The organism is Azoarcus sp. Soil_N_20, assembly GCF_057656155.1.
The window spans coordinates 1-55,455 of sequence record NZ_JBDGKX010000005.1 but is presented as its reverse complement, the minus strand read 5'-3'; the positions used below and the strand labels follow the sequence as shown (position 1 = coordinate 55,455).

Genomic DNA, 55,455 nt, shown 5'->3' with positions numbered 1-55,455 from the left:
TGTCGGGCAGCTCGCCCATGTCGCCGACAGTGCGGATGTCGAGGCCGAGCGCGAGCGATACCGCGGTCAGGACCACGATGGTGACCAGCGGCGAGGGCACTGCCCTGGTGACATAGGGCAGCAGGTAGATGATGCCCAGCCCGGCGGCGGTCATCGCGTACACATGCCAGCTCACGTTGGTGAGTTCGGGCAGTTGCGCCATGAAGATCAGGATCGCGAGTGCATTGACGAAGCCGGTGACCACCGAACGCGACACGAAGCGCATCAGCACCCCCAGCCGCACTGCACCGGCAAGCACCTGCAGCATCCCGGTCAGCACGGTCGCGGCGAGCAGGTACTGCAGGCCGTGGTCCTTGACCAGGGTCACCATCACCAGCGCCATCGCCCCGGTGGCGGCCGAGATCATGCCCGGCCGCCCGCCGGCGAAGGCGATCACGGTGGCGATCGAGAACGAGGCATAGAGCCCGACCTTGGGGTCGACGCCGGCGATGATGGAGAAGGCGATCGCCTCGGGAATCAGCGCGAGTGCGACCACCAGGCCGGCGAGCAGATCGTTGCGGACGTTGGAGAACCAGTCCTGGTGCAGGGACTTCATTGTGGTTATGGTCCTTCTTGTGCCGCAGGCGGGGGCGTGCGGCCGTTGGGGAATGGCAGACGACGGTCCGCGCCGGCCGGACCGGTGGCGGTCGGGGTGCGGCTTCGGATCGATTGGATCGCAGGGGATGCCCGGAGGGGGCGTGAACAATCGCGTGCAGCCTCGCGCGAGTCGGCGGCAGGCCCCACGGCTTCTAGGCCCAGGGGCGGTGGATGAAACGGACTCGCAGAAAGAGGACCAGGCTTACACGGGTGGAGGCTCCGACACGGATCGAAAACGGGGTGGCGCGAGTCTACTATCCGTGTTGCGATGCAGCAAGTTACGCCGCCCTCCGCCTTCCCCTACAATTTCACGATGAACGACAAAGTCCGCCCCTCTCACGGCGCCGAGGCCTCGCCGCTCGGCAAGCCGGTCGCCTATCGCGACACCTATGCGCCCGAACTGCTGTTCCCGATCGCGCGCCAGCTCAAGCGTGATGAGATCGGTGTGCGCGGCGACGCGCTGCCCTTCGTCGGCGAGGATCTGTGGAATGCCTACGAAGTATCGTGGCTCAATCCGCGCGGCAAGCCGGTGGTGGCACTGGCGCGTTTCCGGGTGCCGGCCGATACGCCGCGGCTGATCGAGTCGAAGTCGCTGAAACTGTATCTGAACGCCTTCAACCAGAGCCGTTTTACGGATCCCGGGACGGTGCGGGCAACGATCGCGGGTGATCTCTCGGCGGCGGCCGGCGGCGCGGTCGGGGTCGAACTGATGCCGCTCGGCGAGCGGCCGCAGCGCCGCATCGACTATCCGCAGGGGAGCTGTGTCGACGACCTCGACATCGCCATCGACATTTACCAGCCCGCCCCCGAGTTGCTGTCGGCCCCGGGGAGCCCGGTCCGCGAAACCCTGTATTCGCACCTGCTCAAGTCCAACTGCCTGGTCACCGGCCAGCCCGACTGGGGCATGGTGGTGGTGCGCTACAGCGGTCCGGCGATCGACCGCGAAGGCCTGCTGCGCTACATCGTGTCCTTTCGCGAACATAACGAATTCCACGAACAATGCGTGGAGCGGGTGTTCTGCGACATTCTGGCGCGCTGCCGGCCGGAGTCGCTTGCGGTCTGGGCGCGTTACACCCGGCGTGGCGGGCTCGACATCAACCCGTTCCGCGCCACCCCCGGTGCCGGCAGCGCGGACGAGTTCGACGAGGTTCGGCAGTAGGCCGAAGGAGGCGCTGGGGCCGGAAACCGTGAGCGGATCCCGGACATCCGGTCTGGTCGCGCCGACCGGGTCGGCGTCGGGCCACGCAGTCGGCCGCGGGTGCCGGGGCCCTTGTTTGTGCGCGCATCACCGGCTTGCGTCGGGTTGACTCAGACTTACCCAATATCGTCGCGCGTCAGCCCGTTCTCCGCCGGCGCCAGTCCGAGTGCCACCCGCGACAGCACGCGGTAGGCCTCGGCCAGATCGGGGTCGAGTGCCGCGGTGGCCGCAATCTCGCTGCGTATCGTGTGGCGGTCGCCGCGCGCCACCGGTCCGGTCAGTGCTGCACGGGTGCCCACCCGGTCGATGTTCGCCAGGGTACCGGCGACCAGCGGCTGCAATGCGGCCCACGCCGTGGCGCGCTCGACGCCGGCGCCCTCCATGCACTGCAACGCGGCCTCCATGAGCCCAACCAGGTGATTGCAGGCGAGTACCGCGGCGGCGTGATACAGCAGCTTGTGCTGTGCCGATACGGTAAAGCGATGCGCTCCGATCGCATCGAACAGGGGCGCAAGACGCTGCAGTGCCTCCGCATCGCCCTCGCAGGCGCAGAAGGTGCCGGCGAAATCGCCGATCGCCACGCCGGGGTCGGCGAACGACTTCAGCGGATGCACGCTGGCGATGACGGCGCCGACTGCACGCAAGGGCGCGAGCACCGTCGAGCCGAGCGCGCCGCTGCAATGGAACACGCCATCGCCGGGCCGGACCACGCGGGCAGCCGCGAGTGTTGTGGCGACGTCGGCAATGATGTCGTCCGGGGTGGCGATCAGCCACAGCTCCGCCGGCGGCAACGCGCCTGCCGGGCATGGCGTGCCGGCGCCAATGAAATCGCGGGCAGCTTGCGTGCGCGCGCAGTCGCGGCCGCTGATTGCGCCGATGCGGACGCAGCCGGCGTCGTGCCACAGACGCGCGAGGCTGCGGCCAACACGACCCGGCCCGACAAGGTTCAATGCAGGAATCGACATGGGTGAATTGTAAACGGAGTGGGCAAGGACGGCCGCGAACGTCTGCCCCGCGCGCGGACTCCCCGGTAAAGCGCTCCGTGCCACCGCCCGGCAAGCCAGCAAGGATGCACGGCCCCCATCCCTGACGTATGCTGTCGATAGTGTCAACGCAAACCTGAGGACAGCCTGCCATGCATCAGTTCCCTGTCGCCGTGATCATGGAGCGCCGCAGCCTGCACAACCGTTGGGTCGACGAAGCCTGGGAGGCGGTCGGCGTGGTGCCGGCATTCGAAGGCGGCAGTGCCACCGGCGAGGTCACCGACGCGCCGCGCAGGATCCTCACCGAGACCGACCGCGACCAATGGCTGTTCGCCGGTTTCCGGCTCGAGCTGTTCCGCGACGAAGTCGACAACTACTTCCTCAACATGAGTTCGCCGATCCCCAAGGTGTTCGTGATGTGGCGCAAGGAGGGTGACATCGCCATTCCGGCGACGGTCTCGGTCAGCTACGGAGAGGCGGCGCGCTGGCTCGATTCCGGCGAGCAGGTGGATGGCATTCCGATGTCGCGCGAACTGGCCGACTGGGTCGGCGACTTCGTCAATACCCACTACAAACCGGCGCCGCGCAGGAAGGTCCGACGCAACGACCCGCTGGCGCAGGAGCGGGGGCGGGCATGAGCAGTCCGGGCCGTTTCCTGTCGCGCTGGTCGCGGCTGAAGCAGGCGCAGCCCGATGCAGCGGCCGGGATTGCGCCGGCGGCGGCCAGTCCTGCTCCGCAGCCTCCGGTCGACGACCGGACGCCCGATACTCCCGACGCTGCGGCGCCCGCCGCTGCGCTGCCCGACACCGCCACCCTGACGCTCGACTCCGATTTCACCGCCTTCCTCAAGGACGAGGTCGGTGACGCGCTCCGTTGCCAGGCCCTGAAGAAACTGTTCACCGATCCGCACTTCAACGTCATGGACGGCCTCGACATCTACATCGGTGACTACTCCGTCTCGGAGCCGATTCCGCCCGAGATGCTGGCCAAACTCCGTTCCGCCAGCGAATGGCTGGCCGGACGCGAACAAGAGGCCGCGGCCGAGCTGCCTGCGGCGGGCGTCGAGCATCGCACTGCGGAAGGCACGCAGCCCGGCGCGGCGGAGGAGCAGACCGTGACCGCGCAAGGCGCATTGCGCCCGCCCGACCCCGTATCCTGCTCCGACGACGACGCGCTGGCCGGGCAGCACTGCCCGGTCCACGACGGGCGCAGATCGGCCGGCTGAATACGGCATGCGGCCAGGGCGGTGCCCCGCCGGCGTCGGCAATGGGTTCGTCCATGCGGGAACCCGGAAGCAAAGAACGTCCGTCCCATCCGGCATGAATCGACGCTGCAGCTGTTGCATTGCGGCATCGCCCACTTTGGGGACAAATTGGCCGTATCGCGACAATTTGTCCATTTCGTGGATCGAGCGGACTCGATAGTCCGGATTCCTGGTTGTTGTGCGTTTCTTTCGCGCTTGTCTGGATGGCTCGCTGTCTGCTACTGACTCACACCTTCAAGGATGTGGGCCAATGCGCAATAGCAGCAAACAGATCCGTCTCTGCGATTGCAATCGCAGCTTCGACCTCGACGCCGGGCGGCTGGCGGCGCTGGCTGCCGGGGCCGAGGTTTCCGTCCATCACCAACTCTGTCGCCGCGAGCTGCCTGCGCTGGAGGCCGGGCTCGCGGCCGGGGCCGATGTGGCCGTCTCCTGTACGCAGGAATCGGCGCTGTTCTCCGAACTCGCCGATTCCGTCGATGCAGGCCGTCACATCCGGTTTTTCAACCTGCGCGAAACCGCAGGCTGGTCGGCCGAGCAATCCGCCGCCACCCCGAAGATGGCGGCGCTGATCGCGGCCAGCACCCTGCCCGAGGTCGAGCCGGTCGAGGGCGTGCAGATGGCGGCCGGCCGTGCGCTGGTGATCGTCGGCGAGGCGGGGGTCGCACTGGGCTGGGCCGAGCGCCTGGCGTCGAGTTACGAGGTGTCGGTGCTGATCACCGGTCGTACCGGTGCGGCCGAATTGCCGGCCGAGAACGCGTACCCGGTGTGGTCCGGTCGTCCGCTCGCGCTCGCGGGCCACCTCGGCGCCTTCGAGCTGGCATGGGAGCAACACAATCCGATCGATCTCGAGCTGTGCGTGCGCTGCAATGCCTGTGTCAAGGCGTGTCCGGAAGGGGCGATCGGCTTCGACCTGCAGATCGACGCGGACAAGTGCCGCAGCCATCGTGCCTGTGTGACCGCCTGCGGAGACATCGGCGCAATCGATTTTGCCCGGCGCGATACCGCGCGCAGCGAAACCTTCGACCTGGTGCTCGACCTGTCGGGCACGCCGCTGCTCAGCCGCGTCGAGTTGCCCGACGGCTATGCCGCGCCGGGCCGCGATCCCTTCGATCAGGCACTCGCGGTGCAGGCGCTGGGCGAATTCGTCGGCGAGTTCGAGAAGCCGCGCTACGTTGCCTTCGAGGCAGGGCTCTGTGCCCACAGTCGCTCGAAGAAGTCCGGCTGCAACAACTGCATCGAGGCCTGTTCGACCGCGGCGATCCGCTCTGCCGGTGACGTGGTCGCGGTCGACCCCTGGCTGTGCAAGGGCTGTGGCACCTGCAGCACGGTGTGTCCGTCGGGTGCGCTGTCCTTCCAGTATCCGCGGATGCCGGACCTCGGTGTGCAGGTCAAGACCCTGCTCGCCGAGTACGCTCGGGCCGGCGGGGTCGAGGCTTGTGTGCTGTTCCACTCGGCCGCGGCAGGCGGCAAGCTGGTCGAGCGCCTCGCTCGCCGCGGCCGCGGCCTGCCGGCACGGGTGATCCCGGTGGAAGTGTGGAGTGCGGACGCGATCGGGCTCGACCTCGTACTCGGCACGCTCGCGCTCGGCGCCTGCCAGGTGGCGGTCCTCGCCGCCGGCGCCCACGATCCAGCACCCCTGCAGGCCCAGGCAGGGCATGCGCTCGCCATCCTCGGCGCGCTCGGCTACACGGGCGAACCGGTACGCATCGTCGATGCGAGCGATGCCGACGACTGGCAGAAGCTGGAGCGTGCGCTGTGGGAGTGGCCCCCCGGCGCCGCGGTGACAAGCCCGGCAAGCTTCCACCTGGTGCCGAAGAAGCGCGAAACCCTCGATCTGGCCCTGCGCCACCTGGTGGCCCAGGCGCCGGCGGCGCGTTCGGCGGCGGGACTGCCGGCGATGGTCGCGCTCGGCACGGGCGCCCCCTTCGGGCAGGTCATGGCCACCACCGCCTGCACGCTGTGCATGGCCTGTACCGGGGCCTGTCCGGCCGGCGCGCTGCGCGCCGCGACCGATGCCTTCCGGCTCGACTTCATCGAACGCAACTGCGTGCAGTGCGGCCTGTGCGTGAGTTCCTGTCCGGAGTCCGCGCTCAGCCTCGAACCGCGCCTGGTGTTCGGCGACGAGGCGCGCCGCGCGCGCACCCTGCGCGAAGCGGACACCTTCCACTGCGTGAGCTGCGGCAAGGCCATGGGGGCCTCGCCGCTGATCGAATCGATGATCGCGCGCCTCAGTGGTCATTCGATGTTCGCCGCCGAGGCCGAGCTTGCCCGCTTGCGCATGTGCGGGGATTGCCGCGTGCTGGACCTGATGAAGACTGAGAACAGCCTCAAGGCCTGGGACCTGACCGAATGAACGCACCGATGAGCGCTGCCGTCCGCACCCTACAGCCGGCCCCGAGCTGGGCGGAGGAGGACCGCGCGCGTGCCGATCACTACGCGCTGTTCGCGCGTCTCTATTTTGCCGCGCCGGATGCCGCGCTGCTTCAGGCGCTGGCGCAGCACGGCCGGATGCTGGGCTACGGCGGGGGCGCTTTCGCCGAGGCCTGGGCGGTGCTGGGTGCGGCGGCGGAAGCCACGACCGCGCAGACGGTGGCTGCGGAATATGCGGATCTGTTCCTCGGGGTCGGCCGCGCACAGGTGATGCTCAACGGCTCCTGGTTCCTCACCGGCTTCCTGCAGGAGGAGCCGCTCGCCGAGCTGCGTGACGATCTCGCCGAGCTTGGTTTGAGCCGGCGCGATGGGGTGGCCGAAACCGAGGACCACATCGCCGCGTTGGCCGAGGTGATGCGGCATCTGGTGGTGACCGGGCCGGACGAGGCCGGGCTGGAGCGTCAGCGGCGCTTCTTCAAGCGTCATCTGGCGCCGTGGTACGGCGATCTGGTCGCGGCCATCGACGCGGTGCCGGCGGCGAATTTCTATGTGCGGGTCGGCAGCTTGCTGCGGGCCTTTTTCGATATCGAGCGTCAGGCGTTCGATATGGTGTGACCGCGGATGCGAGCGCGCCTTTGCGGGTGCGCATTCCGCCCGATTGATGGGGAGAGCGAGGATGAGCGAAAACAAGACCAGGCTGTCGCGGCGGCATTTCCTGCTGTCGCTGGGGGCGAGCGGCGCAGCGGGGGCCGCCGCGGTTGCCGCGGTGACGGCTGGCGCTGGCGTGCCCGCCGTGGACCAGGCGGCGAAGGCGGTGGCGTCCGGCGAGCGCGCCGACGCCAGCGCGCACATGCGCAATTACTACCGCACCGCGCGCGTCTGAAGGAGAGCGAACGATGTTGACCAAGAAAAATGCCGTCGCGACCGGCGCCGGCCGCCGTCTGCGTAGCTCTGCCGCGCGCACCGTCGGCCAGACCATGGACCGCCGGGCTTTCCTGAAGCATTCCGGTCTCGGCGTGGGGGCGGGTGCGATCGCCATCCAGTTGCCCTACAACCTGATCGGCAGCGCCGAGGCCGCGACTGCAGAGGACAATCGCCTGGCCGGGGGCGAGGAAGTGAAGCGCACCGTCTGCACCCACTGTTCGGTCGGCTGCGCGGTCGATGCGGTGGTCAAGAACGGGGTGTGGGTCCGCCAGGAGCCGGTATTCGACTCGCCGCTCAACCTCGGCGCGCACTGTGCCAAGGGCGCCTCGGTGCGCGAGCACGGCCATGGTGAGCATCGCCTGAAGTATCCGATGAAGCTGGTCGACGGCAAGTACCAGAAGATCAGCTGGGAACAGGCGATCCAGGAAGTCGGCGACCGTTTGCTGAAGGTCCGCGAGGAAAGCGGGCCGGATGCAACCTACTGGATCGGCTCCTCCAAGCACAACAACGAGCAGGCCTACCTGATGCGCAAGTTCGTGTCCTTCTGGGGCACCAACAACTGCGACCACCAGGCGCGCATCTGCCATTCGACCACGGTGGCGGGCGTCGCGAACACCTGGGGCTATGGCGCGATGACCAACTCCTACAACGACATGCAGAACTCGAAGGCGGCACTGTACATCGGGTCGAACGCCGCCGAGGCGCATCCGGTGTCGATGCTGCACATGCTGCACGCCAAGGAGAACGGCTGCAAGATGATCGTGGTCGATCCGCGCTTCACCCGCACCGCGGCCAAGGCCGATTACTACGTGCGCATCCGCTCGGGCACCGACATCCCGTTCATCTGGGGCATGCTGTACCACATCTTCAATAACGGCTGGGAAGACACCAAGTACATCAACGATCGCGTCTTTGGTCTCGAGAAGGTCAAGGAAGAGATCATGAAATGGACCCCGGACAAGGTCACCGAGGTCACCGGCATTGCCGAGGAGCAGGTGTTCAAGGTCGCCGAGACCCTGGCCAGGAACCGCCCCTCGACCGTGGTGTGGTGCATGGGCCAGACCCAGCACACGGTCGGCAACGCCAACGTGCGTGCGATGTGCATCCTGCAGCTGGTGCTGGGCAACGTCGGCGTGTCCGGCGGCGGCACCAACATCTTCCGCGGCCACGACAACGTGCAGGGCGCGACCGACGTCGGTCCCAATCCGGATTCGCTGCCCGGTTACTACGGCCTCGCCGCCGGTTCATGGAAACACTGGGCTACGGTGTGGGGGGTCGATTACGAGTGGATAAAGGGCCGTTACGCGTCGCAGGCGATGATGGAGAAGTCCGGCATCACGGTGTCGCGCTGGATCGACGGCGTGCTCGAGAACAACGAGCTGATCGACCAGGACTCAAACCTGCGCGCGGTGGTGTACTGGGGTCATGCACCGAACTCGCAGACCCGCGGCGCCGAGATGGTCGAGGCGATGAAGAAGCTCGACACCCTGGTGGTGATCGACCCCTATCCGTCGGCCACCGCTTCGATGGCGGCGATGGTCAGGAAGGACGGCGTGTACCTGCTGCCCGCCGCCACCCAGTTCGAGACCGAAGGCTCGTGCACCGCTTCGAACCGCTCGCTGCAGTGGCGCGAGAAGGTGATCGAGCCGCTGTTCGAGTCCAAGCCCGATCACACCATCATGTACGCCTTCGCCAGGAAGTTCGGCTGGGCCGACGAGTTGGTGAAGAACGTCAAGCTGGTCAAGGACAAGCAGGGCTGGGACGAGCCGGATATCGCCGACATCCTGCGCGAGATCAACCGCGGCACCTGGACCATCGGCTACACCGGCCAGTCGCCCGAGCGCCTGAAGCTGCACATGAAGAACATGCACACCTTCGACGTGAAGTCGCTGAAGGCGGTGGGTGGCCCGTGCGACGGCGAGTATTTCGGCCTGCCGTGGCCGTGCTACGGCACCCCGGAGATGAAGCATCCGGGTACGCCCAATCTGTACGACACCTCCAAGCATGTGATGGACGGCGGTGGCAACTTCCGCGCCAACTTCGGCGTCGAGCGCGACGGCGTGTCGCTGTTGGCCGAGGACGGCTCGGCCTCGAAGGGGGCCGACCTGCAGATGGGCTACCCCGAGTTCGATCATGTGCTGCTGAAGAAGCTCGGCTGGTGGGACGAGCTGACCGAGGACGAGAAGACGCTCGCCGAGGGCAAGAACTGGAAGACCGACATCTCCGGCGGGATCCAGCGCGTGGTGATGAAAAACCACGGCTGTCACCCCTTCGGCAACGCCAAGGCGCGCGCGCTGGTGTGGAACTTCCCCGACCCGGTGCCGCTGCACCGCGAGCCGATCTATTCGCCGCGCCCGGATCTGGTCGAGAAGTATCCGACCCATGCCGACAAGATGGCGTTCTGGCGCCTTCCCACGCTGTACAAGTCGCTCCAGGACAAGGTCAAGGACATCTCCAGGGAGTATCCGCTGGTGATGACCTCGGGGCGCCTGGTCGAGTACGAGGGCGGCGGCGAGGAAACCCGCTCCAACCCGTGGCTGGCCGAACTGCAGCAGGAAATGTTCGCCGAGGTGAATCCGAAGGACGCCAACGACGCCGGTTTCCGCAACGGCGACTACATCTGGGTCGAATCGCCGACCAAGGCAAAGCTGAAGGTGCGCGCCCAGGTCACCCAGCGCGTGGGCCCGGGCACCGTGTTCCTGCCCTTCCACTTCTCCGGCTGGTGGCAGGGCAAGGACATGCTCGAGTACTACCCGGAGGGCGCGGCGCCGATCGTGCGCGGCGAGGCGGTAAACACGGCAACGACCTACGGCTACGACTCGGTGACGATGATGCAGGAAACCAAGACCACCCTGTGCCGCGTCATGAAGGCTTGAGGGGAAGGAGAAGAATATGGGACGCATGAAATTCCTGTGTGACGCCGAACGCTGCATCGAGTGCAACGGCTGTGTCACCGCGTGCAAGAACGAAAACGAAGTGCCCTGGGGGGTCAATCGTCGCCGGGTGGTGACGATGAACGACGGGGTGCCGGGCGAGCGCTCGATCTCGGTCGCGTGCATGCATTGCTCGGATGCCCCATGCATGGCGGTGTGCCCGACCAACTGCTTCTACAAGACCGAGGAAGGCGTGGTCCTGCACGACAAGGACCTGTGCATCGGCTGCGGCTACTGCTTCTTCGCCTGTCCGTTCGGCGCGCCGCAGTTCCCCAACGGCCCGGCCGCGTTCGGTGATCGCGGCAAGATGGACAAGTGCACCTTCTGTGCGGGCGGCCCGGAAGAAACCGGCTCGAAGGAGGAGTTCGCCAAGTACGGCTCCAACCGGCTGGCCGAGGGCAAGCTGCCGGCCTGTGCCGAGATGTGTTCGACCAAGGCCTTGCTGGCGGGCGATTCGTCCACGGTGTCCGACATCTTCCGCGACCGCGTGCTGCGCCGCGGCAAGGGGCTCGAAGCCTGGGGCTGGATGACGGCTTACGGTGCCGAACAGAAGGAGGGCAAGAAATGAACGCACCACGCCTGATGTCGATGCTGGCTGCGGCCGCGCTGCTCGGGGGGCTTTCGGCCTGCAGCGAGCGACCGCAGGTCACCACCTACGAGCAGGGCAAGTACCAGGGCAAGGCCGACAGCCAGCCGTGGGACAACCCGGTGTTCAAGGGTGACCGGGCGGCCTGGGAAGGCGCGATGAAGAATCGTGCCCGCGGGCAGCACGAATACAACCGCATCCAGTGAGGAGCTCGCCATGAAGACATTCTTCATGCAAGGTGGCGCGGTGCTGCGGCTGGCCCTGATGTGGTGGATGATGGCGCTGTTCGCGGCCTTCTCCCCGGTCCATGCGGCGGGCGAAACGGCGGCCGAGCAGGTCGCGCGCCAGCAGTCGCAGCCGCTCAACAATGCGCCGGTGTGGCGCGAGGTCCGCTCCGGGCAGAGCCACTTCACCACTGCGCGCGAGCCCGAGGCGGGCGTGCTGATCCAGTCCGAGGGCAACACCTGGCGGCAGTGGCGCAACGGCCCGGTCACGCAATATGGCGGCTGGCTGCTGATCGTCGCGCCGGCGCTGATCCTGCTGTTCTGGCTGGTGAAGGGCACGATGAAACTGCACGGCAGGCCGACCGGGCGCAGGATGAAGCGCTTTTCGGGTTACGAGCGCTTCATCCACTGGGCTACTGCAATCACCTTCCTGGTGCTGGCGGTGACCGGGATCGCGATCCTGTTCGGCAAGCATGTGCTGGCGCCGATCTTCGGTCCGGGCTTTCTGGCCTGGTTGCTGACCGTCGGCAAGCTGGTGCACAACTATGTCGGACCGGTGTTCGGGGTATTCATGGTGCTGATGATCCTGTCCTTCCTGCGCGACAACGTGTGGCAGGCCTGCGATGCGATCTGGATCAGGCGCGGCGGCGGTCTGCTGGGGGGCGACCATGTGCCGTCGGGCCGCTTCAACTTCGGCGAGAAGGCTTGGTTCTGGCTCGGTGTGACGTTCCTCGGTCTGACCGTGGCGATCTCGGGGCTGGTGATGGATTTCCCCAACTACGGCTGGACCCGCGCCGACATGCAGCTTGCCAACATCATTCACGGGGTGGGGGCGATCGTGCTGCTGGCGCTCGCGCTGGGTCATATCTATATGGGCACGCTGGGCGTCGAGGGGGCCTACCAGTCGATGAAGACCGGCTACGTGGACGAGACCTGGGCGAAGGAGCACCACGAGTTCTGGTACCACGACGTCAAGGCCGGAAAGTCCGGCCATCCTCGGGATTCGGTTACAGGAGCGAGTTCATGAAATCCCTGCTTCGTATCGCAGTGCTGGCGCTGTGCCTTGGCCTTGGCGCGGGGACGGCATCGGCCAAGCTGCCGCCACCGTCGGAGGAGGCTCAGGCCAAGGCCGCCGAAGCCAAGGCCAAGGCCGCAGAGGCCGCCAAGCTTGCCGCGGATCAACTTGCCGCGGCACAGGATCGGGTCGCGGCGGCGTGGAAGGCGCAAGCCGCCAGGTAATAGTTCAACCGGTTTTTTTCCCGCGTCCGGAGACGGTTCTTTTGCATCGACATCCGGATTCGGCAAGCCCCGCCAGGTGAAAGCCGGGCGGGGCTCTTTGTTTGCAGCGCGCCGGTGCGGGCGTGGACGGTGAAACGTCGGTGTGCCATCCGGTTCTCACGCGGCGGCCGGTCGTGCAGCCGGTGCCGAGCCGCACCCGGTGAAAATGGCTGCCGCCGCGTTACAATCCGCCCGCCGCATGGTGTCCGTTTGCGCGTCGCATGTCCGTGGCGCCGCCCAGGCTGCTGCTTTCCCCCTTCCGGAGCCCGTCATGGCCGAATCGTTCTTCTCCCCCTGTCCCCGGGGCCTCGAGGCCCTGCTGGTCGATGAACTGCGTGCGCTCGGCGCCGCCAGCACCGAGGCGATGCATGGCGGGGTGATGTGGAGTGGCGACTGGACGACCTGCTACCGCGCCAACCTGGAGAGCCGGCTTGCCACCCGGGTGTTGTGGCGGGTAGGCCGCAGTCGCTATCAGGGCGAGATCGACATCTACAAACTCGCCTACAGCGTGACCTGGGCGAAGTGGTTCACCCCGGAGGACAGCATCCGCGTGTTCGTCACCGCCCAGCAGTCGCCGCTGAAAAGCCTCGAGTTCATCACCCTGCGGATCAAGGATGCAATCTGCGACCATTTCCGTACCGTGATCGGCAGCCGGCCGAATGTCGACACCGCAAACCCGGCGATGCGCATCCATGCCTTCCTGACCAAGGATATGGCCACCCTCTACCTCGATACCTCCGGTGATCCGCTATACAAACGCGGCTTCAAGCAGGCTTCGGTGGAGGCGCCGCTCAAGGAAAACATCGCCGCCGGCATACTCAAGCTCACCGGCTGGCAGCCCGGCGAGGCGCTGATCGACCCGATGTGCGGAAGTGGCACCTTTTTGCTCGAGGCGGCGCAGATCGCGCTCGACGTCGCACCCGGGCTCGGGCGCAAGTTCGGTTTCGAACAGTTCAAGCACCTTGACCGGGCGACCTGGGCGAGCGTGCGGCAGGCGGCCGAGGGGCGGCGCAAACCGCCTGCGGCGCTGCAGATCTTCGGCTCGGACATCGTCGGCGATCAGGTGCGCCGGACCCGCGAGAATCTGGCCGCGGCCGGCCTGGACCGTTGCGTGACGCTCGATCGTGCTGACATTCTGGAGCGTGTACCACCGGCTGCGGCCGGGGTGATGGTGGCCAATCCGCCCTACGGCGTGCGGATCGGTGAAGCCGAGGAGTTGGCCGAGTTCTACCCGAGGCTGGGCGACGCACTGAAAAAGCACTGGGCCGGCTGGCGCTGCTATCTGTTCAGCGGCGACATGAACCTGCCCAAGCTGCTGCGCCTGAAGGCAAGCAAGCGCACCCCACTGTTCAATGGCGCGCTCGAATGCCGTCTTTTCGAATACAAGGTGATTGCCGGCAGCATGCGCGACAACCCGCGTGCCGCGCCGGACGCCGCCGAGGTGCCGGGGGGCGGGGCTTGAGTCCGTCAGGCCGGCCGCCCCTCGGGACGCGGCGCGGCAGCTTGCCAAGAACCGGTCAGACGATGCCGAGGTGCTGGATCCCGGCGCTCATGTCCTTGTCACCGTGCTTGCTGTTGAGCTTGATCTGCAGACGCAGGTCATTGACCGAGTCGGCGTTGCGCAGCGCGTCCTCGTAGGTGATCAGGTCTTCTTCGTAGAGATCGAACAGCGCCTGGTCGAAGGTCTGCATGCCGAGTTCGCGCGAGCGCTTCATGATCTCCTTGATGCCCGGCACTTCGCCCTTGAAGATCAGATCGGAGATCAGCGGCGAATTGAGCAGGATCTCGACCGCCGGGATCCGGCCCTTGCGCTCCTTCATCGGCAGCAGGCGCTGCGAGATCATCGAGCGCAGGTTCAGCGACAGGTCCATCAGCAGCTGCTGTCGCCTGTCCTCGGGGAAGAAGTTGATGATGCGGTCGATCGCCTGGTTGGCGCTGTTGGCGTGCAGCGTGGCAAGGCACAGGTGGCCGGTTTCGGCGAAGGCGATCGCGTAATCCATGGTTTCGCGGTCGCGGATTTCGCCCATCAGGATCACGTCGGGCGCCTGGCGCAGGGTGTTCTTGAGCGCGGCCTCCCAGTTGTCGGTGTCGATGCCGACCTCGCGCTGCGACACGATGCAGTTCTTGTGCTGGTGCACGTACTCGATCGGATCCTCGACCGTGATGATGTGGCCATAGCTGTTCTCGTTGCGGTAATCCACCATCGCCGCCAGCGAGGTGGTCTTGCCGGTACCGGTGCCGCCGACGAAGATCACCAGGCCGCGCTTGGCCATCGCGATGTCGCGCAGCACCGCAGGCAGACCGAGTTCGTCGAAGGTGGGAATCTTGAGCGCAATCGTGCGCAGCACGAGACCGACCCGCCCTTGCTGGATGTAGGCGTTGGCGCGGAAGCGGCCGATGCCCGCCGGCGAGATGGCGAAGTTGCATTCCTTGGTGGCCTCGAACTCCGAGGCCTGGCGGTCGTTCATGATCGCGCGCGCCAGTTCCGAGGTGTGTGCCGGGGCCAGGGCCTGGTTCGACTGCGGCACGATGCGGCCGTCGATCTTGATCGCGGGCGGAAAGCCGGCATTGATGAAAAGGTCGGAGCCGTTCTTCTGCAGCATCAGCCGCAGCAGGTCGTGCATGAACTTGAGTGCCTGATCGCGTTCCATTTGCCGCTCCCGTCATCCGTGCGATTGATCGCGCGGCGAAAAATTTAATCTCTTGCACTGCTGCCACCAGCCTGTCCGGCAGCCTCGATCGAGTCCGTGCCGGATGACTTCCGGCCGCTCACCCGGCAAAGTTGTCCTTGTTCTGCGCCCTGAACTTGGCCTCGCTGACCGACACGATATTGCGTCGAACGAGATCGGCCAGGCATTGGTCCAGGGTCTGCATGCCGAAGTTCTGCCCGGTCTGGATGGCCGAGTACATCTGCGCGATCTTGTTTTCCCTGATCAGGTTGCGGATCGCGGGGGTGCCGATCATGATCTCGTGCGCCGCCACCCGACCCGCACCGTCCTTGGTCTTGAGCAGGGTCTGCGAAATCACCGCACGCAGCGACTCGGACAACATCGAACGGACCATGTCCTTTTCCGCCGCGGGAAATACGTCGACGATACGGTCGACGGTCTTGGCCGCCGACGAGGTGTGCAGGGTGCCGAACACCAGGTGGCCGGTCTCGGCCGCGGTCAGGGCCAGACGGATGGTCTCGAGGTCACGCATTTCGCCGACCAGGATCACGTCCGGATCCTCGCGCAGCGAGGCTCGCAGCGCGTTGGTGAAGGACATGGTGTCGCGGTGCACCTCGCGCTGGTTGATCAGGCAACGCTTGGATTCATGGACGAATTCGATCGGGTCCTCGACGGTCAGAATGTGACCGTAGTCCTTTTCGTTGACGTAATCGACCATCGCCGCCAGCGTGGTCGATTTGCCCGAACCGGTCGGCCCGGTCACCAGCACGATGCCGCGCGGCTGCTCGGCGATCTCCTTGAAGATCTTCGGACAGTTGAGTTCCTCGAGGGTCAGCACCTTGGAAGGAATGGTCCGGAACACCGCGCTCGCCCCACGGTTCTGGTTGAACGCGTTGACGCGGAAGCGGGCGAGGTTGGGAATCGCGAACGAGAAGTCGCACTCCCAGGTTTCCTCGTATTGCTTGCGCTGGCCGTCGTTCATGATGTCATACACCATGGCGTGGACGTCTTTGTGTTCCATCGGCGGCAGGTTGATCCGGCGCACGTCGCCGTGCACCCGGATCATGGGCGGCAGGCCGGCCGAGAGATGGAGGTCGGAGGCCTTGTTCTTGACCGCGAAGGCAAGCAGTTCTGTGATGTCCATGGTGTCGGCGCTGGCGTGCGTGAGGGTTGGCGTCCCGGGGCACCGGGGGGCCGGTGCTATACTTTCGGCGCATTGCTCCGATAGAAGAGGCTCTGGCAATATGACATCAATCTCGGCCAACTTGCAAGCTGTTGCAGCACGGATTGCGACGGCGGCACGTGCGGCTGGTCGGGATCCGGCTGCGGTCAGATTATTGGCGGTCAGCAAGACCTGGCCGGCGGCGGATGTGCGCGCGGCGGCCGTTGCCGGGCAGCTTGCATTCGGCGAGAACTATGTCCAGGAAGGCGTGGACAAGATCGACGCCTTGCGTGATCTTGCGCTCGAGTGGCACTTCATCGGTCCGCTGCAGAGCAACAAGACCCGCCCGGTGGCACAGGCCTTCGACTGGGTGCATGGCGTCGACCGGCTGAAAATCGCCGAGCGCCTGGCGGCGCAGCGTGACCCCCATCTGCCCGTGCTGCAGGTCTGCATCCAGGTCAATGTCAGCGGCGAGCTGAGCAAGAGCGGCGTGGCGCCGGGCGAAGCGGTCGCGCTCTCGCGCCAGGTGGCGGAGCTGCCGCGATTGTGCCTGCGCGGGCTGATGTGCATTCCGGAGCCCACCGGCGACGAGGCGCTGTTGCGTGCCCGGTTCGCCTCGTTGCGCCGGCTGAGGGACGAACTGGTGGCAGGGGGGCTGGCGCTCGACACCCTGTCGATGGGGATGTCGCACGACCTGGAGGTGGCCATTTCCGAAGGGGCGACCATGGTTCGGGTGGGCACCGCGATTTTTGGCGAGAGGCGTCAGCTGTAAGGCGGGTCGTGCGCGGGGCACGCGCCTTACACCTCATTCCTCGGTCTGGACACACAACAATGAAAATCAGCTTTCTCGGGGGCGGCAACATGGCTGCCGCATTGATAGGCGGCATGGTCGCGCGCGGCTTCGACGGCGGCGATATCCAGGTCGTCGAGCTCAACGATGCCAGCCGCGACCAGCTCGCGCACCGCTTCGGGGTGCGTGCGACGGCCAGCGCGGATGTGCAGGCGCTGGCCTGCGACGTGCTGGTGCTCGCGGTCAAGCCGCAACAGATGAAGGCGGCACTCGCGCCGCTTGCCGGCAAACTCGATGCTCAGGTGGTGATCAGCATCGCTGCCGGCCTGCGCCTGGCCGATCTCGGACGCTGGCTCGGGACTGGCGGGCAGCCGTATACCCGGCTGGTACGCTGCATGCCCAACACGCCGGCGCTGATCGGTGCCGGTATCACCGGTCTGTTTGCCGACCCGTCGGTCGATGCCGCGGGGCGCGACGCCGCCGAGCGCATCCTGGCCGCGGTGGGCAGCACAGTGTGGATCGACGACGAGGCGCAGATGGACGCGGTGACCGGCGTCTCCGGCAGCGGCCCGGCCTATGTGTTCCACTTCATCGAGGCGCTCGAAGCCGCGGGCCGGGCGCAGGGCTTCGATGAAGCCACCGCGCGCAAGCTGGCGATCGATACCGTGCTCGGCGCGGCCCGGCTCGCTGCCGGCTCCGACGAATCGGCGGCGGTGCTGCGCGAACGGGTGACGTCCAAGGGCGGGACGACTGCGGCTGCGCTGGATCATCTTGCGCGGGCCGGCTGGCACGATGCGCTGGTGGGCGCAGTGGCGGCGGCTACCGCGCGTGGCGCCGAACTCGGCGACCTGCTCGGCAAGGACTGACGATCATGCTCGCCAATGTGCTGCTGCTGATCATCAACACGGTGATCGGCTTCATGACCCTGATGCTGCTCGCGCGCTTCTTCATGCAGTGGCAGCGGGTGTCGTTCCGCAACCAGATCGGACAATTCGTGGTCACCACCACCGACTGGGTGGTGAAGCCGCTGCGCCGCTTCGTCCCCGGCCTGTTCGGCCTCGACATGGCCAGTCTGCTGCCCGCCTGGGTGTTCCAGTCCGTGCTCGTGTTCCTCGAGCTGGCCATTCGTGGCGAGGATTTCACCGGCGGGGTGGCCGGGGTGCTGCTCGGCGTCTGGGGACTGGGACTGGTCGAACTGCTACGGATGATCGTCTACCTGATTTTCGCCGTGGTGCTGATTTCCGCGGTGCTGTCGTGGGTCAGTCCGCACGCGCCGGCCGCACCGGTGTTCCATACGCTGGCGGCGCCCTTTCTGCGCCCCTTCCGGCGCGTCGTGCCGACGATCTCCGGCGTCGACCTGTCACCATTGGCGCTGCTGCTGGTGTTGCAGATCGTGCTGATGGTGCTGGGGGGGTTGCGCGCCAGCTTTGCACCGCTGCTGTTCGGCCTTTGAGCGGGCTGTGAGCGACTGGTTGCGGGTGGCGGCCGATGGCAGCCTGGTGCTGACCCTGCACATCCAGCCGGGCGCGAAGACGACAGGCTTCGCCGGTCTGCATGGCGAGGCGATGAAGATCCGCCTCGCCGCACCGCCGGTCGATGGCAAGGCCAACGCCGCGCTGTGTGCCTTCCTCGCCGATTTCTGCGCGGTGCCGAAGTCGGCGGTCACGCTGATCAGCGGCGAGACCGCGCGCGCCAAGCGCGTACGGGTGGAGGGCGCGGCGCCCGCGGTGGCCGGGCGCCTGCGCGCGCAGGCCTGACGCGGGGCGGTTTCAGGCCCCGAACATCAACTGCCCCTCGACCAGCGTATACCGCACCTGGCCGGGCAGTTCGAGTCCGAGGAAGGGCGTGTTCTTGCCCTGGCTCTTCAGGCTTTCCCTGCTGATACGGACGTGTGCCGCCGGATCGAAGATGCAGACGTCGGCGCGTGCGCCGACCGCAAGGTGGCCGGCCTTGGTGATGCCGACGATGCGGGCGGCATCGGAGGTGACGCGGGCGAGGCCGTCGAGCAGCGACAGGCCGGATTCGGCGGCCCACTTCAGAGTCAGCGGCAGCAGCAGTTCCAGGCCGGTGGCGCCCGGTTCGGATTCGCTGAAGGGTGTGAGCTTGCCGTCGTCGTCCACTGGAGTGTGGTCCGAGCACAAGGCGTTGATGCGACCCTCGGCCAGACCCCGGCACAGCGCTTCGCGGTCACGCTGGCTGCGTAGCGGCGGTACCAGGTGACAGTTGGCGTTGAAGTAGCCGATGTCCATGTCCGACAGGTGGAGGTGGTTGATCGACACGTCGCAGCTCACGTCCATGCCTTCGGCGCGCGCCTGCTCGATCAGGCGCAGGCCTTCGGCGCTCGACAGCCGGGTGATATGCAGCCGTGCGCCGGTGACCTTGGCCAGTTGCAGGTAGGTGAACAGGGCCACGGTTTCGGCCGCCACCGGAATGCCGGGCAGACCGAGACGGGTCGCAACCTCGCCGTCGTGGGCAAAGCCGCCGCGGGACAGGAAGGGTGCGATCGGCTGCAGCCAGACGCGGAAATCGAAGGTCGCCGCGTACTGCATCGCCCGCATCAGCACGGTGTTGTCGAGGATGGGGACGTTGGCCTGGGAGAAGGCGACGCAGCCCGCCTCGATCAGTTCGGCCATTTCCGACAGGCGTTCGCCCTTAAGGCCGAGGGTGAGGGCGCCGACCGGGTAGACATGGGCGCGGTTGAGCTTCTTGGCGCGGTAGCACAGCATCTCGACCAGACCGGGTTCGTCCAGCACCGGGTCGGTGTCGGGCGGGATCGCCAGGCTGGTGACGCCGCCGGCCATTGCCGCGTCCATTTCGGATTCGAGTGTGGCACGGTACTCGAAGCCAGGCTCGCGCAGGCGGGCGGCGAGGTCGATCAGCCCCGGGGCGACGACCAGCCCGCCGGCGTCGATGGTGCGTTCGGCGGCAAAGCCGTCGGGGGCGCCACCAAGCGCGGCGATCTTGCCGTCGGCGATGAATACGTCCTGGATGCGGTCGGTCTTGGTTGCCGGATCGATCACCCGGCCGTTGGCAATGCGGATTTTCATCGAATCTTCCTTACTGGCCGGCGAGCATGCTCATGACCGCCATGCGGACGGCGATGCCGAAGGTGACCTGGGGCAGGATGACCGCCTGGGCGCCGTCGGCGACCGCGGACTCGATCTCCACCCCACGGTTCATCGGCCCCGGGTGCATCACGATCGCGTCCGGCTTGGCGAGTGCGAGTTTGTCGGCGGTCAGGCCCCATACCTTGTAGAACTCCTGCGGCGTCGGCAGCAGGGCGCCGTTCATGCGTTCGTTCTGGAGGCGCAGCATCATCACCACGTCGACCCCGCGCAGGCCAGCGCTCATGTCGTGGAACACGCGCACCCCCATCTTCTCGATCTCGGTCGGCAGCAGGGTCTTGGGGCCGATCACGCGTACCTCGGGCACCCCCAGCGTGGTCAGCGCGGCGATTTGCGAGCGCGCCACCCGCGAGTGCAGCACGTCGCCGACGATGGCGACGGTGAGATTGGCGAAATCACGTTTGTAGTGGCGGATGGTGTACATGTCGAGCAGGCCCTGGGTCGGGTGCGCATGACGACCGTCGCCGGCGTTGATGACATGGATGTGGTCGCGCGCGGTGGCCTGTAGATGCTGGGCGATCAGCACCGGCGCGCCGCTGGCGGCGTGGCGCACCACGAACATGTCGGCCTGCATCGCGCACAGGTTGTCGACGGTGTCGAGCAGGCTCTCGCCCTTGGCGGTGGAACTGGTCGATACGTTGAGGTTCACCACGTCGGCCGACAGGCGCTTGGCGGCGATCTCGAAGGTGGTGCGGGTGCGGGTCGAATTCTCGAAGAACAGGTTGAAGATGCTCTTGCCGCGCAGCAGCGGCAGCTTCTTGACCTCGCGCTCGGCGACCTCGGTGAAAGGCGCGGCATTGTCGAGAATGGCATTCAGTACGTCGCGCGGCAGGCCGTCGAGGGTCAGCAGGTGTTGCAGTTCGCCGTGCTTGTTGAGCTGTGGATTACGCATCGATCAACCTCAGATTCAGCGCGCCGTCCCCGGCGCGTTCCAGTTGCAGGTTCTGCGACGCGGGCAGCGGTTCGGGCAGGTTAAGGGCACAGTAGCTGGCTGCGATCGGCAGCTCCCGTCCGCCGCGGTCGACCAGCACGGCAAGCTCGACCCGGGCCGGACGGCCGTAATCGAACAATTCGTTGATCGCGGCGCGGGTGGTGCGACCGGTGTAGAGCACGTCATCGACGATGATCACCGGCGCGCCTTCGACATTGAACGGAATCTCGGTGCGCTGCGGTTTGGTGTGCAGGCCCTTGGCGGCGTAGTCATCGCGATAGAACGAGACATCGATCGCACCCAGGGGCTGGGTGAGGCCGAGCAGCGCGTGCAGGCGTTCGGCCAGCCACAGCCCGCCGGTGCGGATGCCGACCAGGGCGGTGGCAGGCGAGACATGAGGGCGCATCTGTTCGGCCAGCTGCCGGCACAAGGCTTCTGCGTCAAGACTTTGCATGTTGGATCGAGTCCAGAAAGTGTTGCAGGATCAGTTGGGCGGCGACGGCGTCGAGCTGGCTCTTGCGCGCGCGCCAGTCGCCGATGCCGGCATCGCGCAGCCGGCTTTCGGCTGCGGACGAGGACAGGCGCTCGTCGGCGAGCAATACCGGCAGTCCGAAGCGGCCGTTGAGCTGGTTGGCAAAACGTCGGCAGCGGGCGCCGAGTTCGTGTTCGCCGCCGTCGAGGTGCAGCGGCAGGCCGACGACCAGGGCGACCGGTTGCCACTCGGCGATCAGGCTCGCAATGGCAGCAAAACGGGCAGTGCGGGATTCTTCGTGGACGGTGGTCAGCGCGTTGGCCCGCCCGGTTTCGAGCTCGCCGCTCGCGACCCCGATGCGCGCCAGGCCGAAATCGAAACCCAGCACGCTGCCGCGCGCGGGCAGGACGGGCGGTGCCGGCAGCACGGTGGCTGCCGCGCCTTCAGGCATGCCCGACAATCTCGCTGAGCTTCGCAAAATCGATACCGAGTTTCTGCATCGCGGCGACCAGGCGCTCTTCGGGGGGCAGGTCGAACACGATGGCCATGTCGGCAGGGACGGTCAGCCAGGCGTTGTCGGCCAGTTCCTGTTCGAGCTGACCCGCGGCCCAGCCGGCGTAACCGAGGCTGACCAGCACCTCGCGGGGCTCGCCGGAGGCGCCGATCGCCTGAAGGATGTCGCGACTGCTGGTGAGACCGATCTCATCATTGACACGCAAGGTCGAATGCCAGTCGCCGCCCGGGCGGTGCAGCACGAAACCGCGGTCGGTCTGCACCGGACCGCCGAAGTAGACCGGCTGGCCGGAGAAACCTTCGGCCTCCAGCGGCAGCTCCACCCGTTCGAACAGAGTGGCGAGCGTCATGTCGATCGGCCGGTTCACGATCACGCCCAGCGCGCCCTGGTCGTTGTGTTCCGCGATATAGGTGAGCGTGCGCGCGAAATGCGGATCGGCCATGTTCGGCATGGCGATCAGGAAGTGGTGCGTGAGGTTGCTCGAAACGGTATCCATGTATTTATTTTACGCCGACAGTGGGCCGCTTGCGCACGGAACCTCGCGGTCGGGCATGGCTCATAATGCGCACCTCATCCTGTTGCGCCTCCCATGCGTACTGCACTTGTCTGGTTCCGCCGCGACCTGCGTCATTTCGATCACGCCGCCTTGCATCATGCGTTGCACGATGCGCAGCGGGTGTATTGCGTGTTCGTGTTCGACCGCGACATTCTCGATGCCTTGCCCAGCCGCGCCGATCGGCGGGTGGAATTCATCTGGCGCAGCGTGCGGGAGCTCGATGACGGGCTCGATGCCCTGTCGCGCGCAGCGGGCGGCGCCGGAGCGGGGCTGCTGGTGCGTCACGGCCGGTCGGTGGAGGAGATTCCACGCCTGGCGCGCGAGATCGGGGTCGATCAGGTGCTCGTCAATCGGGATTACGAGCCGGCGGCGATCGTGCGTGACAGCCGGGTCGCCCAGGCGCTGGCTGCGGACGGAATCGGCTTTGTCGACTTCAAGGATCAGGTGATTTTCGACCGGGACGAGGTGCTCACCCAGGGCGGCAAGCCGTTCAGTGTGTTCACCCCCTACCGCAACGCATGGCTGAAGAAGCTCGATGACAGTCGTGTCAGGGCCCATCCGGTGGCTGAGAACGCCATCCGTCTCGCGCCCCGGATGAGCGGAGAACGGGGGGCCGATCTTGCTGCGCTGGGCTTCGAGGCGACTGATCTCGCTGCTTCGCGCATGCCGGTGGGCATGTCCGGCGGGCGCGCGCTGATCGACGACTTCCGCACACGGATCGACCGCTACCGGGACACCCGCGATTTTCCGGCGTTGCAGGGCGTGTCATGCCTGTCGACCCACCTGCGCTTCGGCACCGTATCGGTACGGGAACTCGTCGCGCTGGCATGGCGGCGCGCTGGCGAGGGCGCGGCGACCTGGCTCAACGAACTGGTGTGGCGCGATTTCTACCACATGATCCTGTGGCATCACCCGCGCGTGGTCGAGGCCGCATTCAAGCCGGCGTTCGAGCGTGTGCAGTGGGATGATGCGCCGGCGCTGTTTGCCGCCTGGTGCGAGGCGCGCACCGGCTATCCGCTGGTAGACGCGGCCATGCGTCAGCTGAACCGGACCGGCTACATGCATAACCGGCTGCGCATGGTCGTGGCCTCCTTTCTGACCAAGGACCTGGGTGTCGACTGGCGTCTGGGCGAGCGCTACTTTGCGGAGCAGCTCAACGACTTCGATCTCGCCGCGAACAACGGGGGCTGGCAGTGGGCCGCGTCCACCGGCTGTGACGCGCAGCCATGGTTCCGCATCTTCAATCCGGTGACCCAGTCGGAGCGTTTCGATCCGGGGGGGCGCTTCATCCGTCGCTACCTGCCCGAACTCGAAACCGTTCCCGACCGGTTCATCCATGCGCCGTGGACCATGGGCGCTGGCGATCAGGCCGCGGCGCGGGTCCGGATCGGGGTCGATTACCCGGCACCGGTGATCGATCATGCGCAGGCACGTGAGCGCACGCTCGCCCGCTTCGCGGTCACCACGGCTTGACCCGCGTCCCTCCCGAGCACGGGTTGTGTTCGGGACCCGCCGCAGCCTGACTGCCCGCCAGCTCAGCGTCCGACATATCCGGCGATCAGCCCGAGCAACTCATCCTCCTGATAGGGCTTGCCCAGATAGTGGTTGGCTCCGACCTCCATCGCATAACGGCGGTGTTTGTCCGCCAGGCGCGAGGTGATCATGATCACCGGGACCGGCCGTGTACGAGCGTCCGCGCGGATATTGCGCACCAGGTCGAAGCCGTCCATCCGCGGCATCTCAATATCGGAAAGGATGACATCCGGCACGATCTCGATCAGCACTTCGAGCGCATCCACGCCGTCCTTGGCGGTAATCACCCGGTAACCCTCGCGCTCGAGCAGACGACCGGTGATCTTGCGTACCGTCAGCGAGTCGTCCACCACCATGACCGTCGGTACGTGCGCGGCGGTCGGGGTTTCCCGCGTTCCCGCGAGCGCCGCGCCTTCGGTGCCGCCGAGGCCAAGGCCACGGCTGGCCAGTGCCACCGGGTTGAGAATCAGCACGATCTCGCCATCGCCGAGCACGGTGGCGCCGGACATGCCGACGATCCGGGTCAGTTGCGGTCCGGCGTTCTTGACGATGATTTCCTGGTTGCCGCGCAATGCGTCGACATGCAAGGCAAGGGTCTGGGCGCCGGCGTGCAGCAAGAGTACCCAGTTGTAGCGCTGGACTTCCGGCTTGCTGGCGGGGTCGCCGAGCAGACGCGGCAGGTAGCGGTAGGCGTAGTGCCGACCCTGCCAGTCGGTGCCGTTGTCCGCCCGCAGACGCTCGAGCGCATCGGCCTTGAGCTCCATGACCTGGGCGATCATGCTGGACGGAATCGCGAAGTGTCTTCCCGCCGCCCGCACCAGCAGGGCCTGGGTCACCGCCAGCGTGAGCGGCAGGTAGATGCGGAAGACGGTGCCGGCATCCGGGGCGCTGCTGACGTCGATCCGCCCTCCGACCGCCGCGGTTTCGGCCTTCACCACGTCCATCCCGACCCCGCGCCCCGACACCGCCGAGAGTTGGCCGGCGGTGGAGAAGCCGGGAACGAAGATCAGGTTGATCAGGCGGCTCTCGTCGGCAACTTCGTCGGGCCCGAGCAGGCCCTTCTCGTGGGCCCGCGCCGCGATGCGGCTGAAGTCGAGGCCAGCCCCGTCGTCGGCGAGCTCGATAGCTATTTCGTTGCCTTCCTGGCGAACGGTCAGGGTGATCTGGCCGATCTCGGGCTTGTTGGCTGCCCGGCGCTGTTCGGGGGCTTCGATGCCGTGGGCGAGGGCGTTGCGCAACAGGTGCTCGAGCGGCGCGACCATATGCTCGAGCATGCTGCGGTCGACCTCGATGCGGCCACCGCGAAGATCCAGGTTGGCGCGCTTGCCCAGTTCCTTGGCGCTCTTGCGCACGATGCGGTAGAGGCGGTCGGCAAGGCTGTCGAAGGGCACCATACGCACGCGCATCAGTGCCTGCTGCAGTTCGCGCGACATGCGCGCCTGGCTGTGCAGCGCGAGGTCGGCGCCATCGAGATTCTTGAGCAGGCTGTGCTGGACGGTGGTCACGTCGTTGACGCTCTCGGCCATCATCCGGGTGAGTTCCTGCAGCCGGGTGTAGCGGTCCATTTCCAGCGGATCGAACTCGGCGTGGTGCGACTCGGCCTGCGCAATCCGCGATTGCATCTGCACATCGGCCTGGATTTCCACCTCGCGCAGCTGGTTGCGCAGGCGGATAACGTTCTCGGTGAGGTCCAGCATCGAGCGCCGCAGGCTGCGCAGTTCGCCGTCAATCCGGGTCCGGGCTACTCCGATTTCGCCCGCTTCATTGACGAAGCGGTCGACGAGTTCGGCACGTACGCGCAGCGTTCCGGCGCCGGTAGTGGCGTCCCCTTCCGCGCCTGCACTGTCGATCGTGATCGCGGTGCTCGGGGCCGTAGGGGCCTCGTGTGCGACCGAGAGCGCCTCATCGGGGAGCCGGGTGGCGGGCACTTCGCCGCCCGCCAGCACGTCGATCAACTGTTCGGTAAGGTCGAGGCCGGCGACCAGGTCGTCGATCAAGGCCGGAAGCTCGGCGCCGCTGCCGGTGACCGCCTCCAGGCGCGATTCCAGCTGATGGACCTGCTCGCCGAGCGTCATTGCGCCGGCCATCCGTGCGCTGCCCTTCAGGGTGTGCAACAGGCGGGCGGCACTCTTGGCGTGATCGATGTTGTCGCCATCCGCCCGCCAGCTTCGCAGCGTGGTGTGCAGGTCGCTGAGCAGCTCGCCAGCCTCCTCGAGGAAGATCGGCAGCAACTGCTCGTCAATCTCGTCGTGGACGCGCAGCACGGGCTGCTCTTCGACCGCCTCTGCCGTTGCCGGCGGGATGTGGGCCGGCGGTGCGGTGCGTTCGGGCGGTGGGCCGGGTTCGATCGTGCGTCGTCCCGCGTGTTCGAGTTGCTCGATGAGTTCGGGCGCGTCGAGGGGCATACTCTGGTTGACCACCTCGGCGAGCATGCCTTCGAGCGTGATCACGACCGTTGCAAACAGCGCCAGCTCGTCCGACGACGGTGGCATTGCCTGATCCCTAAGCCGCTGTTGGGCGTGTTCGAGTGCGCGGGCGAGCATATGCAGGGGCGCAACGCGGGCGGTGCCGGAAATTCCGGCGAAAGTGTGGGCTGCACGCAGTGCGGTTTCGGGCGGCGGCAGCATCGGGTTTGCGGCCAGGCGGCTGAAATCCTGATGCAGGGTGGCAATGTGGTGCTTGGCTTCGGCGAGGTAGAGGTCGTACAGCGGGCGCGAAATGTCGACATCGCCGACGCGGATGAAGTCGGCGTCGGCAGTTTCCGGAACGTCCTCGACTTCCGTAAGCTCATCTACTTCCGTAAGTTCCTCGTCTTCCGAAAGCTCCTCGACTTCCGGAACCTCCTCGGCCTCCGGAACCTCCTCGGCCTCCGGAACCTCCTCGACTTCCGAAAGCTCCTCGACTTCCGAAAGCTCCTCGACTTCCGAAAGCTCCTCGACTTCCGAAAGCTCCTCGGCCTCCTCGATTTCCGGAACGTCCTCGACTTGCGGAGCTTCTACGGCGTCCGCAGCTTCTACGGCGTCTGGTGCTGCGCTGGAGCCGGTCGTTTCGAGTACCGGAGCGGTCTCGTCGGCGCCGAGGCGGGACTCCGGCTGCGTGACTTCGTCGTCGTACGCGACGGCAGGCCCTTCCGCGGGTGGCGAGCCGGCGAGTTCGTCAGTCGGCATCTCGGTTGCTTCGAGCTCTTCGATCGCGGCATCGTCGAGCGCGGTTCCCATCGCCTTGATCGCCGCCTCGATTTCCTCGATCGCTGCGTCGGGCGTGCCGGATTCGATATCGGACGCGAAGTGAGGCGCCTCCTCATCGGCGAGATCGAAGGTCTCCTCGACCGGCAGCCAGCTGTCGTCGAGTGCGGTTATGTTCAGCAGTTCGGGGGGCTGTCCGGGCTGGGCGGGGGGCTTTTCGGCATCAACCGGTAGAGCATACGGCTCGTCATCGGACAACTCGAGATCGATCGGCTCGAGTAGCGGTTCGAGCTCGATGGTCTCGCTTTCGGGCAGGGTTTCGAGTTCGTCGGGGGTGGGTTGGGCGTCGGCGTCCGGCCGCGTTTCGAGGGTGGATTCCGTCGCCCCGGCCGCGGCCGGCTCGGTAGCGGTGAGTTCGAACGAGAAATCGTCGTCGAAGATCGGCAATTCGTCGAGTGAGGTTTCGTCGGGCAGGAAGGTCGATGTTTCCGCTTCGGCCGTGAACGGCAGGACCTCGCCATTGCCGGACAGGGCGAGCTCGGGGAACTCGAGCGTCGTCTCGACGAGGTCCGTCTCTGCAGGTGCTTCGGCCTCAGGGGCGCTCCCGGCGCCGGGTTCAGCCACAGCGGGCGGCCCGCCGACGGCGGATTCCCGCGTCGGGCTGTCGCTGGCGCACAGGCGCTCGGCTTCGGCGACGAGCATCGCCACGTCACGGTGTTGTGAGCCTCCGGACTCGAGCTGGACGACCCACGCCGTGAACTGCCGATGCGCTTCGTCGATCAGGTGGTGCAGGGCCGAGGTCGGTGGCCATTCGAGCTGCAACCAGCGGTTCAGGGTCTGTTCGAGACTCCAGGCCGCTTCACCCAGTTCGCGCAACCCGACCATGCGGCCGCTACCCTTGAGGGTGTGGAAGCCGCGGCGAATGGCGGTCAGAAACTCCGGATTCGTCGGATCGGTGCGCGACAAGTCTTGCTGCTCGGCGATCGTTGCAAGAACCTCGTGGGCTTCTTCGATGAAGATGCACAGCAGTTCGGCATCGATTTCCTCGGCGCTGGCTTCGATCAGGCGCCGCGTTTCGGCGGCCACCTCGGGGATCGATGCAGGCTGCGTGGCTTCGGTTTCGGTTTCGGCTTCGTCGGCGGACGCGGCAAATGCAGGTTCGTCGGCTGACGCGGCAGCGAGGTCCAGGCCGGATCCCGTCCCATCGACGGGGGCCTCGGCGAGAACGGCGGCCGCCGTGTCCGATACGCTGGCCGGCGCCTGTGCCGGCAGCTCGAGTTCGTGCAGGGCGCCCGTCTCGTCCGCGACGAACTCGGTATCGGGGTTCAGAAGTTGTTGCAGGCTGGCCCTGCCGTGCTGCAGCGACTGGATGAAAAAACCGAGCGCCGAGAGGCGATGTGCCAACGCTTCGAACACGGCCTGATCGGCGGCAGTGTCCTCTTCGGCAAAGCGGGCTATGGTCTCTCCGGCCTCATGAATCAGCGCGATGGCGTCCGTTTCGCCAAGCAGTGAAAGGGCTCCTTCGATCTGGCGCAACGGAGTGGACAACTGCGCCAGCGGCGCGCGTTTGTGCTGATCGCGGAAGAAGTCGTCCAGGGTCTGTTCGACGTTTGCCAGACTGGTCAGGATCTCGCGCGAAAGCTGGGAGAGGGCGTCCCGTTCCTGAGCCCGACGAGCGGTCTCGAGGCCGGGCGAATTCTCGGCGGCGGCGAGCCGTTCCCCGCGGGCGAGGGCTTCGAGTCGGGCGATGGTGTCGTCCACCTGGGCAGCGAAACCGGCGTCCGGCACGCTGCGATCGAGCGCGGCCTCGGTGAGCAGCAGCGCGGTCGCGACCTCGATCGAGATGGTGTCGGAAAAGTGCAGCGGGTCCTTGCGCAACCACTGGGTAAAGCGCTGAATGCCGCGGATCAGGCGGTCTACCGACGGTCGCCCGAGGCGGCCGACCGGCTCGGCGAAGCCGTCCAGCTGGCTCTCGAATCGCGGCAGCGCAATCGCCGCGCCGCTGCTGAACGCGTTCCATTGTTCCTTGAGACCGGCAAGGCGGGATCGCAGATCCTGCAACAGCGGTGCCAGTGGCAGATCGCTGACGCGGGCGCCGGTCTCCGGCAACAGCAAATCCAGCTGCCATGTATCGCGCACGGCACGCTGCGTGGCAGTGACCGCCGGCATACGGGCGACCTGGTAAAGCATCTCCCGCATCAGACGTTCCGGTACCGAAGAGGATGTGCCGCTTGCCCGCCGCAACTGGGCGTCGATTCGCGACAGCAGACCCTTGGTCTCGGCGCGGCCGTCTTCCGGTGTATGTGCGAGGGCGTCGACAAACGCCTGCCCCACCCACCACATCGCGCGCGAAGGAGGGCTTTCGTCCAGGGTTTCGAGTTCGACCAGCGCAGCGTGCATGGTTTCGGGGCCGGCGGTGCTTGCCGGCTGCTTCAACCAGTCGAGCAGGCCGCGCTGGAAACGGGTACGCAGCGAGCGGATCCGCTCCTGGCGCAGCTCCGGGGGCAGGTGCGCTTCGGGCTGACGCCGGGGGGCGCGCACGCTCAGGTCCGGAAAAAAGAGGTCGGCCGCCGAAGGGGCTTCGTGCCCGCGGGCGATCACCACCTCATGGTAGAGCGGCAGCAGGCGCAAGGGCTGATCGGGGGTGCCGTGGGTGAGCTCTTCGAGATAGTTGCCGATAGTGGCGAGTGCGCGTTTGCCGAGCGCTACGGTGGGCTCGTCGACCGGCGTTTCACCCCGCGTCATCGTGCCGAGAAGCTGATCGACCGCGGTTGCGAACTGGGTGAGGCCGTCGAGGCCGACGATCGACAGCGCGCCACGGACCTGGTGCAAATGGGTCTGTGCGAACTGCACCCGGGCTGCACCGTCACTTGCCTGGCAGGCCTGGTCCAGACTCTCCGCGGCGCGGGTGAGCGCAAGCTCGATTTCGCTCTTGACCCAGGTCAGCGGTCCGAGGTCCAGCTCCTTGGCATGCGTCATGGATGCGTTCTCGTGCTTAGACCTTGAAGCCGGACACCGAGCCCTTGAGCTCGACGGCGAGGTCGGCAAGCTGCCCGATCGAGATCGCGGTCTGCTTGGTGCCGCGCGTGGTCTGCTCGGTAATGGCGAGAATGTCCTTCATCGTGTCGGCGACCCGCCCGGCTGTGGCGGCCTGGTCCTGGGTGTCGGTGGAGATCTGTTCGATCAGCTGTGCGGCATCCATCGAGACCTGTCCGATCTCGGCCAGCGCCTGGCCGGCGGCGTCCGACAACTGCGCACCTTCGACCACGTCGCGGGTGGCGTTCTCCATTGCGCCGACCGCGTCCTGGGTGTCGGTCTGAATCGTCTTGACGATGGCCGCAATCTGCTTGGTGGCTTCCGCCGAGCGCTCCGCCAGACGCTGCACTTCTTCCGCGACCACCGTGAATCCGCGCCCGGCATCGCCGGCCGAAGCCGCCTGGATTGCCGCATTGAGGGCGAGCACGTTGGTCTGTTCGGTAATGTCGGAGATGAGCTCGACGATCTCGCCGATCTCCTGCGAGGATTCGCCGAGGCGCTTGATCCGTTTGGAGGTTTCCTGGATCTTGTCGCGGATCGCGTTCATGCCACGGATCGTGTTCTCCACCGCGTCGGCACCCTTGCGCGCGGAGTCGAGCGAGCGCCGTGCAACCTGGGCAGACTGCAGCGCACGCGCGGAAGATTCGGTCATCGATTGCGCCATGCGCTGTACGGTCGCACCGGCCTCCTCGATTTCGCGCGACTGGCGCTCGGTCGCGTCGAGCAGTTCGCCGGAGGTCTGCTGTGCGGCCTGGGTGGCGGCGGTGACCCGGATGGCCGCGTCGTTGATCCGGCGCACCAGCACCGAGAGCTCCTCGATGGTGTAGTTGACCGAGTCGGCGATGGCGCCGGTGATGTCTTCGGACACCGTCGCGCGGATCGTCAGATCGCCGTCGGCGAGGTCGCCCATTTCGTTCATCAGGCGCAGGATCGCCTGCTGGGTCAGGTTGCGCTCGTTCTCCGCGCTCTGACGCTGACGGTCGGCGTCGGTTCGTCGCTGCGACAGGTCGCCGTTGTAGATCTTGGCCATCATCCCGAGTACGACGAGCGCAACGATGGCGCTGAGCGCGATCAACAGCGACAGCGGGCCGAAGCCCCGCACATCGCTGTTGAAGGTGTCGCCGAGTTCGCCCGCACGGGCGAGCAGGGCCGCCGAATCGGTAAACAGACGGCTGCCGGCCTGCTTGGCCTGGACCAGCAGCTGGATGTTGCCGAGGATGTCCGCAACGGCATCCTGCGTACCCTTGGCGCCGGCCACCAGCTCGCTGATCCGCGCGCGAACCTCGGAGTCCCCGCCCATCTGCTCCATGGACGCAAGCTGCTCGCGGAAGGTGTTGGTGTCCTTGCCCAGCAGGAAGGCGATCTCGGGATCGATCGCGGCCGCCACCCGCAGCGCGTTGACGTTTTTCGCGATGCGCTGGGTCAGCATGACTGCGCGGTTGGCAGTGGCGATCTCGCCAGGATGGGCACCGGCCTGCAGCTTCAGCGCGGCGATCTGTTCGGTGAGTTCGAGCAGGGTGGCATTGTCGCCGTTGATCGTCTCGGCGGAGGCATTGAGCTTGAGCAGCGTCGCTTCCTGGGCCAGCAGCTGGCGCGCATCGTTCTCCATGTTGCGCCAGACGCCATTGACCGCGTCGAGTTCGTCGCGCGCATCGGCCCCCGCGGCCGGAAGCGTGGCGCCGTCGAGTTCGCCGCCCTGGTCGAGGGCTTGGGCGATGACCGCGAAGCGATCGCTGGCGCGACGCAGTTCAGCGAATGCAGGCGCACTGCCCTGAAGGGCGAGCTGTGCCGACTTGGCGATCTGCTGCGACAGGGTCTGCATCTCCCCCGCCGCGGCGACCTGGCGCGTGGCGTTGCCGGTTTGCTGGTTCTGATAGACGAGCAGGCCGATCGTGACCACCACCATCGCCCCGAAGATGATGCCGAGGTTGCGTACCCGTTCGGCGACCGGGCGTTCGGCCCCGGGGGAGCCGGATCTGACCGGAGCCGCTCGCGCAGAACCGTGATCTTCCATGATGGTCGTGTCGGAGGCCGAATCGGGCCCCGCAGCCTTGTCCTTGCCCAAGGAGAGCTTGAATGCCATGTGCCGTGCTCCGCCGCTATCTGAATTGAGAATGCTGTAGTGATGAAATGCAGGGCGCGTCAGTCTGCCCCGGCATCGAGAAATACGCCGTTGGTCAACAATTGCGGGACGTCCAGTCTGAGCCAGGGGCGGTCCTGCATGTCCCGCAGGCGCTGTCCGACCCAGGGGCGCGCATCTGGCGGGCCATGATCGGCTTCGAAGTCTTCCGCGCTGCGCAGGCCCAGTACGCGTGATACCAGCAAGGCACTATGGATGCCGTGCCGGGCGCCGATCAGCAACAGCCGGGCATGGCCTGCGGGGACGATGGGGGTGCCGTCATGAAAGCCGGAGAAATCAACGACGCCGTACAGTGTGCCGCGAACATTGGCGAGGCCGCGGTACCAGGCCCGGGTGAGCGGCACGGTCGCGAGGGGCGGGGGCACGAGAATCTCGCCGGTCTCGGCAAGCTGGAGCAGCCAGTTCTCGTCGCCCGCCTGCACGCCGAGCAGTCCCCGACGTTCGCCGGTTCGCGCTTCGGTCAGACGGTGAGCAAGGTTTTCCTGGAACTCGCGCAGACTGACTCGTCTGGACATGGTTCAGCCGATGCGCTTGATGCGCGCAATGAGGGCGTCGTGGTCTACGGGCTTGACCATGTAGTCGAAGGCTCCCTGGCGCATTCCCCAGATCTTGTCGGTCTCCAGCCCCTTGCTCGTGCACATGATGATCGGGATGCTGCGGGTCTGTTCGTCGCGCGAGATCGTCCGCGTGGCCTGATAGCCATTCATGCCGGGCATCACCACATCCATCAGGATCAGATCGGGAAGTTCGGAGCGGCTGCGGGTGATGGCCTCTTCACCGCTCTCGGCGGTCACCACTTGATAGCCGTTTCGGGTCAGGACTTCGGATAGCGCCAGGCGCTCGGTCGGGGAATCGTCGACTACAAGTATCTTCTTGATCGGCATCGTCGGAGAGTTTCCATCGAGAGATTCAACGGGGGCGATTGGTCGCATGGGCCGCAACCGCCTTGATCAGGCTGTCCTTGGTGAACGGCTTGGTCAGATATTCGTCCGATCCGACCATGCGACCCCGCGCGCGATCGAACAGGCCGTCCTTGGACGAAAGCATGATCACCGGGGTCGACGACAGGCGCGGATTCTTCTTGATCAGGGCGCAGGTTTGATAGCCGTCGAGGCGGGGCATCATGATGTCGACAAAAATGACATCAGGGTGATGGTCGGCAATCTTTGAGAGCGCGTCGAAACCATCTTCGGCCAGCAGCACCTGACAGCCCGCCTGGCTCAGAAAGATCTCGGCGCTGCGACGGATGGTGTTGCTGTCGTCGATGACCATTACCTTGAGGCTGGTCAGATCCATGCAATGAGTCCTCGGTGACGCAGCCCCGGGACCGATGCGGCTGCGCTCAGAAATCGGTTCGCGGCAAGCATACTCCAAAAGGCGTGTCCGGACACGCCGCTTGTCATATCTCGATGAGTTCGAAGTCTTCTTTACGCGCCCCGCACTCGGGACAGGTCCAGTTGGGCGGGATATCCTCCCAGCGTGTGCCCGGCGCGATCCCCTCTTCCGGCAGACCGGCGGCTTCGTCGTAGATGAAGCCGCAGATGAGGCACATATAGGTCTTGAAGGGCGTCGCGGTCATCGAGATGGCGGGGCGGAAATGGCAGTAAAATGCCGTCAATCTTACCGTATTTCATCCACCGCGCCAGATCAGGCGCAGAGCCCGCCATGCCTGTTGCGATTCCCGATGTCCCCCCCGCCGTGCTTTGCCTGTCAGCCGGAGACGCTACGGCAGGCGGCGGCTTGCCGTCGGACATTCTCACCCTGGCGAGCATGGGATGCCATCCGCTGCCGGTACAGACGGCGATGGTCGTTCGTGATACGCGGGGGGTCGATGAATGTGTGGCCCTCGAGCCCGACATGCTGGTCGCCCAGGTGCGCACCGTACTGGAGGATATTCCGGTCCAGGCTTTCAAGTTCGGCTTCTGCGGCAGCGTCGAAAATGTTGCGGCCGCAGCCGAGATCCTGTCCGACTACCCGGATGTGCCCCTGGTGGTCGAGCCTGCGCTGTACAACGGGATCGAACACGGCGGCGCCGAGGATGATCTGGTCGCTGCACTGGCCGAGTTGATCCTGCCCCAGACCACGCTGCTGGTCGCGAGCCGCCATGAGGTGATGAGGCTGGCAGGCTTCGACGTGGACGACGACGTCGATGCCGGGCTGTCGCCGGAGGAAGCGGTGGAACGCCTGCTGGGGCTTGGGGTGGAGTACATCCTGCTGACCGGTGGGGGCGAGCATGGTCCGCAGGTGGTCAACCTGCTGATCGGCGACCAGGGCGTGATCCGGACCGATGCCTGGACGCGGCTCCCCGGGCGTTATCTCGGTGCCGGTGCAACCATCGCGGCGGCGGCGGCGGCGGCAATGGCACATGGCATGGCGGTGCCCGAAGCGGTGCGGGAGGCACAGGAGTTTGCCCAGCAGGCCCTGCGTCATGCCTACCTTCCCGGCATGGGGCGTGCGATTCCCGACCGTTTCTTCTGGGCACGCGGCAAGGGTGAAGGCAATGAGTGAGCGACCAGAAGCGGTGTCGTCCGGAGTGCTGCCATCCGGACTCTATGCGGTCACTCCGGACGAAGCGGATACGGTTCGGCTGCTGGGACTGGTCGAGCAGGTACTCGCCGGACGGCCGGCACTGCTGCAGTATCGCAACAAGCTTGCAGCGCCGGCGCTGCGCCGGGAGCAGGCGAGGGCCCTGCTGACGGCATGCCGGCGCGCGGGCGTGCCGCTGGTGATCAACGACGATCTGGCGCTGGCGCTCGAGATCGGCGCCGAGGGGGCCCATCTGGGGCGGGACGATGGGGATCTGGCGCGGGCGCGGCGAACGCTCGGCTCGGGTCGTATTCTCGGGGTGTCCTGCTACAACGAGTGGTCGCGGGCGGAGGCCGGCGCACGGGCGGGGGCAGACTACGTGGCGTTCGGAGCGATGTTCGTGTCGCCGACCAAACCGCAGGCCGCGCGTGCGCCGCTCGCCCTGATCGAACGCGCGCGCCGCGAGCTGGCGGTGCCAGTGGCGGCGATCGGGGGCATCACCCTCGACAACGCGGCCTCGCTGGTGGCCGCCGGTGCGCACCTGGTGGCGGTGATTTCCGATCTGTTCGCTGCCGCCGATCCGGCCCGGCGTGCGGCCGCCTACCGGGTGCTGTGGGACACTTCGTCGTCGGCCTAGTCCATGCGCGCCGCGGCCGCATGCCTCGTGCCGGTCTCACTCCTGTTCTTTCTACCTTTTCGACCGGGCTTGCGCGCGCGTGCGGGTGGACCCGAAGCCGGCCGGCAGGCGACAATCCACCTTCCACGCTCAACCGAAATCGATCCAGCCATGACTAGCCGAAACGAAGTGCTCTTCGAGCGCGCCCAGCGCACCATCCCCGGTGGCGTCAATTCTCCCGTCCGCGCCTTCCGCTCGGTGGGCGGTACGCCGCGATTCATCGACCATGCCGCCGGGGCGCGAGTGTGGGATGCGGATGGCAAGGTCTATATCGACTACGTCGGGTCGTGGGGGCCGGCGATCACCGGACATGCGCATCCGGCCATCGTCGAGGCGGTGCGCGAGGCGGCGCTGAAGGGCCTGTCCTTCGGTGCGCCGACCGAGAGCGAGGTCGAGATGGCCGAAATGCTGTGCGCGCTGTTGCCGTCGGTGGAGATGGTGCGTCTGGTGAGTTCCGGGACCGAGGCGACGATGAGCGCGATCCGGCTGGCGCGCGGCTTTACCGGGCGTGATGCGATCATCAAATTCGAGGGCTGCTACCACGGCCATGCCGACAGTCTGCTGGTGAAGGCCGGATCGGGCCTGCTGACCTTCGGCAACCCGTCGTCGGGCGGGGTGCCGGCGGATTTCGCCAAACATACGATCGTCCTCGACTACAACGATCTCGACCAGGTCGAGGCGGTGTTCAAGGCGCGCGGGGACGAGATCGCCGCGATCATCGTCGAGCCGGTCGCCGGCAACATGAACCTGATCAAGCCCAGGTCCGGGTTCCTCGAAGGCCTGCGCAGCCTGTGTACGCAGTACGGCGCAGTGCTGATTTTCGACGAGGTGATGACCGGCTTCCGGGTCGGTCCGCAGGGGGTGCAGGGCCTGTACGGCATTACCCCCGATCTGACCACGCTGGGCAAGGTGATTGGCGGCGGCATGCCGGTGGGCGCGTTCGGTGGTCGCCGCGACATCATGCAGAAAATCGCCCCGCTCGGTCCCGTGTATCAGGCCGGCACGCTGTCCGGCAGTCCGGTGGCGGTGGCCGCAGGCATGGCGTCGCTGCGCCTGACCCGCGAGCCGGGGTTCTACGACACCCTGGCAGCGCGTACCGCACGCCTGGTCGAGGGGCTCGGCGCGGCCGCGCGTGAGGCTGGCGTGCCCTTCAGCGCCGATTCCGTCGGTGGCATGTTCGGGGTGTATTTCAGTGCGCAGGTTCCGGCATCGTTCGCCGAGGTGATGGCCTCCGACCGCGAGAGCTTCAACCGTTTCTTCCACGCCATGCTCGATGCGGGCCATTACTTCGCGCCGTCGGCGTTCGAGGCGGGCTTCGTGTCGGCGGCGCACGGCGAGGCCGAGATTGGTGAGACCATTGCTGCTGCGCGTGCCGTGTTTGCGGGTCTGCAGTAAGGCTCGGTGCGGGATTGGAGATGGTGAGGCGCATTCGCTCCACCGCCTGGTGGCACGATCGCCTGCCCGCGTAGGCTTCTGCGCGAAATCGCCGGGGGCCTCGGCGCTCGCGATCACGATCAGCATCAACTGCGTGGTGCTGGCTCTTACAGCAGGAACAGCGTCGCCAGCCCGAGAAAGATGAAGAAGCCGCCCGAGTCGGTGAGCGCGGTGATCATCACCGAACCGCCGATCGCCGGATCCGCGCCCAGGCGTTGGCGCAGCATCGGAATCACCACGCCGGCGCAGGCGGCGAGCAGCAGGTTCAGGGTCATGGCCGAGGTCATGACCACGCCGAGCGCGGCGTTGCCATAGAGCCACCAGGCCAGAACGCCGAGCAGCCCGCCCCACACGACGCCGTTGAACAGCGCCACCCCGAGCTCCTTCCTGAGCAGGCGCTTCATCGCACTCTGTTCGACCTGGCCCATGGCGATCGCACGCACGATCATGGTGATGGTCTGGTTGCCGGAGTTGCCGCCGATGCCGGCGACGATCGGCATCAGCGCGGCCAGCGCCACCAGCTTTTCGATCGAGCCTTCGAAGGCACCGATCACGCGCGAGGCGATGAAGGCGGTGACCAGGTTCACCGCCAGCCAGGCCCAGCGGTTCTTCACCGAATCCCATACCGAGGCGAAGATGTCTTCCTCTTCGCGCAGACCGGCGTGGCTCAGGATCTCGGCTTCGGACTCCTCGCGGATGAAATCGACCACGTCGGCCACGGTCAGGCGGCCGATGACGCGCTTGTGCCGATCGACCACCGGGGCCGAGACCAGGTCGTAACGCTCGAAGGCCTGGGCCGCGTCGTCGGCCGGGTCGTCGGGCTCGAAGCTGATCACCGGCTCCTTGCGCATGACCTCCGCAACTTCCATCTCCGGATCGTTGATCAGCAGCGATTCGAGCGACAGGATGCCCATCAGGTGGTCGTCGCGGTCGATCACGAACAGCTTGTCGGTGTGGTCGGGCAGGTCGTCGAAGCGACGCAGGTAGCGCAACACCACTTCGAGGGTGATGTCCTCGCGCACCGTCACCATGTCGAAATCCATCAGTGCGCCGACCGAATCCTCGGGGTAGGACATGGCCGCACGCAGTTGCTCGCGGCCCTCGCTGTCGAGCGACTGAAAAACGTCCTGGATGACCTCCGGCGGCAGGTCGGGCGCAAGATCGGCTAATTCGTCGGCATCGAGCGATTCGGCCGCGGCCTTGAGCTCGTGCGGCTCCATCGTCTCGATCAGCGATTCGCGCACCGCATCCGAGACTTCGAGCAGAATCTCCCCGTCGCGCTCGGCCTTGACCAGCTCCCAGACGTACAGGCGATCTTCGCGCGGCAGGGCTTCGAGGATGAAACCGATGTCGGCCGGGTGCAGGGTATCGAGCTTGGCCCGCAGGCCGGCCTCGTGCTGCTTGTGCACCAGGTTTTCCACCAGCTCGTGACGCGGCATGTCCTGGCGGTGAACGAGGCCTTCCACCACCTTCTGACGCGCGAGCAGCTCCTGCACCTCGCGCAGGTGCTGCTGGACGTCGTCGGGGTGCAGCTCCTGTTCCGGGGTCATTGCGCAGGCGGGCGGATGAGGATGGGCGAAACCCGGATTCTACGGGCTTGCCGGCGGCCATGCGACCCCGAAACCGTTACCGGATGAGAAATAGGAGGCGACGTCCGCCGATCGGCCGATCAGGGAATCTGGGAATAAGCCATGCGGCTGCGGATCCGCTCTGCATGCGCAGCCAGCCGCGGCCCGAAACTCCGTTCATACCGGCGCGGGTTGGGCAGCATGACCGCGAGCCGGGCGCTTTCGGCGGGGCCCAGTCGATCGGCGGAAATGCCGTAGTAGCGGCGTGCAGCGGCTTCGGCGCCGAAGACCCCTTCGCCCCATTCGACGACGTTGAGATAGACCTCGAGAATTCGCCGTTTGCTCCACAGGGTTTCGATCATGACCGTGATCACCGCCTCCTGTCCCTTGCGCAGGTAACTGCGCGACGGCGACAGGAACAGATTCTTGGCCAGCTGTTGGCTGATGGTGGAGCCGCCCGAAACCGCACGGCCGCGGCGTTCGTTCTTCTCCAGCGCACGCTGGATGCCGTCCCAGTCGAAACCCTCGTGATCGATGAAACGATCGTCCTCGGCAGCGATCACGGCGCGCTTGAGGTGGACCGAGATCCGTTCATATGGCACCCAGCGGTGACGCAACACGGCCTTCGGGTTCTTCTCGTGCAACTCGTCCAGGCGCAGGCGCATGAAGCTGGTACTGCCCGGGTCGAACTGGCTCCACCACACTACATGGGCGAGCAGCCACAATTGCCAGACGAGGACCAGCACGACCACGGCGAGGAGGCCACGGCCGAGCCAGCGCAGTCCCTTCTTCATGGGGTGCCGAGCTCATGGCGCAGCGCCGCCAGCACCGGTGCAGTGTCCGGTCGCACCCCCCGCCACAGGGTGAAGCTCTCGGCGGCCTGCTCTACCAGCATGCCGAGGCCGTCGGCCAGGCGGGTGGCGCCATCGGCCCGCGCGGTGGCCAGATACGGCGTTTGGCCGCGGCCATACATCATGTCGTAGGCAAGTGCGCCTGCGGCATAGAGGTCAGGCGGCAGCGGCGGCGCTTCGGCGGCGAGGCTGGCGGCCGTGGCATTGATCACGATGTCGAACTGGTGGCCGGCCAGCTCGGCGAAGCCTCCGGCGCTCAACTCGACCCGGCCTGCGTGGCCGCGGAATGCGGCGGCAAGCGCGGTCGCCTTGGTCGCCGTCCGGTTGGCAAGGGTCAGCCGTCGCGGCGCGGCCTGGAGCAGGGGTAGCAGCGCGCCACGGGCGGCGCCGCCGGCGCCGAGCAGCAAGATGCGACGGTCACGGAGTGTACAGGCGAGGTTGGCGGTGAGGTCACGGACCAGCCCGGCACCATCGGTGTTGTCGCCTAGAATGCCGTGTTCGTCGAACAGCAGGGTGTTGACCGCGCCGGCGGCCTGCGCCCGTTCGGTCCGCCGGTCGGCGAGCGCAAAGGCTTCCAGCTTGAACGGGACGGTCACGTTCATGCCGCGGCCCCCGGCCGAGCGGAACTCGCGTACGGTGGCGGTGAAACCGTCGAGCGGCGCCAGGATGGCCTCGTAGCTCAGCGCTTGCCCGGTCTGACGGGCAAAGGCGGCGTGAATCCAGGGTGATCTGCTGTGGGCGATCGGATGGCCGACGACGGCGTAGCGGTCCATGGGGAACTCGTTAAGGTCTCAGTTGGCGCGAACCTGGTCTTGCTTGGTGAACTTCCAGGTGCGGGTAATCTCGATCAGGTCGGTGTCCTTGCGAATCTCGGGCGGAAACGGCGCATACGGTGCGCCCATTTCGACGATGCGTCGTGCCGCTGCATCAAGGACAGGATAACCGGAGCCGCGGCTGATCTCGATCCGTTCGACCGATCCGTCTCCCCGGATCGTGACCGACAGCAGCAGGCTGCCATAGAGCTTGCCGCGGGCCTCCTCGGGGTAGTTGAGCTCCCCGATCCGCTCGATCTTGAGTCGCCAATCCTCGACATACTGAGCGAAGCGATATTCTTTTGCCCGCGACCCGATGACCTTCTTGCGCGGGCGCTGCGCCAGATCGGAAAGGCTGCGATCGATCTCCGCCTCCAGGCGGGCGATGGCTGCGGCACTGTCGAGCAGATCGAGGCCGCTGGCGACCGGCGTCGCCTTGGTATCGTCGGCGAGCGGGCGTTCGTTGGCAACGGTGGCCGGGCTGTCGTCCCGGGTCAGCACCTTCTGCTGCGGGCGCTCCCTCGGCTGTTGCTGGCGCCGCCGGGCCTCGACCAATGCCGTGCCGTCGCGGGTGGCGTCCTGCGGCGGGAGAGGGGTCTTGGGTCGAACCTTCTGCTCGCTGGTGCCGCCGCCGTCCAGGTTGGCCTGGGCGAGTACATCGGGCTTGGCCGGCGCGGTGGCGTGACGTGCATTGACGAGCACGACTTCGAGGCCGCGGTCGCGGACGGGCGGGGCTTCGGGCATGCGGAACTTGAGCCCGAGCAGCACGCCGTGCAGCACCAGTGATGCCAGGAATGCACCTGCGAGCACGAATCGGCCTGCTGCGTGTGCGGCGGGCGTGCGCGTGCGGGTGGCCACGGATGCGACGGTCAGGGGCTGGGCTTGGGCCATGGCTGGATTCTATCCAACTCAGTACTCGGCTTCCTCTTCCTCGTCCGGATTGGGTTCGGACAGGGTGGTGAGGTAGCGCGCACTGACTTCGACATCGATCAGGTCGCTGCCTTCGACAACCAGCCGGACCCGCGAGCCGGGCAGTTGCGGCGGCAGCGAACTCACCTTGAACATCAATGGAATGGTCTCCAGACGAACGAGGTTGTCGCGCAACACCCGGGCTTCGATCGTCTCGGGTTTCGCCTGGCGCAGCCAGCGCAGGCACCAGTAGCGCTCCATGCGGCGCTGGAACTCGCTGTACTCGGCGTAGGTGAGCTCGAAGTCGCGCAGCGCGGCCATCAGATCGGCGGATTTCGGGGCGAAGGCCGGCTCGGTGCCAGTCAGCACCGCGATGATCTGCCACTGGTTGACCATGTCCACATAGCGTCGCAGCGGCGAGCTCGACCACGCGTAGCAGTCCACGCCGAGGCCCTCGTGCGGCGCGGCGACGGTGGTCATGCGCACCTTGCCACCGCCCTGCGCGCGGTACAGGCCGGGGACGCCGGCATCGTCGAGCAGTTTGCCCCAGGTGGAGTTGGCCAGGATCATCATTTCGGCCACCAGCTTGTCCATCGGCGAGCCGCGCAGCCGGTGGCCGATGGTGATGTAGCCGGGGCCGTCGCCGGTTTCCTGCTGCCAGTCCACGTAGAAGTTGTAATCGACCTGGTTGCTGTGGGCCGAGGGCTTGCCGCGCCCGGCCTCGAGCACGTTGGCCAGATCCCACAGCAGTGTCAGTTCGCGCTTCCACGGGAAATCGGGGCCGCCATCGGTTAGGGTGTCTTCGTTGAACACCGGCTCGAGGTCGTGATGGCGAAGGTTGGCCACGATCGGCACGATCTCGACCCGGCTCTCGTGGGCCACGATGGTCAGGTCGGGACGGACGTCAAGGTAGAGCGAGATCGCCGGACAGTCGCGCCCGGCGGCCAGGGTGAAGGCCTCGACCACCTCGTCGGGCAGCATGGTGATCTTGTTGCCCGGCATATACACCGTTGACAGCCGCTGACGGGCGATGGCGTCGAGTTTCGAGCCCCGGCTGAAGCCCAGCGTGGGTGCGGCAATGTGAATGCCCACCCGCCATCCGCCGCCGGTGCGCGGGGTGATCGAGAAGGCATCGTCGATCTCGGTCGTGGTGGCGTCGTCGATCGAGAATGCGGCCACCTCCGCACGCGGTAGCGCGGTGGGCATGAGTGGCAGATCGAATTCGGGGAAGGCGGTGCCGTCCGGGAACTGCTCGAACAGGAAGCGGTTGTAATGGTATTCGTAGCTCGACGGCAGCGCGCCGCACCTGAGCAGCAGGCGCGCGGCGGAGAGGCCGGTATCGACGCAGGCCGCTTCCAGCGCCTTGACCTCGTTGCGGTTGCGGTCGGGGCGATAGAGCAGCTGCGCCACCATGCCGTCGAACTCGGCCGGCAGGCGGCCGGCGACCAGTTCGTCGCGCATGTGATCGATGGCCAGCGCCTGCAGGCGCTTTTTTTCCAGCCCGGCGAGCGCGGCCTGCAGGATCTCGGACGGCGCCTTGCGAAAGCGTCCCTTGCCCTTGCGATGGAACCAGATCGGCGCCGAATGCAGGCGCAGCAACACGGCCGCGGCCTCGACCGGGTTCGGGGCGTGGCCGTAATAGTCGGCGGCAAATTCGGCGAAGCCGAACTCGTCGTCGGCGCACACCTCCCACAGAAACTCGGTGTCGAGTTCCCCTGCGGCAGCTTCTGCGCGGTTCAGCAGCTCGCCGGGCGCCGGCTCGCGGAAATTGAGCAGCACGTTGGCCCGCTTGATCTTCACCCGCTTGCCGTGGGTGTTCTCCACCTGCAGCGAGGCATCGTTATCAGCGAGGATCGTTCCGGCCTTGAAAGACCCGTCCTCTTCAAACAGCACGAACATCAGCGACCGCCAGCAATTGAGCAAGCCGCACAGTTTACTGGATTCGGCCCGCAGTCCCTAAACCTTCAGCGGCCGGCCCGCTGGCCGGCGGTATGGCGGACCATGTCTGCGGTGTACACCGCGAGCGCGCTCCAGATCAGCACGAAGCCGATCAGCTGGGTGTGGTCGAAGGGCTCGCCGAACAGGAACACGGCGATCAGGAAATGCAGGCTCGGGGCGAGGTATTGCAGGAAGCCCAAGGTCGCCAGCGGCAGGCGCCGGGCACCCACGGCGAACAGCATCAGCGGCACGGCAGTGAGCACGCCGGCCAGCGGCAGCAGCAGGTCGACCCGCAGCGCAGTGCCGAAGCCGAGTTCGCCCCGGTAACCCATCCACAGCAGCCAGCCGAGCGCGAGCGGCGCGGTGACCAGGGTCTCGATGAACAGTCCGCCGACGGCATCGACCGGCGCGCGTTTTCGCAGCAGGCCATAGAGGCCGAAGGTGGCGGCCAGGAAGAGCGCGATCCACGGCAGCGTGCCGACCTGCCAGATGCGCCAGCCGACACCCGCGACCGCGATGCCGACCGCCAGCTGTTGCAGCGGACGCAGTCGTTCGCCGAGAAACAGGCGGCCGAGCAGGACGCTGACCAGCGGGTTGATGAAGTAACCGAGGCTGGCCTCGATCAGTCGCCCGGCGTCGATCGACCACACGAACACCAGCCAGTTGCTGCCGGTGAGCATCGCGGTGAGGGCGAGCAGGCCAGCCAGCCGGGGCTGGCGCAGCACCGCGGCGACGGCAGAGAAACGGCCGGTGCGGGGGACGAAGGCGATCAATGCGGCGAGAAACACCAGCGACCAGAGCACGCGGTGGGCGACGACTTCGAACGGCGGCACGCCGCCCACCGCGCGGAAGTACAGCGGCGCGAGCCCCCAGATCGAAAAGGCGGCCAGCGCAGCGAGGGTGCCGCGTCGGATCTCGCCGGCGGCGGATCCGGGCGGGGTGCGGAGTGACATCGGAAAGTGCGCCCTCAGTCGGGACGGATCGCCGTTGCCACCAGGGCGCGGGCCGGCACGCAGAAGCCTGGCTTGCCGTCACTGCGCGGATGGGCTTCGAGGTCGGCACTGACTGCGGCCTGCAGCGCGCTGAGGGTGGCCTCGGGCAGGCGCGAGAGCGCTTCTGCGGCCCCCCCGGCAAGGTCCAGGAAAGCCTGCCAGTAGTCCGCGGCGCGATCGAAGCAACAGCTGAAATCGCATGGCGTGATGTGAACCTGGCCGAAACCGGCGTCGACCAGCATGGCTTCGAGCAGGTCGGCATCGCCGAAGCGGAATACCGAGGGGCGCTCGATTCTTGGCGGGGGGAGCAGGCGGGCGATGCAGTCCTGGGCGCGCGAAATCAGCGGTACCGCGGCGCGCTCGCCCCACACCGACAGCGCAAATCGTCCGCCGGGTACCAGCACGCGATGGATCTCGGCCAGTGCGCGCTCGGGATGCGGAAACATGAACAGTGCCAGGCCGGCGAGCACGCGGTCGATGCTCGCGTCGGGCAGGCACAGGTGCTCGGCGTCGGCTGCGGCAAACAGCAGGTCGGCGCCGCTGCCTTCGGTGCGACGTGCACCCTCGGCCAGCATGCCCTCGGCAATGTCGGTGGCCAGCACCATGCCGTGCGGCCCGACCCGACCGGCGGCGTCAAGGGCAAGCAGGCCGGGGCCGCTGGCGAGGTCGAGCACATGCTGGCCGGGGGCCAGCGCTGCGGCGTTGATCAAAGCGGCGGCGAGCTCCGCGCGCAGGTGGGCGCCCTCGGCATAGCGGCCGGCGATGCGATTGAAACCGGCGCGCTCCATGGCCTTGAAGCGACCCGCGTCGAAACCGCTGCTCATGTCAGGCCCGCGAACTGGAGTACGTCATCGAGATAGTCGTTCCAGCGCGAAAAGCCGTGGTCCCCGCCGGGCAGGATGGTCTGGCGTGCGCCGGCATACTTGTCGACCGCATGGCGGTAATCGAGCAGCTCGTCGCCGGTTTCGGCCAGCAGCCAGCAGCGCTCGGGGTGGGTGATGGTCTTCACCTCGATTGCGCGCAATTCATCGATGTGTGCCGGGGTGAAATCGAACGTTTCGCCGGTATACAGGTTGGTCTGGCGACCGACATAGGACTCGAGCGACAGTGGTGCGATCACCGCCGGGTTGACCACCACGGCGCGCAGGCCATGGCGTTCGGCGAGCCAAGTGGCGTAATAGCCGCCGAGCGAGCTGCCGACCACGGTGGGAGTACGACCGGCGGCACGGGCGGCGTCGATCTGGCGCTCGACGAGCATGATCGCAGCGCGCGGCGACACCGGCAGTTGTTCGCACCACATCGCATCGGCCAGTCCGCGGGCGGCCATGTGGGTCATGAGCGCCTGTGCCTTGATCGACGCGGGCGCGGAGCGGAAACCGTGCAGATAGATGATCATCTCGACCGGGGCGGTGTGGACGGCCAACCAGTTTAGCCCGTCGGGATGTCGGCGGCTAAGCTGGAAGCGCTCAGGATTCGCTCCAGGCGACGAGCCCGAGCTGCCAGGTGGCGAGCACGATCACGCCGAACACGATCCGATACCAGGCGAAAGCGATGAAGGTATGGTTGGAAATGAAGCGGATGAAGCTCTTCACCGCCCACATCGCGGCGATGAACGAGGCGACGAAGCCGACCGCGAACACCGGCAGGTCTTCCAGCCGCAGCAGTGCCCAATTCTTGTACAGATCATAGGCGGTGGCCGCGAACATGGTCGGGATCGCGAGGAAGAACGAGAATTCGGCGGCGGTCTTGCGCGACAGGCCGAAGATCAGCCCGCCCATGATCGTTGCGCCCGAGCGCGAGGTGCCGGGTATCATCGCCAGCGCCTGGGCGAAGCCGACCTTGAGAGCATCGCCCCAGCTCATGTCGTCCACCGAGTTTATCCGCGGATGGTAGGCCCGCTTCTCGACGTAGAGGATGATCAGCCCGCCGACGATCAGCGCGGTGGCAACCGTGAGCGGATTGAACAGCAAGGCCTTGATCGTGGAGTGGAACATCAGCCCGAGCACCGCAGCGGGCAGGAAGGCGACGAACAGCATGCCGACGAAGCGCTGGGCAACCGGTTCGCGGGGTACGCCGACCGCCACCTTGATCAGGCGCTCGCGGTAATCCCAGCATACCGCCAGGATGGCGGCGAGCTGGATCACGATCTTGAACACCTTGCTGGTGTCGTCGTTGTAGCCGAGCAGATCGCCGATGATGATCAGGTGGCCGGTGGACGACACCGGCAAGAACTCGGTCAGCCCCTCGACGATGCCAAGGACGAGCGCGGTGAGGAGGAGCTGGATATCCATATGGATTGGGCGCAGGCAAACTGAATGAGGTGGCCGATTATAGCGGCGCGCTGCTGCAGTGCGGCAAAACTTCAGGTAACCGGACTTGACGTGCGGTGCTCGAGAAGGGTCAGCCACTGGATGGCGGCTTCCCGGCTGGTCCCGCACATTTCCGCCGAAGGCTGCAGGCTGCCGCATACCCGCGGCCGGCGCGGATCGCCGAACAGGCGGCAGCGATTGTCGTGGTCGAGCTGGACGCAGCGCACGCCGGCGGCCTTGCCCCGGCTCATGCCGGGAATCGAGCTCGAGATCGAGGGCGCGATGCAGCAGGCGGCGCAGCCTGGGCGGCAATCCATCAGCGCGCCGGACCCAGTCCGTCCCACCAGCCGAGTACCGCATCGAGGGTCGGTTCGAGGAGGGCGCCGTCGTTGCCGGTGAAATTCTGCCATTCGGGCAGGAAGCGCCTGCCTACGGCGGTCAGCAGCGGAATGCCGGACATCACGGTGAAGCCCATTTCGTCGCGCAATCCGGCGCCGTTGGCCTCCTGGGTGCTGAACTTGTTGATCATCACCAACTGCGCTCCGCCTTCCACCGCGCTGCGTACCGCGACCGAGGCGTGGGCCAGCGCGGCCGGATCGAGGCGGCAGGCTTCGGAGCCGCTGCCCAGTTCCTGCGATAGCGAAAAGCGCTCGCCGCTATGCAGGTCTTCCAGCTCCATTGCGCATGGATCGTTGATCGCCGTCGCGATGTCGTGCTGGATCACCCCGCCGAGTTGCACCCCGCGCTCGGCCAGGGTGCGTGCCACGCGTACCAGCAGGGCCTCGATGTTGTCGGTGGGCGAATACAGGATGGCGGCGATCGGCAGGGAGGGCATGATGGTGGCACCTGAGGTGAAGTCCGGATTGTCTCATCCGGCGGCGGGGTCGCACAGCCCCGGTGACGGGTATGGTACGAACGGGTCGCACGGTGACCGGGCCGAGGCAATGTGAGTTCGATGCTGCGAGGCGGGCGCAGTGCTGGGATAATGCCGCTCAAGCAGCTGTGGCGTCCTCCGGTGGTTCGATCGACCGGTGCCGGTCCGCGCATTCATGAATCTTCTCGTCGGGCAGCGCCTCCCGCCGCAACAAGAGCCGAAATGAACGAACACTCCACCCGGCCCGCCACCAGTGCGGGCTTGCCCGCATTCGATGACTGCATGAGCATCGACCGGCAGCGCTTGCGGCGGATGGCTGCCGAACTGCGGCATACCCGGGACGAACGCAGGGTCAGGCTGCAGACGGAACTGGACGCGCTGACCGCACGCTCGCGTGCGGCGCTCGCGCTGCGCACGGCAAGCCTGCCGCAACCGGATTTTCCGCCCGAGTTGCCGGTGTCGGGTCGGCGCGACGAGATCGCCGCCGCGCTGGTGGCGCATCAGGTGATCATCGTCTGCGGCGAGACCGGCTCGGGCAAAACCACCCAGCTGCCCAAGATCTGCATCAGCCTGGGGCGCGGCGCGGCCGGCCTCATCGGCCACACCCAGCCGCGCCGGCTGGCAGCGCGCGCGACCGCCACCCGTATCGCCCAGGAGCTCAACAGTCCGCTCGGCCAGGCCGTCGGCTACAAGATCCGGTTCACCGACAAGCTCAGCGCCTCGAGCCACATCAAGCTGATGACCGATGGCATCCTGCTCGCCGAGACCCAGACCGATCCGCTGCTTGCCGCCTACGACACCATCATCATCGATGAGGCGCACGAGCGCAGCCTGAACATCGATTTCCTGCTCGGCTACCTGCGTACCCTGCTGCCACGGCGGCCGGATCTGAAGATCATCGTGACTTCGGCCACGCTGGACGCCGAGCGCTTCGCGAAGCACTTCGCCGATGCGGCGGGGAGGCCGGCACCGGTGATCGAGGTGTCGGGCCGCTTGTATCCGATCGAAATGCGCTACCGGCCGGTGGCGGACGACGATGCGCCCGTACCGCGCGCCGGCGAGCGTTCCGCGCCGCGCAAGGACAAGGGCCGCGACCTGTATGAGGCGATCGTCGATGCGATCGACGAGGCCCAGCGTAGCGGCCCGGGCGACGTGCTGGTCTTCCTCCCCGGCGAGCGCGAGATCCGCGAGGCGGCCGAAGCGCTGCGCAAGGCGCATCATCTGCCCGGCACCGAGATCCTGCCCTTGTTCGCGCGCCAGTCGGCGCAGGATCAGGCGCGGGTGTTCTCGTCATCGGGCGGGCGCCGGGTGGTGTTATCGACCAACGTCGCCGAAACCTCGCTGACCGTGCCGGGCATCCGTTATGTGGTCGATACCGGGCTTGCCCGGCTCAAGCGCTACTCGCCGCGGACCAAGGTCGAACAACTGCAGATCGAGAAGATTGCCCAGTCGTCGGCACAGCAGCGTGCCGGGCGCTGTGGCCGGGTGATGGACGGAGTGTGTTTCCGGCTCTACGACGAGGAGGACTTCAACGCCCGGCCCGTCCATACCGATCCGGAAATTCTGCGCTCGTCGCTGGCCGGCGTGATCCTGCGCATGAAGTCGCTGAAGTTGGGTGCGGTGGAGGATTTTCCCTTCATCGATGCGCCGGGTTCGCGCCTGATCGGCGATGGCTATGCGCTGCTCGCCGAGCTCGGTGCGGTGACCGATGACGATGAACGCCGGCTGACCCCGACCGGACACGAGCTCGCCAAGCTGCCGCTCGACCCGCGGATCGGACGGATGATCCTCGCCGCGCGCGAGCGCGGCAGCCTGGCCGAGGTGCTGGTGATCGCCGCCGCGCTGTCGGTGCAGGATCCGCGCGACCGGCCGCAGGAAAGCGCCGGCAGTGCCGACCAGGCGCATGCGAAGTTCCGCGGCGGCGAACACGACCAGCGCTCCGAGTTCCTCTGGTATCTGCACCTATGGAAGGCGTGGGACGAGGTCCAGCGCCATGAGTCGGCGAGCAAGCAGAAGGCGTGGTGCAAGAAGCACTTCCTGTCGTACATGCGGATGCGCGAGTGGCGTGACGTGTTCACCCAGTTGCACGCGCTGTGCGCCGAGCATGGCTGGAAGGAGAGCCAGCTCCCGGCCAATTACGAGGCCATCCACAAGGCCCTGCTCGCCGGCCTGCTGGGCAGCATCGGGTGCAAGGTCGAGGATGCGTCGGGTCCGCAGGCGGGCAGCTACCTCGGCGCACGCGGAATCAAGTTCTGGCCGCATCCGGGCTCGGCGCTGGCGAAGAAGGCGGGCAAGTGGATCATGTGCGCCGAGCAGGTCGAGACCTCGCGCCTGTTCGGGCGCTGCATCGCGCGCATCGAGCCGGAGTGGGTGGAGGAGGTCGGTGCCCACCTGCTGCGACGCCAGGTGTTCGAGCCGCACTGGTCGAAGGCCTCGGGCGCGGTGCGGGCGTGGGAGCGCGGGACGGTCTACGGCCTGGTGCTGTATCCGCGGCGCAGCGTCGGCTATCGCGACACCGATCCGCAGCTGTGCCGCGAACTCTTCATCCGTGAAGGGCTGGTCGCCGGCGAGATCGGCGACGCGGTGGCGCGCGGCATGCCCTTCCTGACCCACAACCGGCGCCTGGTGGCCGAGATCGAGCGCCTCGAGCACAAGTCTCGGCGGCCCGACGTGTTGGTCGACGAGACCCTGATCGAGGCCTTCTACGACAGCCGGATTCCGTCCGATGTGGTCGATCTGGCGGGTCTCGAGGCCTGGCGCAAAGAGACGGAGAAGACCGACGCCAAGCTGCTTCACCTGTCGCGTGACCAGTTGATGCGCCACGATGCCGAAGGCATCACCACGGAACGCTTTCCGGCCCGGTTCGAGGTGCTAGGGCAGCGCCTCGCGCTGACCTATCTGCATCAGCCCGGTGAGGCCGACGACGGGGTGACCCTGACCGTGCCGCTGGCGATGCTCAACCAGATCCCGGCCAGCCGCTGCGAATGGCTGGTGCCGGGTTTGCTGGAAGAGAAGCTGGCCGCGCTGCTCAAGACCGTGCCGCAGAAGCACCGCCATCGCCTGCAACCGGTGGCGGACAGCGCCGCGGCCTTCATGACCGCCGTCGACGCCGGAGCATTCGATACCGATGCGCCGCTGCTCAAAGCACTGCAAGGCTTTGTCGAAGATCGGGTGCAGCTCAAGTTGCCGCTCGAGAGCTTCCGCCCGGAGAACCTGAAACCGCACTGTTTCATGAACTTTCGGGTGGTGGACGAGCATGGACGGGTGATGGGGCAATCGCGCAACCTCGCCGAATTGCGTACGCGCTTTCGTGACCAGGTTGCAGCGCGCTTCAGTGCAGCGAAAATAGGGGGCGCGCTTGCGGGGGCGTTGGATGCCGCAGGCGTAGCGATGTCCCGCCCGTCTGATGGGCGACCAGCGGATGCAGCCGGACCGCAGCGCCGCAATGCAGCGCCCCCTTCGCGGCGTGGCGATGTTTCCGCCGTCGGGCGAGAGGTTGCCAGCGCCCCCGCATCGGCGCTGTCCGGACTGACCGGATGGAGCTTCGGCGCCTTGCCCGAGTTGCTCGAGATCAGCGTCGCGGGACGGGAGGTGGTCGGTTTTCCCGCGCTGCACGACGACGGTGACAGCGTGTCGCTACGTCCCTACGACACACCGGAAGAAGCGGCGCGGGTGCATCGGAGGGGGTTGGCACGGCTGTTCGCGTTGAGCCTGAAGGATCAGGTGCGCGCCATCGAACGCCTGCCCGGTGTGCGCGAACTGGCGCTTCTCTACCTTGGCTTCGGCACCGAGGCCGAACTCAAGGAACGGCTGGTCGAGGCCACCCTGAGCCGCTGTTGCCTGCTCGATCCTCTGCCGGCCGACAAGGAGGCCTTCGAACGGCGGTGCACCGAGGCCAAGACCCGGGTCACGCTGGTGGCACAGGAGTTTATGCGCCTGGCGGTTCAATTGCTGACCGAACACGCTGCGCTCCACAAGCGGCTGCTCGGGATGAAGGCCTTCCCGGACGTGGTCGCCGATCTGCAGGAGCAGATCGCGGCGCTGTTGCCGAAGGACTTCCTGGTGGCCTTTCCGTGGGAGCATCTGGCCCAGTTTCCGCGCTATCTCAAGGCCGCTTCGATCCGTCTCGACAAAATCCGTAACAATCCGGCACGTGATGCGCAGTCGATGAAGGAGTGGCAAGGGCTTGCGCAGGCCTGGCAGCGCGAACTCATCGCCAAGCGCCGGGCCGGGGTCGTGGATGCACAGCTGGAAGCGTTTCGCTGGATGCTTGAAGAGTTGCGGGTCGGATTGTTTGCGCAGGAGCTCAAGACCCCGATGCCTGTGTCGGTGAAGCGTCTGCAGAAAATATGGGAGAGCCGGCCGCGTTGATCGGACGCAGCCGGTTCACGCCATTTCAGCGCAGCGGAATGATCAGCGGCGGGATATCGATGCCGATGACCACCGCCGGCGACCGGCTGTAACGGTAGGCCGGGTAGGGCTGCGTATAGTGATACTCATGGACTTCGCGGTAGCGGCGCGGCGCCTCCCTGATCACCACGCGTTCGCGGATGACAGTCCGGCTGTCGCGGTAGTCCCGATACTGGTGGCGATGATGATGCTTGTGGTCGTGCTTGTGCGACTTCCAGCCGCGGCCGCGATCGTCCCAGTCGTCGCCGCCCCGGGCTTCGGCGGTGCCCCCGACTGCGAGCAGGCCGCAGCATAGTAGTGCCGCGAACAGGGTGCGGGTATGTGTCGTGTTCATGGTTCTGCCTCCATCGGGTTTTCGTAGATCCAGCGGATGATCCTGATGCCCGGATACTAGGTCACGGCACGAGATGGGCTGGCGGACAGAGTGTAAGCAGTCTTGAGTGGTGCGCAGGTCGGGCGTTCGATGGGGGTGCTGGCCGGCTTTGTTTTTCCAGCAATTCTTGCTATTATGCCCGGCTCACCCTTGCTCCACCGGTTTCGCATGCCGGGGGGCTGAACTTCAACAACCGTAAGGAGTCTGCATGCGACACTACGAAATCGTATTCATCGTCCACCCGGACCAGTCCGAACAGGTCCCGGCGATGATCGACCGTTACAAGTCGATCGTCACTGCCCGCAGCGGCCAGATCCACCGTCTCGAAGACTGGGGGCGCCGCCAGATGGCCTACCCGATCCAGAAGGTTCACAAGGCCCACTACGTGCTCATGAACATCGAGTGCGACGGCGAGACCCTGTCCGAACTCGAGCATTCCTTCAAGTTCAACGACGCCGTGCTGCGTCATCTGACCATCAAGACGAAGAAGGCGGTCACCACGCCGTCGCCGATGATGAAGGAAGAGAAGTCGCGCTCGCTGACCCCGGCTGCCGCCGGCGACGAAGTCAAGGCTGTGGAGTCCGCCGAGTCGGCTTCGGCCTGAGGTGGTCGAAGCGGGGCTCAATGAATTGCGTCTCACGGCGCGGATCGCCGAGTTGCTTCCCCTGCGGCGTACGCCGGCAGGTGTCCCGGTGGCAAGTTGTCTGTTGGTTCATGAATCGAAGCAGCATGAAGCCGGTCTGGATCGTGATGTTTCGCTGGAGTTGCAGGCGGTTGCCGTGGGAGATCTCGCAGCGGTGCTGACGAGTTCGGGTCCCGGAGTGAATGTGTCGGTAACGGGTTTTCTGGCCGCGAAAAGCCTTCGCAGTCGTGCCCCGGTGCTGCATCTGAACAAGATCGAATTTGTAGAAGGAAATTGATATGGCTTTCAAGCCCAAGTCCAAGTTCAAGAAGAAGGATGATCGCGGCAACCGCGGTCTGTTCAAGCGTCGCAAGTTCTGCCGCTTCACCGCGGAGAAGATCGAAGAAGTCGATTACAAGGATGTGGACATCCTCAAGGATTTCATCACCGAGAACGCCAAGATCATGCCGGCGCGCATCACTGGCACCAAAGCCGGTTACCAGCGCCAGCTGTCGGTGGCGGTCAAGCGTGCCCGCTTCCTGGCGCTGATGCCCTACACCGACCTGCACCTGTAAGAGAGGATCGATAACATGCAAATCATTCTTCTCGAAAAAGTCGGCAAGCTCGGCGTACTGGGTGACGTGGTCAAGGTCAAGGACGGCTACGCTCGTAACTATCTGATCCCGCAGGGGCTGGCCAAGCGTGCCACGCAGGCCAACATGGGCGAATTCGAAGCCCGTCGCGCTGAACTCGAGCGCCTGCAGTCCGAGAAGCTGACGGCTGCGCAGGATTTGGGTGCCAAGCTCGACGGTCTCATGGTTCAGATCACCCGCAAGGCCGGTATGGACGGTCGTCTGTTCGGTTCCGTCGGCAATGCCGATGTTGCCGAGGCGATTGCTGCCCAGGGCTTCGAGATCGATCGCGCGGCGATCCGCATGCCCCAGGGGCATCTGAAGCAGATCGGTGATACCCAGCTCGAGGTTGCACTGCACGCCGACGTGGTCGTCTCCATCACTGTTTCGGTGCTGGGCGAGCAATAATCGTCCCGCGCTTCGCAGAAAAAGGGGCTGCCTAGGCAGCCCCTTTGTTTTTTAGAATGCCGGTTCCGGTTCTCCGAACTTTCACAGGTTTGATATGGCGACATCCGCTCGCAGGTTTCCCGAAGATGCGCTGGATCCCCAGATGGCGTCGATCAAGCTTCCACCCCATTCCCTGGAGGCGGAGCAGTCGCTGATCGGCGGCATCCTGCTGGATAACTCCGCGTGGGAGCGGATTGCCGATCTGGTCAATGAGGCCGATTTCTATCGTGACGATCACCGGCGAATTTACCGTCAGATCACCAAACTGATCGATTTCGGCAAGCCGGCCGACGTGGTGACGGTGTTCGAGTCGCTGGAGAAAAACGGCGAGGCCGAGCAGGCCGGGGGTCTGGCCTATCTGGCGGAGATCGCCAACAACACGCCGTCGGCTGCAAACATCCGTCGCTACGCGGAGATCGTTCGCGAGCGGGCGATTTTGCGCAAGCTGGTGGCCGTGGGCGACACGATCGCGGCGAGCGCACTCAGTCCGTCCGGCAAGGACGCGAAGATGCTGCTGGACGAGGCCGAAGCAAGGGTGTTCGAGATTGCCGAAGCAGGGGCCCGCCATACCAGCGGCTTCCAGTCGATCCAGCCCATCCTCAAGCAGGTCGTCGATCGCGTCCAGGAGCTCTACGATCGCGACAACCCGTCCGAGATCACCGGTGTTCCCACCGGGTTTGCCGACCTTGACGACAAGACCTCTGGACTGCAGCCGTCGGACATGCTCATCGTTGCCGGCCGTCCGGCAATGGGCAAGACGACCTTTGCCCTCAACGTTGCGGAGCATGTCGCGGTCGAGCAGCGCCTGCCGGTGGCCATCTTCTCGATGGAGATGCCCGGCACCCAGCTTGCGACCCGTTTCATCGCGTCGGTTGGGCGAATCGACATGCAGAAGATCCGCAGCGGGCGTCTGACCGACGATGACTGGCAGCGCCTGACGGTGGCAATGGGCAAACTCTACGATGCCCCGCTCTATATAGACGAGACGCCCGGGCTGAATCCGATCGACCTGCGTGCCCGTGCACGGCGTCTGTCGCGCCAGTGCGGGCGCCTCGGTCTAATCGTGATCGACTACCTGCAACTGATGACCGGGACCAAGGATAGCGATAATCGAGCCTCCGAGCTGTCCGAAATCTCGCGTTCAGTGAAGTCCCTGGCCAAGGAGTTGCATGTACCCATCATTGCCTTGTCCCAGCTCAATCGCAGCTTGGAGCAGCGGCCGAACAAACGCCCGGTCATGTCCGATTTGCGTGAGTCGGGTGCGATCGAGCAGGACGCCGACATCATCATGTTCATTTATCGCGATGAGGTCTATAACCCGGACTCTCCCGACAAGGGCTCGGCGGAACTTATCATCGGCAAGCATCGTAATGGTCCGACCGGCACTGTACGGATGACCTTCATCGGCGAGTACACCCGGTTTGAAAATTTCGCTGGAGGGGCTGGCTTCTATGCCCCACAGGAGTAACTGGGTTTGGTTAGAAATAAACACCTACTTTTTCTTGCATTAAGTTTTTGGTTGTCTATAATGCGCACCTCTTCACCGCGCAACGTGCTTCATAGGCGGCGGGCA

53 protein-coding genes (1 of these 53 only partly in view) are annotated in these 55,455 nt (G+C 66.2%); 26 read left to right on the top strand and 27 right to left on the bottom strand.

The genetic code is table 11. The features are described from left to right. Positions 1-595: the 5' end (the start) of a SulP family inorganic anion transporter gene (locus AC3A35_RS11705; protein WP_487436270.1), read on the bottom strand. Its footprint begins 881 nt before the window's first position; only the first 595 of its 1,476 coding nucleotides appear in the window; its start codon is at positions 593-595; its stop codon lies off the left edge, out of view. Between the two features lie 354 nt (positions 596-949). On the opposite strand from AC3A35_RS11705, the gene queF reads away from it, so the two are divergent. Beyond that, the gene (queF, locus tag AC3A35_RS11700) at positions 950-1,795 is read left to right on the top strand and encodes an NADPH-dependent 7-cyano-7-deazaguanine reductase QueF (protein ID WP_487436269.1); all 846 of its coding nucleotides are present in this window, start codon (positions 950-952) and stop codon (positions 1,793-1,795) included. A 155-nt stretch (positions 1,796-1,950) separates the two neighbouring features. On the opposite strand, the gene AC3A35_RS11695 is transcribed toward queF, so the two are convergent. Next, positions 1,951-2,799 (bottom strand): Rossmann-like and DUF2520 domain-containing protein, encoded by an 849-nt coding sequence (locus AC3A35_RS11695; protein ID WP_487436268.1) that lies wholly within the window; start codon positions 2,797-2,799, stop codon positions 1,951-1,953. A 170-nt stretch (positions 2,800-2,969) separates the two neighbouring features. Here AC3A35_RS11695 and AC3A35_RS11690 point away from each other — a divergent pair, with 170 nt between their 5' ends. From AC3A35_RS11690 to AC3A35_RS11640, 11 genes are all read left to right on the top strand, one after another. Beyond that, positions 2,970-3,455 (top strand): DUF3305 domain-containing protein, encoded by a 486-nt coding sequence (locus AC3A35_RS11690; RefSeq protein ID WP_487436267.1) that lies wholly within the window; start codon positions 2,970-2,972, stop codon positions 3,453-3,455. After that, the gene (locus AC3A35_RS11685) at positions 3,452-4,042 is read left to right on the top strand and encodes a DUF3306 domain-containing protein (protein WP_487436266.1); all 591 of its coding nucleotides are present in this window, start codon (positions 3,452-3,454) and stop codon (positions 4,040-4,042) included. The genes AC3A35_RS11690 and AC3A35_RS11685 overlap by 4 nt, the downstream gene beginning before the upstream one ends. A gap of 289 nt (positions 4,043-4,331) precedes the next feature. Further along, positions 4,332-6,434: a 4Fe-4S binding protein gene (locus AC3A35_RS11680; protein ID WP_487436265.1), complete on the top strand. Its 2,103-nt coding sequence runs from the start codon at positions 4,332-4,334 to the stop codon at positions 6,432-6,434. Then, the gene (locus AC3A35_RS11675) at positions 6,431-7,066 is read left to right on the top strand and encodes a TorD/DmsD family molecular chaperone (protein WP_487436264.1); all 636 of its coding nucleotides are present in this window, start codon (positions 6,431-6,433) and stop codon (positions 7,064-7,066) included. The genes AC3A35_RS11680 and AC3A35_RS11675 overlap by 4 nt, the downstream gene beginning before the upstream one ends. 61 nt (positions 7,067-7,127) lie before the next feature. Then, on the top strand, positions 7,128-7,334 hold the full coding sequence (locus AC3A35_RS11670) for a hypothetical protein (RefSeq protein WP_487436263.1): 207 nt from the start codon (positions 7,128-7,130) through the stop codon (positions 7,332-7,334). Positions 7,335-7,347: 13 nt separating this feature from the next. Beyond that, positions 7,348-10,251 (top strand): formate dehydrogenase subunit alpha, encoded by a 2,904-nt coding sequence (locus tag AC3A35_RS11665; protein WP_487436262.1) that lies wholly within the window; start codon positions 7,348-7,350, stop codon positions 10,249-10,251. 16 nt (positions 10,252-10,267) lie between these two features. Further along, entirely contained in the window at positions 10,268-10,876 is a 609-nt protein-coding gene (fdh3B, locus tag AC3A35_RS11660) for a formate dehydrogenase FDH3 subunit beta (RefSeq protein WP_487436261.1), read from the top strand. Beyond that, complete coding sequence (locus AC3A35_RS11655; protein ID WP_487436260.1) at positions 10,873-11,100, top strand: hypothetical protein; 228 nt, start codon at positions 10,873-10,875, stop codon at positions 11,098-11,100. Before fdh3B ends, AC3A35_RS11655 begins: the two co-directional genes overlap by 4 nt. A gap of 10 nt (positions 11,101-11,110) precedes the next feature. After that, complete coding sequence (locus AC3A35_RS11650; RefSeq protein ID WP_487436259.1) at positions 11,111-12,145, top strand: formate dehydrogenase subunit gamma; 1,035 nt, start codon at positions 11,111-11,113, stop codon at positions 12,143-12,145. After that, positions 12,142-12,357 (top strand): hypothetical protein, encoded by a 216-nt coding sequence (locus AC3A35_RS11645; RefSeq protein WP_487436258.1) that lies wholly within the window; start codon positions 12,142-12,144, stop codon positions 12,355-12,357. The genes AC3A35_RS11650 and AC3A35_RS11645 overlap by 4 nt, the downstream gene beginning before the upstream one ends. A 310-nt stretch (positions 12,358-12,667) precedes the next feature. After that, positions 12,668-13,858, top strand: a complete 1,191-nt coding sequence (locus AC3A35_RS11640; protein ID WP_487436257.1) for a THUMP domain-containing class I SAM-dependent RNA methyltransferase — start codon at positions 12,668-12,670, stop codon at positions 13,856-13,858. Positions 13,859-13,913: 55 nt separating this feature from the next. Here AC3A35_RS11640 and AC3A35_RS11635 read toward each other — a convergent pair whose 3' ends face one another. Further along, a complete protein-coding gene (locus AC3A35_RS11635; RefSeq protein ID WP_487436256.1) occupies positions 13,914-15,047 on the bottom strand; it encodes a PilT/PilU family type 4a pilus ATPase in 1,134 nt (377 codons plus the stop codon). A gap of 118 nt (positions 15,048-15,165) precedes the next feature. Then, positions 15,166-16,209: a type IV pilus twitching motility protein PilT gene (locus tag AC3A35_RS11630; RefSeq protein WP_487436255.1), complete on the bottom strand. Its 1,044-nt coding sequence runs from the start codon at positions 16,207-16,209 to the stop codon at positions 15,166-15,168. Between the two features lie 100 nt (positions 16,210-16,309). On the opposite strand from AC3A35_RS11630, the gene AC3A35_RS11625 reads away from it, so the two are divergent. Genes AC3A35_RS11625 through AC3A35_RS11610 form a run of 4 tightly spaced genes read left to right on the top strand, consistent with a single transcriptional unit; the run spans position 16,310 to position 18,774 of the window. After that, on the top strand, positions 16,310-16,999 hold the full coding sequence (locus AC3A35_RS11625) for a YggS family pyridoxal phosphate-dependent enzyme (RefSeq protein ID WP_487436254.1): 690 nt from the start codon (positions 16,310-16,312) through the stop codon (positions 16,997-16,999). Positions 17,000-17,058: 59 nt separating this feature from the next. Next, a complete protein-coding gene (gene proC / locus AC3A35_RS11620) occupies positions 17,059-17,883 on the top strand; it encodes a pyrroline-5-carboxylate reductase (RefSeq protein ID WP_487436253.1) in 825 nt (274 codons plus the stop codon). Between the two features lie 5 nt (positions 17,884-17,888). Beyond that, positions 17,889-18,470 carry a YggT family protein gene (locus tag AC3A35_RS11615; RefSeq protein ID WP_487436252.1) on the top strand — a complete coding sequence of 194 codons (582 nt, stop codon included), beginning with the start codon at positions 17,889-17,891 and terminating at the stop codon, positions 18,468-18,470. Positions 18,471-18,477: 7 nt separating this feature from the next. Continuing rightward, entirely contained in the window at positions 18,478-18,774 is a 297-nt protein-coding gene (locus AC3A35_RS11610) for a DUF167 domain-containing protein (RefSeq protein ID WP_487436251.1), read from the top strand. Positions 18,775-18,786: 12 nt separating this feature from the next. Here the strand turns inward: AC3A35_RS11610 and AC3A35_RS11605 are convergent, their stop codons facing one another. Genes AC3A35_RS11605 through AC3A35_RS11585 form a run of 5 tightly spaced genes read right to left on the bottom strand, consistent with a single transcriptional unit; the run spans position 18,787 to position 22,555 of the window. After that, complete coding sequence (locus AC3A35_RS11605) at positions 18,787-20,064, bottom strand: dihydroorotase (protein ID WP_487436250.1); 1,278 nt, start codon at positions 20,062-20,064, stop codon at positions 18,787-18,789. Positions 20,065-20,074: 10 nt separating this feature from the next. Further along, entirely contained in the window at positions 20,075-21,034 is a 960-nt protein-coding gene (locus AC3A35_RS11600; RefSeq protein ID WP_487436249.1) for an aspartate carbamoyltransferase catalytic subunit, read from the bottom strand. Then, complete coding sequence (gene pyrR / locus AC3A35_RS11595; RefSeq protein ID WP_487436248.1) at positions 21,027-21,527, bottom strand: bifunctional pyr operon transcriptional regulator/uracil phosphoribosyltransferase PyrR; 501 nt, start codon at positions 21,525-21,527, stop codon at positions 21,027-21,029. The genes AC3A35_RS11600 and pyrR overlap by 8 nt, the downstream gene beginning before the upstream one ends. Continuing rightward, positions 21,514-21,996 carry a Holliday junction resolvase RuvX gene (gene ruvX, locus AC3A35_RS11590; protein WP_487436247.1) on the bottom strand — a complete coding sequence of 161 codons (483 nt, stop codon included), beginning with the start codon at positions 21,994-21,996 and terminating at the stop codon, positions 21,514-21,516. Before ruvX ends, pyrR begins: the two co-directional genes overlap by 14 nt. Then, positions 21,989-22,555, bottom strand: a complete 567-nt coding sequence (locus AC3A35_RS11585) for a YqgE/AlgH family protein (protein WP_487436246.1) — start codon at positions 22,553-22,555, stop codon at positions 21,989-21,991. Before AC3A35_RS11585 ends, ruvX begins: the two co-directional genes overlap by 8 nt. 93 nt (positions 22,556-22,648) lie before the next feature. On the opposite strand from AC3A35_RS11585, the gene AC3A35_RS11580 reads away from it, so the two are divergent. Then, the gene (locus tag AC3A35_RS11580) at positions 22,649-24,088 is read left to right on the top strand and encodes a cryptochrome/photolyase family protein (RefSeq protein WP_487436245.1); all 1,440 of its coding nucleotides are present in this window, start codon (positions 22,649-22,651) and stop codon (positions 24,086-24,088) included. A 62-nt stretch (positions 24,089-24,150) separates the two neighbouring features. Here the strand turns inward: AC3A35_RS11580 and AC3A35_RS11575 are convergent, their stop codons facing one another. The 6 genes from AC3A35_RS11575 to AC3A35_RS11550 all read right to left on the bottom strand — a co-directional run bounded on the left by AC3A35_RS11575 (position 24,151) and on the right by AC3A35_RS11550 (position 34,061). Next, the gene (locus tag AC3A35_RS11575; RefSeq protein ID WP_487436244.1) at positions 24,151-30,312 is read right to left on the bottom strand and encodes a hybrid sensor histidine kinase/response regulator; all 6,162 of its coding nucleotides are present in this window, start codon (positions 30,310-30,312) and stop codon (positions 24,151-24,153) included. Positions 30,313-30,328: 16 nt separating this feature from the next. Next, on the bottom strand, positions 30,329-32,452 hold the full coding sequence (locus AC3A35_RS11570) for a methyl-accepting chemotaxis protein (protein ID WP_487436243.1): 2,124 nt from the start codon (positions 32,450-32,452) through the stop codon (positions 30,329-30,331). A 59-nt stretch (positions 32,453-32,511) separates the two neighbouring features. Beyond that, on the bottom strand, positions 32,512-33,024 hold the full coding sequence (locus tag AC3A35_RS11565; RefSeq protein WP_487436242.1) for a chemotaxis protein CheW: 513 nt from the start codon (positions 33,022-33,024) through the stop codon (positions 32,512-32,514). Positions 33,025-33,027: 3 nt separating this feature from the next. Next, positions 33,028-33,393 (bottom strand): response regulator, encoded by a 366-nt coding sequence (locus AC3A35_RS11560; RefSeq protein WP_487436241.1) that lies wholly within the window; start codon positions 33,391-33,393, stop codon positions 33,028-33,030. Between the two features lie 25 nt (positions 33,394-33,418). Beyond that, positions 33,419-33,805 carry a response regulator gene (locus tag AC3A35_RS11555; protein WP_487436240.1) on the bottom strand — a complete coding sequence of 129 codons (387 nt, stop codon included), beginning with the start codon at positions 33,803-33,805 and terminating at the stop codon, positions 33,419-33,421. 103 nt (positions 33,806-33,908) lie between these two features. Further along, positions 33,909-34,061, bottom strand: coding sequence for a rubredoxin (locus AC3A35_RS11550; protein ID WP_487436559.1), 153 nt, complete (start codon positions 34,059-34,061; stop codon positions 33,909-33,911). A 56-nt stretch (positions 34,062-34,117) separates the two neighbouring features. On the opposite strand from AC3A35_RS11550, the gene thiD reads away from it, so the two are divergent. The 3 genes from thiD (at position 34,118) to hemL (ending at position 37,106) form a co-directional block, all read left to right on the top strand. Then, positions 34,118-35,017 carry a bifunctional hydroxymethylpyrimidine kinase/phosphomethylpyrimidine kinase gene (gene thiD, locus AC3A35_RS11545; protein ID WP_487436239.1) on the top strand — a complete coding sequence of 300 codons (900 nt, stop codon included), beginning with the start codon at positions 34,118-34,120 and terminating at the stop codon, positions 35,015-35,017. Continuing rightward, on the top strand, positions 35,010-35,672 hold the full coding sequence (gene thiE / locus AC3A35_RS11540) for a thiamine phosphate synthase (RefSeq protein ID WP_487436237.1): 663 nt from the start codon (positions 35,010-35,012) through the stop codon (positions 35,670-35,672). The genes thiD and thiE overlap by 8 nt, the downstream gene beginning before the upstream one ends. Positions 35,673-35,822: 150 nt before the next feature. Beyond that, a complete protein-coding gene (gene hemL, locus AC3A35_RS11535; RefSeq protein ID WP_487436236.1) occupies positions 35,823-37,106 on the top strand; it encodes a glutamate-1-semialdehyde 2,1-aminomutase in 1,284 nt (427 codons plus the stop codon). Positions 37,107-37,252: 146 nt separating this feature from the next. Here hemL and mgtE read toward each other — a convergent pair whose 3' ends face one another. The 11 genes from mgtE to AC3A35_RS11480 form a co-directional block, all read right to left on the bottom strand. Beyond that, positions 37,253-38,695, bottom strand: coding sequence for a magnesium transporter (gene mgtE, locus AC3A35_RS11530; protein ID WP_487436235.1), 1,443 nt, complete (start codon positions 38,693-38,695; stop codon positions 37,253-37,255). 119 nt (positions 38,696-38,814) lie between these two features. Further along, positions 38,815-39,507: a monofunctional biosynthetic peptidoglycan transglycosylase gene (gene mtgA, locus AC3A35_RS11525; RefSeq protein ID WP_487436234.1), complete on the bottom strand. Its 693-nt coding sequence runs from the start codon at positions 39,505-39,507 to the stop codon at positions 38,815-38,817. Beyond that, positions 39,504-40,337: a shikimate dehydrogenase gene (aroE, locus tag AC3A35_RS11520; protein ID WP_487436233.1), complete on the bottom strand. Its 834-nt coding sequence runs from the start codon at positions 40,335-40,337 to the stop codon at positions 39,504-39,506. Before aroE ends, mtgA begins: the two co-directional genes overlap by 4 nt. An 18-nt stretch (positions 40,338-40,355) precedes the next feature. After that, a complete protein-coding gene (locus tag AC3A35_RS11515) occupies positions 40,356-41,267 on the bottom strand; it encodes an energy transducer TonB (protein WP_487436232.1) in 912 nt (303 codons plus the stop codon). Between the two features lie 18 nt (positions 41,268-41,285). Continuing rightward, a complete protein-coding gene (locus AC3A35_RS11510) occupies positions 41,286-43,184 on the bottom strand; it encodes a ribonuclease catalytic domain-containing protein (RefSeq protein ID WP_487436231.1) in 1,899 nt (632 codons plus the stop codon). A gap of 65 nt (positions 43,185-43,249) precedes the next feature. After that, positions 43,250-44,176, bottom strand: coding sequence for an EamA family transporter RarD (gene rarD, locus AC3A35_RS11505; RefSeq protein ID WP_487436230.1), 927 nt, complete (start codon positions 44,174-44,176; stop codon positions 43,250-43,252). Positions 44,177-44,190: 14 nt separating this feature from the next. Continuing rightward, positions 44,191-45,039 carry a class I SAM-dependent methyltransferase gene (locus AC3A35_RS11500; RefSeq protein WP_487436229.1) on the bottom strand — a complete coding sequence of 283 codons (849 nt, stop codon included), beginning with the start codon at positions 45,037-45,039 and terminating at the stop codon, positions 44,191-44,193. Then, positions 45,036-45,611 (bottom strand): YqiA/YcfP family alpha/beta fold hydrolase, encoded by a 576-nt coding sequence (locus AC3A35_RS11495; protein ID WP_487436558.1) that lies wholly within the window; start codon positions 45,609-45,611, stop codon positions 45,036-45,038. The genes AC3A35_RS11500 and AC3A35_RS11495 overlap by 4 nt, the downstream gene beginning before the upstream one ends. Before the next feature lie 70 nt (positions 45,612-45,681). Further along, a complete protein-coding gene (locus AC3A35_RS11490; protein ID WP_487436227.1) occupies positions 45,682-46,506 on the bottom strand; it encodes an undecaprenyl-diphosphate phosphatase in 825 nt (274 codons plus the stop codon). A gap of 71 nt (positions 46,507-46,577) precedes the next feature. Beyond that, positions 46,578-46,841 carry a YkgJ family cysteine cluster protein gene (locus AC3A35_RS11485; RefSeq protein ID WP_487436226.1) on the bottom strand — a complete coding sequence of 88 codons (264 nt, stop codon included), beginning with the start codon at positions 46,839-46,841 and terminating at the stop codon, positions 46,578-46,580. Beyond that, positions 46,841-47,359 carry a DUF2478 domain-containing protein gene (locus AC3A35_RS11480; RefSeq protein ID WP_487436225.1) on the bottom strand — a complete coding sequence of 173 codons (519 nt, stop codon included), beginning with the start codon at positions 47,357-47,359 and terminating at the stop codon, positions 46,841-46,843. The genes AC3A35_RS11485 and AC3A35_RS11480 overlap by 1 nt, the downstream gene beginning before the upstream one ends. A gap of 261 nt (positions 47,360-47,620) precedes the next feature. Between AC3A35_RS11480 and hrpA the strand changes: the two genes are divergently transcribed. Then, positions 47,621-51,769 carry an ATP-dependent RNA helicase HrpA gene (gene hrpA / locus AC3A35_RS11475; RefSeq protein ID WP_487436224.1) on the top strand — a complete coding sequence of 1,383 codons (4,149 nt, stop codon included), beginning with the start codon at positions 47,621-47,623 and terminating at the stop codon, positions 51,767-51,769. A 25-nt stretch (positions 51,770-51,794) separates the two neighbouring features. On the opposite strand, the gene AC3A35_RS11470 is transcribed toward hrpA, so the two are convergent. Next, positions 51,795-52,142, bottom strand: coding sequence for a hypothetical protein (locus tag AC3A35_RS11470; RefSeq protein WP_487436223.1), 348 nt, complete (start codon positions 52,140-52,142; stop codon positions 51,795-51,797). Between the two features lie 247 nt (positions 52,143-52,389). Between AC3A35_RS11470 and rpsF the strand changes: the two genes are divergently transcribed. The 5 genes from rpsF to dnaB all read left to right on the top strand — a co-directional run bounded on the left by rpsF (position 52,390) and on the right by dnaB (position 55,350). Further along, positions 52,390-52,785, top strand: coding sequence for a 30S ribosomal protein S6 (rpsF, locus tag AC3A35_RS11465; protein ID WP_487436222.1), 396 nt, complete (start codon positions 52,390-52,392; stop codon positions 52,783-52,785). 1 nt (position 52,786) lies between these two features. Continuing rightward, on the top strand, positions 52,787-53,101 hold the full coding sequence (priB, locus tag AC3A35_RS11460) for a primosomal replication protein N (RefSeq protein WP_487436221.1): 315 nt from the start codon (positions 52,787-52,789) through the stop codon (positions 53,099-53,101). 1 nt (position 53,102) lies between these two features. After that, the gene (rpsR, locus tag AC3A35_RS11455; RefSeq protein ID WP_487436220.1) at positions 53,103-53,378 is read left to right on the top strand and encodes a 30S ribosomal protein S18; all 276 of its coding nucleotides are present in this window, start codon (positions 53,103-53,105) and stop codon (positions 53,376-53,378) included. Positions 53,379-53,393: 15 nt separating this feature from the next. Beyond that, positions 53,394-53,843 (top strand): 50S ribosomal protein L9, encoded by a 450-nt coding sequence (gene rplI, locus AC3A35_RS11450; protein ID WP_487436219.1) that lies wholly within the window; start codon positions 53,394-53,396, stop codon positions 53,841-53,843. A 94-nt stretch (positions 53,844-53,937) separates the two neighbouring features. After that, positions 53,938-55,350, top strand: coding sequence for a replicative DNA helicase (dnaB, locus tag AC3A35_RS11445; protein WP_487436218.1), 1,413 nt, complete (start codon positions 53,938-53,940; stop codon positions 55,348-55,350). Positions 55,351-55,455: the final 105 nt, after the last annotated feature.

What these genes read in the sequence shown, in the direction of transcription:
- proC (WP_487436253.1), top strand. Translation starts at nt 17,059, where the DNA reads ATGAAAATCAGCTTTCTCGGGGGCGGCAACATGGCTGCCGCATTGATA.
- AC3A35_RS11675 (WP_487436264.1), top strand. Translation starts at nt 6,431, where the DNA reads ATGAACGCACCGATGAGCGCTGCCGTCCGCACCCTACAGCCGGCCCCG.
- AC3A35_RS11480 (WP_487436225.1), bottom strand. Translation starts at nt 47,359, where the DNA reads ATGCCCTCCCTGCCGATCGCCGCCATCCTGTATTCGCCCACCGACAAC.
- AC3A35_RS11575 (WP_487436244.1), bottom strand. Translation starts at nt 30,312, where the DNA reads ATGACGCATGCCAAGGAGCTGGACCTCGGACCGCTGACCTGGGTCAAG.
- hemL (WP_487436236.1), top strand. Translation starts at nt 35,823, where the DNA reads ATGACTAGCCGAAACGAAGTGCTCTTCGAGCGCGCCCAGCGCACCATC.
- AC3A35_RS11510 (WP_487436231.1), bottom strand. Translation starts at nt 43,184, where the DNA reads ATGTTCGTGCTGTTTGAAGAGGACGGGTCTTTCAAGGCCGGAACGATC.
- aroE (WP_487436233.1), bottom strand. Translation starts at nt 40,337, where the DNA reads ATGGACCGCTACGCCGTCGTCGGCCATCCGATCGCCCACAGCAGATCA.
- AC3A35_RS11470 (WP_487436223.1), bottom strand. Translation starts at nt 52,142, where the DNA reads ATGAACACGACACATACCCGCACCCTGTTCGCGGCACTACTATGCTGC.
- AC3A35_RS11615 (WP_487436252.1), top strand. Translation starts at nt 17,889, where the DNA reads ATGCTCGCCAATGTGCTGCTGCTGATCATCAACACGGTGATCGGCTTC.
- AC3A35_RS11640 (WP_487436257.1), top strand. Translation starts at nt 12,668, where the DNA reads ATGGCCGAATCGTTCTTCTCCCCCTGTCCCCGGGGCCTCGAGGCCCTG.
- mgtE (WP_487436235.1), bottom strand. Translation starts at nt 38,695, where the DNA reads ATGACCCCGGAACAGGAGCTGCACCCCGACGACGTCCAGCAGCACCTG.
- mtgA (WP_487436234.1), bottom strand. Translation starts at nt 39,507, where the DNA reads ATGAAGAAGGGACTGCGCTGGCTCGGCCGTGGCCTCCTCGCCGTGGTC.
- AC3A35_RS11645 (WP_487436258.1), top strand. Translation starts at nt 12,142, where the DNA reads ATGAAATCCCTGCTTCGTATCGCAGTGCTGGCGCTGTGCCTTGGCCTT.
- queF (WP_487436269.1), top strand. Translation starts at nt 950, where the DNA reads ATGAACGACAAAGTCCGCCCCTCTCACGGCGCCGAGGCCTCGCCGCTC.
- AC3A35_RS11650 (WP_487436259.1), top strand. Translation starts at nt 11,111, where the DNA reads ATGAAGACATTCTTCATGCAAGGTGGCGCGGTGCTGCGGCTGGCCCTG.
- rpsF (WP_487436222.1), top strand. Translation starts at nt 52,390, where the DNA reads ATGCGACACTACGAAATCGTATTCATCGTCCACCCGGACCAGTCCGAA.
- AC3A35_RS11605 (WP_487436250.1), bottom strand. Translation starts at nt 20,064, where the DNA reads ATGAAAATCCGCATTGCCAACGGCCGGGTGATCGATCCGGCAACCAAG.
- AC3A35_RS11550 (WP_487436559.1), bottom strand. Translation starts at nt 34,061, where the DNA reads ATGTGCCTCATCTGCGGCTTCATCTACGACGAAGCCGCCGGTCTGCCG.
- AC3A35_RS11580 (WP_487436245.1), top strand. Translation starts at nt 22,649, where the DNA reads ATGCGTACTGCACTTGTCTGGTTCCGCCGCGACCTGCGTCATTTCGAT.
- fdh3B (WP_487436261.1), top strand. Translation starts at nt 10,268, where the DNA reads ATGGGACGCATGAAATTCCTGTGTGACGCCGAACGCTGCATCGAGTGC.
- AC3A35_RS11630 (WP_487436255.1), bottom strand. Translation starts at nt 16,209, where the DNA reads ATGGACATCACAGAACTGCTTGCCTTCGCGGTCAAGAACAAGGCCTCC.
- pyrR (WP_487436248.1), bottom strand. Translation starts at nt 21,527, where the DNA reads ATGCAAAGTCTTGACGCAGAAGCCTTGTGCCGGCAGCTGGCCGAACAG.
- AC3A35_RS11490 (WP_487436227.1), bottom strand. Translation starts at nt 46,506, where the DNA reads ATGGATATCCAGCTCCTCCTCACCGCGCTCGTCCTTGGCATCGTCGAG.
- AC3A35_RS11600 (WP_487436249.1), bottom strand. Translation starts at nt 21,034, where the DNA reads ATGCGTAATCCACAGCTCAACAAGCACGGCGAACTGCAACACCTGCTG.
- thiE (WP_487436237.1), top strand. Translation starts at nt 35,010, where the DNA reads ATGAGTGAGCGACCAGAAGCGGTGTCGTCCGGAGTGCTGCCATCCGGA.
- AC3A35_RS11565 (WP_487436242.1), bottom strand. Translation starts at nt 33,024, where the DNA reads ATGTCCAGACGAGTCAGTCTGCGCGAGTTCCAGGAAAACCTTGCTCAC.
- rplI (WP_487436219.1), top strand. Translation starts at nt 53,394, where the DNA reads ATGCAAATCATTCTTCTCGAAAAAGTCGGCAAGCTCGGCGTACTGGGT.
- AC3A35_RS11670 (WP_487436263.1), top strand. Translation starts at nt 7,128, where the DNA reads ATGAGCGAAAACAAGACCAGGCTGTCGCGGCGGCATTTCCTGCTGTCG.
- AC3A35_RS11690 (WP_487436267.1), top strand. Translation starts at nt 2,970, where the DNA reads ATGCATCAGTTCCCTGTCGCCGTGATCATGGAGCGCCGCAGCCTGCAC.
- AC3A35_RS11695 (WP_487436268.1), bottom strand. Translation starts at nt 2,799, where the DNA reads ATGTCGATTCCTGCATTGAACCTTGTCGGGCCGGGTCGTGTTGGCCGC.
- AC3A35_RS11555 (WP_487436240.1), bottom strand. Translation starts at nt 33,805, where the DNA reads ATGGATCTGACCAGCCTCAAGGTAATGGTCATCGACGACAGCAACACC.
- AC3A35_RS11495 (WP_487436558.1), bottom strand. Translation starts at nt 45,611, where the DNA reads ATGATCATCTATCTGCACGGTTTCCGCTCCGCGCCCGCGTCGATCAAG.
- AC3A35_RS11665 (WP_487436262.1), top strand. Translation starts at nt 7,348, where the DNA reads ATGTTGACCAAGAAAAATGCCGTCGCGACCGGCGCCGGCCGCCGTCTG.
- AC3A35_RS11680 (WP_487436265.1), top strand. Translation starts at nt 4,332, where the DNA reads ATGCGCAATAGCAGCAAACAGATCCGTCTCTGCGATTGCAATCGCAGC.
- AC3A35_RS11685 (WP_487436266.1), top strand. Translation starts at nt 3,452, where the DNA reads ATGAGCAGTCCGGGCCGTTTCCTGTCGCGCTGGTCGCGGCTGAAGCAG.
- ruvX (WP_487436247.1), bottom strand. Translation starts at nt 21,996, where the DNA reads ATGCCTGAAGGCGCGGCAGCCACCGTGCTGCCGGCACCGCCCGTCCTG.
- AC3A35_RS11655 (WP_487436260.1), top strand. Translation starts at nt 10,873, where the DNA reads ATGAACGCACCACGCCTGATGTCGATGCTGGCTGCGGCCGCGCTGCTC.
- AC3A35_RS11585 (WP_487436246.1), bottom strand. Translation starts at nt 22,555, where the DNA reads ATGGATACCGTTTCGAGCAACCTCACGCACCACTTCCTGATCGCCATG.
- AC3A35_RS11515 (WP_487436232.1), bottom strand. Translation starts at nt 41,267, where the DNA reads ATGGCCCAAGCCCAGCCCCTGACCGTCGCATCCGTGGCCACCCGCACG.
- AC3A35_RS11485 (WP_487436226.1), bottom strand. Translation starts at nt 46,841, where the DNA reads ATGGATTGCCGCCCAGGCTGCGCCGCCTGCTGCATCGCGCCCTCGATC.
- dnaB (WP_487436218.1), top strand. Translation starts at nt 53,938, where the DNA reads ATGGCGACATCCGCTCGCAGGTTTCCCGAAGATGCGCTGGATCCCCAG.
- thiD (WP_487436239.1), top strand. Translation starts at nt 34,118, where the DNA reads ATGCCGTCAATCTTACCGTATTTCATCCACCGCGCCAGATCAGGCGCA.
- hrpA (WP_487436224.1), top strand. Translation starts at nt 47,621, where the DNA reads ATGAACGAACACTCCACCCGGCCCGCCACCAGTGCGGGCTTGCCCGCA.
- AC3A35_RS11560 (WP_487436241.1), bottom strand. Translation starts at nt 33,393, where the DNA reads ATGCCGATCAAGAAGATACTTGTAGTCGACGATTCCCCGACCGAGCGC.
- AC3A35_RS11570 (WP_487436243.1), bottom strand. Translation starts at nt 32,452, where the DNA reads ATGGCATTCAAGCTCTCCTTGGGCAAGGACAAGGCTGCGGGGCCCGAT.
- rpsR (WP_487436220.1), top strand. Translation starts at nt 53,103, where the DNA reads ATGGCTTTCAAGCCCAAGTCCAAGTTCAAGAAGAAGGATGATCGCGGC.
- AC3A35_RS11635 (WP_487436256.1), bottom strand. Translation starts at nt 15,047, where the DNA reads ATGGAACGCGATCAGGCACTCAAGTTCATGCACGACCTGCTGCGGCTG.
- AC3A35_RS11500 (WP_487436229.1), bottom strand. Translation starts at nt 45,039, where the DNA reads ATGAGCAGCGGTTTCGACGCGGGTCGCTTCAAGGCCATGGAGCGCGCC.
- rarD (WP_487436230.1), bottom strand. Translation starts at nt 44,176, where the DNA reads ATGTCACTCCGCACCCCGCCCGGATCCGCCGCCGGCGAGATCCGACGC.
- AC3A35_RS11625 (WP_487436254.1), top strand. Translation starts at nt 16,310, where the DNA reads ATGACATCAATCTCGGCCAACTTGCAAGCTGTTGCAGCACGGATTGCG.